The sequence below is a fragment of the Nocardiopsis mangrovi genome (genome assembly GCF_042653925.1).
In the GTDB taxonomy this organism is placed as follows: domain Bacteria; phylum Actinomycetota; class Actinomycetes; order Streptosporangiales; family Streptosporangiaceae; genus Nocardiopsis_B; species Nocardiopsis_B mangrovi.
The window spans coordinates 57,305-104,821 of record NZ_JBHSFQ010000023.1; the positions used below are offsets into that span (position 1 = coordinate 57,305).

The 47,517-nt window shown below is 75.7% G+C and carries 39 protein-coding genes and 1 pseudogene (1 of these 40 running past the window's edge); 13 read left to right on the forward strand and 27 right to left on the reverse strand.

The window, feature by feature from the left end:
- On the reverse strand, positions 1–475 hold the 5' portion of the coding sequence (locus tag ACFO4E_RS20975; protein ID WP_378577366.1) for a type III polyketide synthase. 584 nt of this gene lie to the left of the window's left edge; the window shows 475 of its 1,059 coding nt (coding positions 1–475); its start codon is at positions 473–475; its stop codon lies off the left edge, out of view.
- Between the two features lie 281 nt (positions 476–756).
- Between ACFO4E_RS20975 and ACFO4E_RS20980 the strand changes: the two genes are divergently transcribed.
- Positions 757–1,605 (forward strand): aldo/keto reductase, encoded by an 849-nt coding sequence (locus tag ACFO4E_RS20980; RefSeq protein ID WP_378577368.1) that lies wholly within the window; start codon positions 757–759, stop codon positions 1,603–1,605.
- A 61-nt stretch (positions 1,606–1,666) separates the two neighbouring features.
- Here the strand turns inward: ACFO4E_RS20980 and ACFO4E_RS20985 are convergent, their stop codons facing one another.
- Both ACFO4E_RS20985 and ACFO4E_RS20990 read right to left on the reverse strand, forming a co-directional pair.
- Entirely contained in the window at positions 1,667–2,092 is a 426-nt protein-coding gene (locus ACFO4E_RS20985; protein WP_378577370.1) for a hypothetical protein, read from the reverse strand.
- Positions 2,093–2,269: 177 nt separating this feature from the next.
- Positions 2,270–3,076, reverse strand: a complete 807-nt coding sequence (locus ACFO4E_RS20990) for an SDR family NAD(P)-dependent oxidoreductase (RefSeq protein ID WP_378577372.1) — start codon at positions 3,074–3,076, stop codon at positions 2,270–2,272.
- Between the two features lie 352 nt (positions 3,077–3,428).
- On the opposite strand from ACFO4E_RS20990, the gene ACFO4E_RS20995 reads away from it, so the two are divergent.
- Positions 3,429–3,734 (forward strand): hypothetical protein, encoded by a 306-nt coding sequence (locus ACFO4E_RS20995; RefSeq protein WP_378577373.1) that lies wholly within the window; start codon positions 3,429–3,431, stop codon positions 3,732–3,734.
- A gap of 193 nt (positions 3,735–3,927) precedes the next feature.
- Positions 3,928–4,896, forward strand: coding sequence for a helix-turn-helix transcriptional regulator (locus tag ACFO4E_RS21000; protein ID WP_378577374.1), 969 nt, complete (start codon positions 3,928–3,930; stop codon positions 4,894–4,896).
- Between the two features lie 58 nt (positions 4,897–4,954).
- On the opposite strand, the gene ACFO4E_RS21005 is transcribed toward ACFO4E_RS21000, so the two are convergent.
- Positions 4,955–5,716, reverse strand: coding sequence for an SDR family NAD(P)-dependent oxidoreductase (locus ACFO4E_RS21005; protein WP_378577375.1), 762 nt, complete (start codon positions 5,714–5,716; stop codon positions 4,955–4,957).
- Positions 5,717–6,372: 656 nt separating this feature from the next.
- Between ACFO4E_RS21005 and cbiE the strand changes: the two genes are divergently transcribed.
- Positions 6,373–7,623: a precorrin-6y C5,15-methyltransferase (decarboxylating) subunit CbiE gene (gene cbiE, locus ACFO4E_RS21010; RefSeq protein ID WP_378577376.1), complete on the forward strand. Its 1,251-nt coding sequence runs from the start codon at positions 6,373–6,375 to the stop codon at positions 7,621–7,623.
- Positions 7,620–8,420 carry a precorrin-4 C(11)-methyltransferase gene (gene cobM / locus ACFO4E_RS21015; protein WP_378577377.1) on the forward strand — a complete coding sequence of 267 codons (801 nt, stop codon included), beginning with the start codon at positions 7,620–7,622 and terminating at the stop codon, positions 8,418–8,420. Before cbiE ends, cobM begins: the two co-directional genes overlap by 4 nt.
- Positions 8,421–8,431: 11 nt before the next feature.
- On the opposite strand, the gene ACFO4E_RS21020 is transcribed toward cobM, so the two are convergent.
- A complete protein-coding gene (locus ACFO4E_RS21020) occupies positions 8,432–9,598 on the reverse strand; it encodes a cobalt-precorrin-5B (C(1))-methyltransferase (protein ID WP_378577379.1) in 1,167 nt (388 codons plus the stop codon).
- Between the two features lie 32 nt (positions 9,599–9,630).
- On the opposite strand from ACFO4E_RS21020, the gene ACFO4E_RS21025 reads away from it, so the two are divergent.
- Positions 9,631–10,422, forward strand: coding sequence for a cobalt-precorrin-6A reductase (locus tag ACFO4E_RS21025; RefSeq protein ID WP_378577381.1), 792 nt, complete (start codon positions 9,631–9,633; stop codon positions 10,420–10,422).
- On the opposite strand, the gene ACFO4E_RS21030 is transcribed toward ACFO4E_RS21025, so the two are convergent.
- From ACFO4E_RS21030 to ACFO4E_RS21045, 4 genes are all read right to left on the reverse strand, one after another.
- Positions 10,410–11,960 (reverse strand): precorrin-2 C(20)-methyltransferase, encoded by a 1,551-nt coding sequence (locus tag ACFO4E_RS21030; RefSeq protein WP_378577383.1) that lies wholly within the window; start codon positions 11,958–11,960, stop codon positions 10,410–10,412. The two genes, ACFO4E_RS21025 and ACFO4E_RS21030, sit on opposite strands and share 13 nt — an antisense overlap.
- Entirely contained in the window at positions 11,957–12,583 is a 627-nt protein-coding gene (locus ACFO4E_RS21035; protein WP_378577385.1) for a precorrin-8X methylmutase, read from the reverse strand. The genes ACFO4E_RS21030 and ACFO4E_RS21035 overlap by 4 nt, the downstream gene beginning before the upstream one ends.
- Positions 12,580–14,019, reverse strand: coding sequence for a precorrin-3B synthase (gene cobG, locus ACFO4E_RS21040; protein ID WP_378577387.1), 1,440 nt, complete (start codon positions 14,017–14,019; stop codon positions 12,580–12,582). Before cobG ends, ACFO4E_RS21035 begins: the two co-directional genes overlap by 4 nt.
- A 561-nt stretch (positions 14,020–14,580) precedes the next feature.
- Positions 14,581–14,976, reverse strand: a complete 396-nt coding sequence (locus tag ACFO4E_RS21045) for a RidA family protein (protein WP_378577389.1) — start codon at positions 14,974–14,976, stop codon at positions 14,581–14,583.
- A 142-nt stretch (positions 14,977–15,118) separates the two neighbouring features.
- Between ACFO4E_RS21045 and ACFO4E_RS21050 the strand changes: the two are divergent.
- Positions 15,119–15,791: pseudogene (locus ACFO4E_RS21050) on the forward strand (helix-turn-helix transcriptional regulator).
- A gap of 23 nt (positions 15,792–15,814) precedes the next feature.
- Here the strand turns inward: ACFO4E_RS21050 and ACFO4E_RS21055 are convergent.
- From ACFO4E_RS21055 to amiA, 11 genes are all read right to left on the reverse strand, one after another.
- Positions 15,815–17,047 carry a beta-ketoacyl-[acyl-carrier-protein] synthase family protein gene (locus ACFO4E_RS21055; protein WP_378577391.1) on the reverse strand — a complete coding sequence of 411 codons (1,233 nt, stop codon included), beginning with the start codon at positions 17,045–17,047 and terminating at the stop codon, positions 15,815–15,817.
- Positions 17,044–17,298, reverse strand: coding sequence for an acyl carrier protein (locus ACFO4E_RS21060; protein WP_378577393.1), 255 nt, complete (start codon positions 17,296–17,298; stop codon positions 17,044–17,046). Before ACFO4E_RS21060 ends, ACFO4E_RS21055 begins: the two co-directional genes overlap by 4 nt.
- A gap of 135 nt (positions 17,299–17,433) precedes the next feature.
- The gene (locus ACFO4E_RS21065; protein WP_378577395.1) at positions 17,434–18,228 is read right to left on the reverse strand and encodes an ABC transporter ATP-binding protein; all 795 of its coding nucleotides are present in this window, start codon (positions 18,226–18,228) and stop codon (positions 17,434–17,436) included.
- A 124-nt stretch (positions 18,229–18,352) separates the two neighbouring features.
- Positions 18,353–19,438 carry a FecCD family ABC transporter permease gene (locus ACFO4E_RS21070; protein WP_378577397.1) on the reverse strand — a complete coding sequence of 362 codons (1,086 nt, stop codon included), beginning with the start codon at positions 19,436–19,438 and terminating at the stop codon, positions 18,353–18,355.
- On the reverse strand, positions 19,435–20,643 hold the full coding sequence (locus ACFO4E_RS21075; RefSeq protein ID WP_378577399.1) for an iron chelate uptake ABC transporter family permease subunit: 1,209 nt from the start codon (positions 20,641–20,643) through the stop codon (positions 19,435–19,437). Before ACFO4E_RS21075 ends, ACFO4E_RS21070 begins: the two co-directional genes overlap by 4 nt.
- Entirely contained in the window at positions 20,640–21,665 is a 1,026-nt protein-coding gene (locus ACFO4E_RS21080; RefSeq protein WP_378577401.1) for an ABC transporter substrate-binding protein, read from the reverse strand. Before ACFO4E_RS21080 ends, ACFO4E_RS21075 begins: the two co-directional genes overlap by 4 nt.
- Positions 21,666–21,678: 13 nt before the next feature.
- Positions 21,679–23,649: a hypothetical protein gene (locus tag ACFO4E_RS21085; RefSeq protein WP_378577403.1), complete on the reverse strand. Its 1,971-nt coding sequence runs from the start codon at positions 23,647–23,649 to the stop codon at positions 21,679–21,681.
- A gap of 586 nt (positions 23,650–24,235) precedes the next feature.
- A complete protein-coding gene (locus tag ACFO4E_RS21090) occupies positions 24,236–25,612 on the reverse strand; it encodes a YcaO-like family protein (protein ID WP_378577405.1) in 1,377 nt (458 codons plus the stop codon).
- A complete protein-coding gene (locus ACFO4E_RS21095; protein WP_378577407.1) occupies positions 25,609–27,111 on the reverse strand; it encodes a CocE/NonD family hydrolase in 1,503 nt (500 codons plus the stop codon). Before ACFO4E_RS21095 ends, ACFO4E_RS21090 begins: the two co-directional genes overlap by 4 nt.
- Positions 27,108–27,968: a hypothetical protein gene (locus tag ACFO4E_RS21100; RefSeq protein ID WP_378577409.1), complete on the reverse strand. Its 861-nt coding sequence runs from the start codon at positions 27,966–27,968 to the stop codon at positions 27,108–27,110. The genes ACFO4E_RS21095 and ACFO4E_RS21100 overlap by 4 nt, the downstream gene beginning before the upstream one ends.
- Before the next feature lie 867 nt (positions 27,969–28,835).
- A complete protein-coding gene (gene amiA / locus ACFO4E_RS21105; RefSeq protein ID WP_378532753.1) occupies positions 28,836–28,949 on the reverse strand; it encodes a streptamidine family RiPP in 114 nt (37 codons plus the stop codon).
- Positions 28,950–29,099: 150 nt separating this feature from the next.
- Here amiA and ACFO4E_RS21110 point away from each other — a divergent pair, with 150 nt between their 5' ends.
- Complete coding sequence (locus tag ACFO4E_RS21110) at positions 29,100–30,389, forward strand: MFS transporter (RefSeq protein ID WP_378577411.1); 1,290 nt, start codon at positions 29,100–29,102, stop codon at positions 30,387–30,389.
- A 61-nt stretch (positions 30,390–30,450) separates the two neighbouring features.
- Here ACFO4E_RS21110 and ACFO4E_RS21115 read toward each other — a convergent pair whose 3' ends face one another.
- From ACFO4E_RS21115 to ACFO4E_RS21135, 5 genes are all read right to left on the reverse strand, one after another.
- Positions 30,451–31,248: a sugar phosphate isomerase/epimerase family protein gene (locus ACFO4E_RS21115; protein WP_378577413.1), complete on the reverse strand. Its 798-nt coding sequence runs from the start codon at positions 31,246–31,248 to the stop codon at positions 30,451–30,453.
- Positions 31,249–31,374: 126 nt separating this feature from the next.
- Complete coding sequence (locus tag ACFO4E_RS21120) at positions 31,375–32,190, reverse strand: SAM-dependent methyltransferase (protein ID WP_378577415.1); 816 nt, start codon at positions 32,188–32,190, stop codon at positions 31,375–31,377.
- A gap of 135 nt (positions 32,191–32,325) precedes the next feature.
- Positions 32,326–33,231, reverse strand: coding sequence for an SAM-dependent methyltransferase (locus tag ACFO4E_RS21125; RefSeq protein ID WP_378577417.1), 906 nt, complete (start codon positions 33,229–33,231; stop codon positions 32,326–32,328).
- Between the two features lie 121 nt (positions 33,232–33,352).
- Positions 33,353–34,879, reverse strand: a complete 1,527-nt coding sequence (locus ACFO4E_RS21130; protein ID WP_378577419.1) for an FAD-dependent monooxygenase — start codon at positions 34,877–34,879, stop codon at positions 33,353–33,355.
- Between the two features lie 30 nt (positions 34,880–34,909).
- Positions 34,910–36,232, reverse strand: coding sequence for an NAD(P)/FAD-dependent oxidoreductase (locus ACFO4E_RS21135; RefSeq protein WP_378577421.1), 1,323 nt, complete (start codon positions 36,230–36,232; stop codon positions 34,910–34,912).
- 837 nt (positions 36,233–37,069) lie between these two features.
- Between ACFO4E_RS21135 and ACFO4E_RS21140 the strand changes: the two genes are divergently transcribed.
- From ACFO4E_RS21140 to ACFO4E_RS21160, 5 genes are all read left to right on the forward strand, one after another.
- Positions 37,070–37,936 carry a 3-hydroxyacyl-CoA dehydrogenase family protein gene (locus ACFO4E_RS21140; protein WP_378577423.1) on the forward strand — a complete coding sequence of 289 codons (867 nt, stop codon included), beginning with the start codon at positions 37,070–37,072 and terminating at the stop codon, positions 37,934–37,936.
- On the forward strand, positions 37,933–38,217 hold the full coding sequence (locus ACFO4E_RS21145) for an acyl carrier protein (RefSeq protein ID WP_378577425.1): 285 nt from the start codon (positions 37,933–37,935) through the stop codon (positions 38,215–38,217). The genes ACFO4E_RS21140 and ACFO4E_RS21145 overlap by 4 nt, the downstream gene beginning before the upstream one ends.
- Positions 38,210–39,355 (forward strand): acyl-CoA dehydrogenase family protein, encoded by a 1,146-nt coding sequence (locus ACFO4E_RS21150; protein WP_378577427.1) that lies wholly within the window; start codon positions 38,210–38,212, stop codon positions 39,353–39,355. Before ACFO4E_RS21145 ends, ACFO4E_RS21150 begins: the two co-directional genes overlap by 8 nt.
- Positions 39,352–40,437, forward strand: a complete 1,086-nt coding sequence (locus tag ACFO4E_RS21155) for an HAD-IIIC family phosphatase (protein WP_378577429.1) — start codon at positions 39,352–39,354, stop codon at positions 40,435–40,437. Before ACFO4E_RS21150 ends, ACFO4E_RS21155 begins: the two co-directional genes overlap by 4 nt.
- 533 nt (positions 40,438–40,970) lie before the next feature.
- The gene (locus tag ACFO4E_RS21160) at positions 40,971–43,109 is read left to right on the forward strand and encodes a BTAD domain-containing putative transcriptional regulator (protein WP_378577431.1); all 2,139 of its coding nucleotides are present in this window, start codon (positions 40,971–40,973) and stop codon (positions 43,107–43,109) included.
- A 93-nt stretch (positions 43,110–43,202) separates the two neighbouring features.
- Here the strand turns inward: ACFO4E_RS21160 and ACFO4E_RS21165 are convergent, their stop codons facing one another.
- Together ACFO4E_RS21165 and ACFO4E_RS21170 are read right to left on the reverse strand one after the other, a co-directional pair.
- Positions 43,203–44,045 (reverse strand): arylamine N-acetyltransferase family protein, encoded by an 843-nt coding sequence (locus ACFO4E_RS21165; protein ID WP_378577433.1) that lies wholly within the window; start codon positions 44,043–44,045, stop codon positions 43,203–43,205.
- Between the two features lie 103 nt (positions 44,046–44,148).
- A partial coding sequence (locus tag ACFO4E_RS21170) for a type I polyketide synthase (protein ID WP_378577435.1) occupies positions 44,149–47,517 on the reverse strand: 3,369 nt, incomplete at its 5' end.

Genomic DNA, 47,517 nt, shown 5'->3' on the forward strand with positions numbered 1-47,517 from the left:
CCGGGCGCGCGTGGCCGCGCACGAAGTCGGTGCAGGCCGCCAGGCCGGGGAGCGCGCCGAAGCACCCCATGTGCCCGACCGCCAGCCGCTGGGTGTCGGGCCGCATCCCCAGGTCGCGGATCAGCCGGGAGTCGACCCCCGGTGTTCCGTAGCCGGTGGAGGAGACCACACACAGCATCCCGATGTCACCGGGGTCGACGGCGGCGCGGGCGAGGGCGGTCGAGACGGCCGTGGCCGCCAAGGGCAGCGCGTCACGCTGGAACCTGCGCATGCGCTCGGCCGTGGTCCAGGCGGAGACGTCCTCGTGCCGGGGGTCGATCACCATGCGGCGCCGCAGGATCCCCGACCCCGCGAGGATGCGGCGCAGGACCTCCCGGCGGGCGTGCCCCTCGGGCAGCATCCCCAGCACCTCGCGCTGGACCAGGACGGTCGGGGGGAAGGCCGCCCCGATCCCGGCGATCCGCGCCTCCTCCACCCGCTCCCCCTCACCGGCCCCGCCGGCGGCGCGTACCGCCGCCGGTCACCGCTCGCGGTCACCAGTCAACCACTGCGCACCGCGATCTCCCGAGAACGCGCCGTGACCGAACGGGGCCGGCTGACACTCCGCCCCTCCTCCCCCTGCGCCGGGATGTGCGGGACTAGAGTGAAAGGCGGATCCGCCGGGACGCGAGCCCGCGGCCGCGCGCCCCCGCCCGGCGGCGCGCACCGCCGCCCGCCGGTGTCCGGCCGCGGGGACGGAGAGGACGGCCGACGACGATGACCACGACCACACCGATCCCCGATCACACGCTCAACGACGGCACCACGCTGCCCGCCATCGGTTTCGGCACCTATGCGCTGAACGGCGCAGGAGGCGTCGACGCCATGGTGAACGCGATCGAGCTGGGCTACCGCCTGCTGGACTCCGCGTTCAACTACGAGAACGAGGGCGCCGTGGGCGAAACCGTCCGCCGCAGCCCGGTGCCGCGCGAGGACCTGCGGGTCACGTCGAAGCTCGCCGGCCGCCACCACGCCTACGACAAGGCGGTCGCGGCCGTGCACGAATCGCTCTACCGCGCGGGGCTCGACCACTACGACCTGTACCTGGTCCACTGGCCCAACCCGGGCCGTGACCTGTACGTCGAGGCGTGGCAGGCGCTGGTGGACCTCAAGCGGCAGGGGCTGCTGCGCTCGATCGGGGTGTCGAACTTCCTGCCCGCCCACCTGGAGCGCATCGCGGCCGAGACCGGGGTGGTGCCGAGCGTCAACCAGGTGGAGCTGCACCCCTACTTCCCACAGGCCGACCTGCGGGAGTGGCATGAGGCCAACGGGATCCGCACGGAGTCGTGGAGCCCGTTGGGGCGCGCCGGCGCCGTGCTGCGCGATCCGGTCGTCGAGCGGATCGCCGCCGGCCACGGGCGCAGCACCGCGCAGGTGGTCCTGCGCTGGCACCTCCAGCTGGGGGCGGTGCCGCTGCCGAAGGCCGCGGGCGCGGCGCGCCAGCGGGAGAACATGTCGGTGTTCGACTTCGAGCTGTCGGACGCGGACATGGCCGCCATCACCGGCCTCGGCCGTCCTGACGGGCGCATCGCCGACCAGGACCCCGCGGTGTACGAGGAGTTCTGATCCCCCGTTGCCGGGCCGTCCGCGCCCCGGCCCGCTCCGAGCGCCGCCGGGCCGCGCGCCGCTACCGGCCGCGGTCGGTGACCGCGTCGACGACCAGGCTGAGGCCCGCCCCGAGCAGCCAGACGTCCTGGGCGACCGACAGCCCTTGCTCGGTGGGGAGCAGGCTGCCCTCGCGGCGCATCCCGGGGATGCGCAGGTACAGGCCGAGCAGCCCCGCCGAGAACGCCGTGAGCCCGACCCCGGCGAGCAGGGTGGGCACGACCGGGAGCAGGAGCGCCGTTCCGAGCGTGATCTCACCCGCCGCGACCAGGCGCGTGAAGGTCCGCGGATCGACCTTGTTCACGACGGGGTAGGCGCTGGCGGCGAAGCCGTGCAGCTGCTGGGCGGCCTCGTCGTCGGCGGCCTTCTTGTCCAGCCCTGTTCCGAGGATGAAGGCGCCGGTCGCGATCCGGACCGGCAGGTGGCGTGTCCTGACACAGCGCTTCATGTCGTGCTCCCGACGTCGTAGGTGGTCAGGGGGCCACGGCCCCCTGCGACACCTTGGGGGTGCTACCCACGATCGGCGCGTTGTCGCACCCGTCGAGTCCCCGCGGAATGCCCGAGGAGTGCCCGCCGTGCGCCCGGCGCCGCCGACCGCGCGGCGCCGGGCGCGTGCCGGTGCGGGTCAGACCTCCTTGAGGAAGCCCGCGTCGACGACGTAGTCGGCGCCGGTGGTACTGGCGGAGCGGGGCGAGGCGAGCAGGGCGATCATGTCGGCGACCTCCTGCGGGGTGACGAGGCGGCCGATCGCCAGCTTCATCATCTCCGGCGCCACGGTGTCCATGACCGCGTCCCGGTCGGCCCCGACCCCGGCGGCGATGATGTCGGCGGCCCCGCCCTCCTCGGTCCACCACGCGGTGCGCACCGGCCCCGGTGACACGGTGTTCACCCGGATGCCCTGCGGGGCGAACTCCTCCGAGAGCGCCTTGGTGAGGGTGTTGAGCGCCGCCTTCGCGCTCGCGTAGTCGACGTTCATGGTCCCCGGCTGCCGCGCGTTCACCGAGGACACGTTGACGATGGCGCCCCCGCCGCGCTCCAGCATCGCCGGGATGGCGGCGCGGACGATCCGCACCTGGGAGAACAGGTTGAACCGGTAGATGTCCTCCCATTCGGCGTCCGTCGAGCCGTTGAACGAGAACCGCGGGAGGCGGGCCCCGGGGGGCGGTCCGCCGGCGTTGTTCACCAGGATGTCGATCCCGCCGAACGCCTCCGCGGCGCGGCCGATGAGCCCGTCCGCCGCGTCGGGGTCCGCGAGGTCGGCGGGCAGGTGCACGAGCGACGGTCCGGCGAGCGCGTCGAGCCCGGGGGCGGTGGACCGGGAGACCGCCACGACCTTCGCACCCTCGTCGAGCAGGGTCCGGGCGGTGGCCAGCCCGATCCCCTTCGATGCGCCGGTGACGACGGCGGTACGGCCGGCAAGCTTGAGGTCCATGTCTCGTCCTTCGGATCGGTGAGGGGGCGCCGCCGCGCGGGTCGGCGGGCGGCGGCGCGGCCGGGCCGGGCGGCTCCGGCGCTGTTGTTCGTCCGGTAGACGGCGGACGGACCTGAAATGTGAGGGTCCGTTCCGATATCGGTTTCGGGCCCCGGCGCGCGGTCCGTTCGCGGCCCCGCCCCGATCCGCGCGGCGGCGAGGCGCCGCGCCGAACACGAAGCGTGACTGAAGCATTGCGTAGTGAGATGATCCGTCGATGATGGCCGCGGGCCACGACAGCACACCTTCCCCGCAGTGAGGTCACATGTACTTCGCCTACTTCCGGTCCCCCGCGGCAGGAACCCGGCTCCCCGTGGAACCGGAACCCGCCTGCACGGAGCTCCCCGACGAGGCCCGGCGCTGGTCGCGGCGCCGCGCCAAGGCCGCCGGGCTCGCGTGCGCCAGGTGCGGCCTGGACTTCCGGCGCGACACCGTCGAGCGCGACCCGGCGACCATGCCGTTCGAGGTCACCGGCCCCGACGGCGCGCCCAGGTTCGAATGCGGCGGATGCCGTCCGGAGTTCATCGACTCGCTGGTCGCCGCCATGCGGCGGGGCAGCCGGCGGGTGCCGCGCGCCGGCCTGCCGCGCACGGACTCCGCCCCGCCCCTGCCGCGGTGAACGCGACCGCCCCGCACCTGGGAGTTTCGGCCATGCCCGAAAGACCCCCCTCCGGGGTTGGGCCGGTGCCGCGCGGTCGATAGCGTTCCCGCGTCGGACGGCTCCCCCGCTCGGCCCTTCGCCCGGTCACACCCGCACGCGCTCCCGGAGCCCTCCGCCTCCCCCACGGCTCCACGAGGAATGCGAGACGCAGATGCCGACCGAGACCCGGTTCTCGACCGACGACCTCCCGGTGGAGGACCGCTTCGACGCGTGGCGCGAGACCATCAGCCGGACGCACGCCCCCTTGGAGATGACCAGCGAGCACACCGGCGACTTCCACGCGCGCCAGCACATCCTGCACCTTGAGGGGATCCAGGTGTGGCCGACGCTCTTCCGGTCGCTGACCTTCCACCGGACGCCGAGGCTGATCCGCAGCTTCGACCCCGAGGCGATCCACATCTCGTTCGTCCTGCAGGGGACCCACCGCCACATCAGCGGCGGGCACGAGCACGTCTACGGGCCCTCGGACATCCACCCGGTCGACACCTCGGTCCCGTTCGCCCTGGCGGCGACGGCCGCGGGCCCGCTGGTGTCGGGGATCGGGCTGGAGATCCCCAAGGCGCTCATCCCCCTGCCGCAGAGGAGCGTCGCGCGCGCCGTCGGCCGCACGCACCCCGCCGGCCATGGCGCGGGCGCGCTGCTCAGGGGCTACGTCACCCAGCTGGCCAGGGACATCGCGGCCTTCCGGCCGCAGGACGGCCCGTGGGCGTCCGCGGTCCTCGTCGACCTGGTGACCGTCCTGTTCGCCGACGCCGCCGGGGCCGGGGACGCGGTCCCGGAGCGTTCCCACCGCAGGGCCCTGACCCTGCGCATCCGCTCTTTCATCACCCGGAACCTGCACGACGCCGACCTCGACCCGGCCGCCGTCGCCGCCGCCCACCACATCTCGGTCAGCCACCTGCACCGGCTCTTCCGCGAGGACGGCACGAGCGTGTCGCGCTGGATCCGCGAACGCCGCCTGGAGCGCGCCCGCCGCGAACTGACCGACCCGGCGCTGCACGGCCTGCCGGTCCACGCCATCGCCGCACGCTGCGGGTTCCGCGATCCCGCCGGCTTCAGCCGCGCCTTCCGCACCTTCCACGGCGCGCCTCCCCGGGAGGTCCGCGCCGCCGCCGCGTGACGGGGCCGGCGGCGGGGCGGGGCGGCCGCCGCAATGGCCGCCCCGCCCCGCTCCGCGATCAGGCGGTGAGTCCGCCGTCGATCACGAGGTCGTGGCCGACGATGAAGCCGGACTCGGGCGAGCACAGCCAGAGCACCGCCGCCGCGACTTCGTCGACCTCGCCGATGCGCCCGATCGGGACCAGGGGCGCATAGCGCGCGTTGCGCTCCTCGTCGCTCTCGCCCGGGAGCTTCGACATCGGGCCGGCGACGGTCCCCGGGCTGACCACGTTGATGCGCACCTTGTCGCCGATGTGGTCGAGGGCGGCGACCCGGGTCAGGGCGCTCAGGCCCGCTTTGGCCGCGGAGTAGGCGCTGTAGTGGGGGTACCTGGTGTGCGGGCCGATGGTGGAGGAGGTGTTGACGATGTCGCCCCCGCCGTGCTCGCGCATGTGCGCGATCTCGTGCTTCATGCACAGGAACGCGCCGACCAGGTTGGCGTCGAGGACCGCCCGCCACTCCCCGGTGTCATTGTCGGCCACCGGGCCCGCCGGACCGAAGACCCCCGCGTTGTTGTGGGCGATGTCCAGGGCGCCGTGGCGCTCCACCGCGGTCGCGACCATGCGCTGGACATCGGATTCGCGCGCGACGTCGGCCGTGACGTGGCTGGCGGTGCCGCCCTCGGACTCGATGAGCTCGACCGTGCGGGCCAGCGGCTCCGCGCGGCGGCCGACGGCGACCACGGTCGCGCCCTCGCGCGCGAACGCCAGCGCGGTCCCGCGGCCCAGGCCCGAGCCGGCTCCGGTGACGAGGGCGACCTTTCCGGTGAAGCGTCCAGTCATCTGCGATCTCTTTCCAGAACGAGGCCGGTATCAGGTGAGGGGAATGGACGGGAGCGCGTTGCGCGGCCGCGGATAACAGGACCGGGTGAAAGGAGAAAGCACCGGATCACCGGCGATCGGGCGCGCACGTACAGGAGTGGACGGAATTCGCCGGACAGAGCAGCCGACCACACGATCTTGAACGAACATCACCGCAGGCCACGGAGGCCACCACTGCGATCAGCGCTTTTCAGCGCCACCCGAGGGTTCTCCACATCGAATACGGAAATGCGCCGGGTCGGAATTTCGCGGTCAGCGCCATGGATCCAACGCTATAGATTTCCCGACGACACTGTCAATTATGGATTTCCGGCCGCACCGCGGTGGTGCCGGTTATTCGCGCCGACCCGCCGAATGGCGGGCGCGGCGGGCGCACCCCGTACGTCCGTGTGGCCTGGCGAACCCGCCGTTTCCGCGACGACCGGCGGCCCGCCGGCAACGGTGAAAAACCCGCCGAATGGCGGTCTCCTCCGCGCCCGGCCCCACGGGGGCGCGGCGGGACTCCTCCAGCCGCGCGGCCCGGCCGACCGCCCGCGGAAAGCCCCCCGGCTCCGGCCGCGCGCCCCGGATTGAGTAGAGTTCCGCACGCCGCGACCTGCCGATGCCCCGAGGTGACCGTGAACGACGCCGCTCCCGCCCCCGTGACCGTGGTGGGGATCGGGGCCGACGGCTGGCAGGGGCTCGCGGCGGCGTCCCAGGAGGAGCTGGCCGCGGCCGAGGTCGTCATCGGCGGACCGCGGCAGCTGGGCCTGCTGCCTCCGCGTGTGGGCGCGCGGCGAGTACCGTGGCCCTCCCCCCTGCGCCCGGCCGTGCCCAGGGTCCTCGCCGCGCACGAAGGACGCCGCGTCGCGGTCCTGGCCAGCGGCGACCCGATGTTCTTCGGCATCGGGCGCACCCTCGCCGACGTCGTCGGCCACGGCCGCCTCCGGGTCCTGCCGCACCCCTCCTCGGTGTCCTACGCGTGCGCGCGCCTGGGCTGGCCCGTGGAGGAGACCCAGGTGGTCTCCCTCGTCGGCCGCCCCGCCGCCGCGCTGGCCGGCGCGCTGTTCGACCACCGGCGGCTGCTCGTCCTGAGCCCCGGATCCCGCGGCCCGGCGGACGTCGCCGCGCTCCTGCGCGCACACGGCTTCGGCCCGACCCGGATGCGGGTGCTGGAGCGGCTCGGCTCCGGCCGCGAACGGACGGTCGAGGGCACCGCGGCGGACTGGGGCGACCCCGCCTGCGACCCGCTGAACGTCGTCGCCCTGGACTGCCGGGCGGCCCCGGACACGGCGCGGCTCGGGCTCACCCCCGGGCTGCCCGACACCGCCTACGACAGCGACGGCCAGCTGACCAAGCGCCACGTCCGCGCCGCGACCCTCGCCGCCCTGGCCCCCGCTCCCGGCGAACTGCTCTGGGACGTCGGCTCGGGGTCGGGGTCCATCGCCATCGAGTGGATGCGCGCGCACCCCTCGTGCCGCGCGGTGGCGATCGAGCGCGACCCGGACCGCGCGCGGCGGATCGCCCGCAACGCCGCCGCCCTCGGGGTCCCCGGGCTGCGCGTGGTGGCCGGCGCGGCGCCGGAGGCGCTGGAGGGCCTGCCGCGGCCGGCGGCGGTGTTCATCGGCGGCGGGCTCACCGCGCCGGGGCTGCCCGACGCGTGCTGGGCGGCGCTGCCGCCCGGCGGGCGCGTCGTCGCCAACGCGGTCACGCTGGAGTCCGAAGCGGTCCTCACCGGGTGGCACGCCCGGCACGGCGGCGGCCTCGTCCGCATCTCCGTGGCCACCGCGACGCCGGTCGGCGGCTTCACCGGCTGGCGCCAGGCCATGCCCGTCACCCAATGGGCGGCCGCCACACCGCCCGCGCACCGCACAGGAGGGCGTCCGTGACCGTCTACTTCATCGGCGCCGGCCCCGGCGCCGCCGACCTCATCACCCTGCGTGGCCGGCGCACGCTCGCCGCGTGCGGCGTCTGCCTGTACGCGGGCAGCCTGGTGCCGCGGGAGATGCTGGCCGCGTGCCCGCCCGGCGCGCGCCTGGTGGACACCGCCCACCTCACGCTGGAGGAGATCACCGGCGAGCTGACCGCCGCGCACGAGGCGGGCCACGACGTCGCCCGGCTGCACTCCGGCGACCCCTCCGTGTTCAGCGCGGTGGCCGAGCAGATGCGGAGGCTGGACGCGGCCGGCGTGCCCTACGAGATCGTCCCGGGGGTGCCGGCGTTCGCGGCGGCGTCGGCGGCACTGGGCCGGGAGCTGACCGTGCCGGAGGTGGGGCAGACGGTGATCCTCACCCGGGTCGCCCACCGGGCGACGGCCATGCCGCCCGGAGAGGACCTGGACACGCTGGGCCGCAGCGGCGCGCTCATCGTCCTGCACCTGGCCGCCCGCCACATCGAGCGCGTGGTGGCGGAGCTGACCCCCCGGTACGGGGCGGACTGCCCGGCCGCGGTGGTCGCGATGGCCAGCCGCCCCGATGAACTGGTGCTGCGCGGAACCCTGGGCGACATCGCCGGGCGGACGGCCGCCGCCGGGATCGTCCGGACGGCCGTCATCCTGGTGGGCCGCTCCCTGGCGGCCGACCGGTTCCCCGACAGCCACCTCTACTCCCCCGAACGCGTCCGCCGCGCCGCCACCGCCGACCCCGGACCTGGACCTGGACCCGGCGATTCGCCCGCCTCGCTGTGACGGCGGGGCCCCTACGCGCCGCCGCCGTCCGGGCGCGCCCGGGCGGGGGCCGCGCGGCCGACGACGGTGCCCGCGCGGTCGATGCAGATGACGTCGACCGCCACCGGCGCCTCGCGCAGCACCCCGAGGGCGGCGCCGCGCGCGGCCCGCGCGACCAGGTCGCCCAGCGGGACCCCCGCGGCGCCGCACAGCTGGACGGCCTGGAGCGCGGTGTTGGCGCCGGCCACCTCCTCGGCCAGCCGGTCGGTCGCCCCGCCGGCGCGGGCCAGCCCCGCGAGGTGGCCGGTGTCCACGCGGGACCGGGCGGAGTGGAGGTCGAGGTGGCCGGCGGCGAGCTTGGAGAGCTTGGCGAAGCCCCCGGCGATGGTGAGGCGCGCAACGGGGTGCCGGCGCAGGTACTTCAGCACCGCCCCCGCGAAGTCGCCCATGTCCAGCAGCGCGTCCTCCGGCAGCCCGTACTCCGCGGCCGCCACCTTCTCCGATGTGGCCCCGGTGCATGCGGCGACGTGCGTGCGGCCCGCCGCGCGGGCGACGTCGACGCCGCGGCGGATGCTGTCGATCCACGCCGAGCAGGAGTACGGCACGACGACCCCGGTGGTCCCCAGGATCGACAGGCCGCCGAGGATGCCCAGGCGCGGGTTCCAGGTCGAGCGGGCGATCTCCGCCCCGCCGTCCACGGAGATCTCCACGTCGACGTCGCCGGTTCCCCCGTACGCCGCCGCGACCTCGGCGAGGTGGTCGCCGAGCATCCGCCGCGGGACGGGGTTGATCGCGGGCTCCCCGACCTCCAGCGGGAGCCCCGGGCGGGTGACCGTGCCGACTCCGGGGCCCGCGCGGAAGACCACGCCGGCCCCCGGCTCCGCGTGCCGCACGGTCGCGCGGACGAGCGCCCCGTGGGTGACGTCCGGGTCGTCCCCGGCGTCCTTGACCACCCCGGCCATCGCCCGGTCCGCGCCGTGCTCTTCCACGGCCAGCGCGAAGGACGGGCGCTGCCCCTTGGGCAGGGTGATGGTCACGGGGTCGGGGAACCCGCCGCCGAGCAGCGCGGTGTAGGCGGCCGTGGCCGCCGCGGTCGCACACGCCCCGGTCGTCCAGCCGGGCCGCAGCCCGCTGCGCTCCAGCTGCCCGGCCCGGCCGCCCTTCGCCGCGGGGCCGCCGCTGCCCGCCGGTTCAGCCACGGGGTCCTCCTCGCGGTCGGACGGGGCGCACGGTGAGCGCGCCGCGGCGGGTGTGCCGGGTGCTCGTCCTCGGCGGGACCGCGGAGGCGCGGCGGGTCGCCGGAGAGCTGGCGGCCGACCCCGGTGTCGAGGTCACGACCTCGCTGGCGGGCCGGGTGGCACGGCCCAGGCTTCCGGAGGGGGCGGTGCGCATCGGAGGGTTCGGCGGGGCCGCGGGGCTGGCGCGCTGGCTGCGGGAGCACCGGGTCGACGCGCTCATCGACGCCACCCACCCCTTCGCCGGGACCATGAGCTTCAACGCGGCCCGGGCGTCCGCCGCGGCGGGGGTGCCGCTGGTGGCGCTGCGCCGGCCCGGCTGGACCCGGGTGCCGGGCGACCGCTGGATCCCGGCGGAGTCCACCGCCGACGCGGCCGCCCTCCTGGCCGCGTCCGAACCACGCACCATACCCGCTGATGGGAGGGTGTTCCTCACCACCGGCCGGACCGGGCTGGCGGCCTTCGCCGGCCTCACCGCCCCGTGGTTCCTGGTGCGCTGCGTCGACCCGCCCCCCGGGCCGTGCCCGCCGCGGATGCGGCTGCTGCTCGACCGCGGGCCGTTCACCGTCGACGGCGAGTCGGAGCTGATGCGCCGGCATCGCATCGACGCGGTCGTCACCAAGGACAGCGGGGGCGCCGCCACCTCTGCCAAGCTGGTGGCGGCGCGCGACCTGGGCCTGCCCGTCATCGTCGTGCGGCGCCCGCCCGCGCCCGAGGGGGTGCCGGTCGTCGCCGACCCGGCGGGCGCCGTGTCCTGGCTCGCCACGCTCCGGGGTCAATCCGGGTAGCGGCGGGGCGTCCACACGACGGTGGCGCCGTCGCCGCGGCGCACGGTACGGGTCTGCGAGGAGCCCACCAGCAGGATGCAGCGCATGTCCACGCGCTCCGGGTCGAGCCCGTCCAGCGTGGTGACCGCGACCGACTGCGCGGGGCCGCCGACGTCGCGGGCCACCACCACAGGGGTGGCGGGCGCGCGGCAGTCCAGCAGGATCTTGCGGGCGGCGGCCAGTTGGGCCGTGCGGCTCTTGGACGCGGGGTTGTACAGGGCCAGGACGAGGTCGGCGGCGGCCGCCGCGCGCAGGCGCTCCTCGATGACCGGCCACGGCTTGAGCCGGTCGGACAGCGACACCACGGCGTAGTCGTGCCCCAGCGGGGCGCCGGCAAGGGCGGCGGCCGACTGCGCCGCGGTGATACCGGGCACCACCCGGACGGCGACGTCGAGGTAGGGGGCCGACGAGGCTGCCTCCAGCACGGCGGTCGCCATGGCGAACACCCCCGGATCACCGGAGGAGACGACGGCCACGCGCCGGCCGCGCAGCGCCAGCTCCAGGGCGAACTCGGCGCGCTCGGCCTCCACCCGGTTGTCCGAGGCGTGCCGGCGCTGCCCGGGGCGCGCGGGAACGCGGTCCATGTAGGTGGTGTAGCCGACCACGTCGTCGGCGGCGGCCAGCTCCGCCCGTGCCTGCGGCGTCAGCCACATCGGGCCGGCGGGCCCCAGCCCCACCACGGCGACCCCGCCCGCCTCCGGGCCGGGCCCGTCCCCGGTCCCCTGCCCGGGGGCCGGTTCGGCGGGCGTGTCGGATGTGGTGGGCGCAACGGGTGCGGCGCCGGCCGTGCGGCCCGGCACGACGGCCACCGAGAAGTACGGCACGGACGCGGGGTCGACGTCGGCGAGGGCACCGGTGCGCTCGCCGTCCATCGTGGCGCGCTCGACGTAGTGCGCGTCGCCCAGGCGCCCACTGGACTCCAGGGCGCGGCGCACAGCGGGGAAGGTCCGGCCGAGTTTGAGGACCGCCGCCGCGTCGGCGGTGGCCAGGCGCGCCGCCAGCTCGTCCTCGGGCAGGGTGCCGGGCAGCAGCGTCAGCACCTCCTCGCCCTCCACAAGGGGGCGGCCGAGCCGCGCCGACGCCGCGCTCACCGAGGTCACCCCGGGGACGACCTCCGCCGGGTAGCGGTGGGCCAGGCGCTTGTGCATGTGCATGTAGGAGCCGTAGAAGAGCGGGTCGCCCTCGGCGAGCACCGCGACGCTGCGCCCGGCGTCGAGGTGGGCGGCGAGCCGCTCGGCGGCCTCGGCGTAGAACTCCTCGATGGCGCCGCGGTAGCCGCCGGGGTGGTCGGTGGTGCCGGTCGTCACCGGGTAGACCAGCGGTTCCTCGATGTGGTCGGGGCGCAGGTGGCGCTCCGCGATCGACCGGGCGATGCTGTGCCCGGGACGGGCGCCGTGGTAGGCGATGACGTCGGCGGCGCCGATCACCTCGACGGCGCGCAGGGTCAGCAGGGACGGGTCGCCCGGGCCGAGGCCCACCCCGTAGAGTCGGCCGGTCACTCCGCCTCGCTCGCGATCGCGTTGACCGCGGCGGCGGCGATCGCGCTGCCGCCCCGCCGCCCCCGCACCACCAGGTACGGGATCCGGGAGGGGTGCGCGGCCAGCGCGTCCTTCGACTCCGCCGCGCCGACGAAGCCGACCGGGACGCCGATGACCGCGGCGGGGCGCGGCGCGCCCTCGTCGACCATCTCCAGGAGCCGGAACAGCGAGGTGGGCGCGTTGCCGATGGCGACCACGGCGCCGTCGAGCCGGTCGCGCCACAGCTCCATGGCGGCGGCGCTGCGGGTGGTGCCGAGGTCGCGGGCCAGCGCGGGCACCGAGGGGTCGGAGAGCGTGCACACGACGTCGTTGCCGGCAGGGAGCCGGCCGCGGGTGACGCCGGCGGCCACCATGGTCGCGTCGCAGAGGATGGGTGCGCCGCCGCGCAGGGCCGCCCGGGCGTCGGCGACGGCCGTCGGGCCGTAGGCCAGGTCGCGGACGAGGTCGACCATGCCGCAGGCGTGGATCATGCGGACGGCGACCTGCGCGACGTCGGCGGGCAGGCCGCCGAGGTCCGCCTCGGCCCGGATGGTGGCGAAGGACTGCCGGTAGATCGCGGCGCCGTCCTTTTCGTAGTCGGTCACATCTCCCTCGGGGGTCGTGTCGTACGCGCGGCCGCAACGGCGGCACCGAGGCCGCCGTGCGCCGCATCCGTCTCGGCCGGACCTGCGCCGCGTGGCGCCTGCGCCTCGACCGGGTCGGCGCCGGGCGCCGATTCCGTCGCGGCCGGGTCCACTCCGTGCACCGTGATCCGGTAGCCGCCGTCGCCGTTCGCGACCGCGTCGACCCACCGCCGGCCGGAGGGGCGGCCGCAACGGCGCTCGCACCCCGACCAGTGGACGGGCCGCCGGCCCTGCCGCGGCGCAACGGGGTGGGAGCGCAGGACAGCCGCGGCATCGGCGCGCACGTCGGCGAGCGATGAGGCACACCCGGGGCGGCCGGTGCACGCGGTCACACCGACCCAGGGCGAGTCGTCAGAGGTCACCAGGCCCGCGTCGGCCAGCACGGCGAGCACGTCCGCGGCGGTGGCCCGGTCCAGGCCGGGCAGGACGACCCCCCGCCACGGGGTCACCCGCAGCTCACCCGACCCGTGTCCTGCGTGCTGCGCGGCCGCGGCGGATGCGGCCGCGGCGGCCAGGTGCCGCCACTGGGCGGCCGCGGCCCGCCCAAGCGGGGCCGCCACCGACAGGGCGGCGTACGCGGAATCAGGTCGGTCGATCCGCCCGAGGCGCGGCTGCGAGGCGGCGGTTCCGCCGCCGGGGAGAGCAAGCCCGCCCTCCTCCCGCTGCGGGACCCCGGCCGCGGGTGGGAGCGCGAGGCGCGCGGCGATGGCACGGCCGTCGGGGTCCACGTCGGCCACGCGCCACGCGGCGGCGCCCGACTCCCGGGCCAGGTCGAGGAACGCCTCGGCGGCGCGCACCGCCCAGCGCGCCGCGTCGTCCCGGGGAACGCGCAGGGTGCCGGTGCCGATGCGCAGGTCGGCGGCGGCGCCGGGGCGCGCGGTGACCGTGATGTCGGCACCGAGGGCGGCGGTGTCGCCGCGTCCGTCGTCCAAGGCGAACAGGAAGCGGCCGGACAGGGCCGGGGTGACGTCGCTCGCGCACAGCAGCGCGTCGAGTCGGGCGACATGGGGCCGCATGTCGGCGTGGCCCTGCCCGTCGAGGCCGCTGAGCGGGGAGGCCACGATGTTGCGGACCCGCTCGTGGCGCCGCGACGGCAGCAGCCCGGCCGCCTCCAGCCGGTCGGCCAGTGCGCCGCCGGCGTCGTCGTCGAGGCCGCGGAGTTGCACGTTGCCGCGCGAGGTGAGGTCGAGGTGCCCGTCGCCGAGGTCCTCCGCCGCGGCGGCGAGCGCGCGCGCCTGGGCCGCGGTGAGCACACCGCCGGGGATCCGCACGCGGGCCAGCCCTCCGTCGTGGGCCGCGTGCAGCCGCAGCGCTCCGGGGCAGGCGTCCTCCCGATCGCGACGGGTCCGGCCTGCGGCGGGCGCACCGCGTCGGGGGGATCCGGGCGAAGGGGGCATAGCGGCGAGCATACCGGTGGCCCCTCGCCGAGCCCGATGCGCCCACCGTCCCCGCGGGGAGGTGTCCGTCCGGGTCGGCGTACCACCGGGGCAGGGGGCGACGGGTCGTCCGGGACCGGCCTGGTGCCCGCCCCCGCCCCCGCCCGGGAACCAGCGCGCGGCGGCGACCAACCCCAAGGGATCGGGGTCAGGCAGCGTCGTCCGATCGGAGGGGCCGCACCGCGGTGCGGCCCCTCGCCACGAAAACGGCCCCTGACAACGGCGGTTCCCGCTCCGAGGAGCTGAGGACGGCGACGTCGCCCCGGTCGTCGACGATGCGTGCGGGTTCGACCCCTCAGCCGGAGCGAACGCGGAATCCCGCTCACGCGGTGGCGGGATGAAGGGGCGACCCCACCTGCGCCGGAACGCATCCGGGTGTCGCCCGTACAGCGACGAGCGTCGCCGCCTCGGGAAGGACCAGCCGCTGCTCGGCGCCGGAGCACCGTCCCGGCAACCGGGGACCGCCCGTCCGCTGCTCGTGCCGGCTCGACCGGCGCGAGCGGCGGAGGCGGCGAGGTCGCATCACGCGACGGCGGTCCCCTCCAGTTCGACCATCAGGGTGGGGATCGCCAGCCGTGCCACCCCGAGCATCGTGGTGGTCGGCGCCGCCCCGGCGGCGCCCAGCCGCGACGCCGGCACGCCGTAGTGTTGGAAGAGCAGATCGACGTCGGTGGTGTAGACGTTGAGCCGGACGAGGTTCACGAGGGACATGCCGGCCTCGCCGAGAACGGCCTCCAGGTTGTCGAGGCTCAGCGCCAGCTGCGCCGCCATGTCACCGGCGTGCCGGGGCTCGCCGTCGCCGCTCATCGCGGTCTGCCCGGCGCAGTACAGGGTCCTGGTCTGCCCGGAGACGATCTCGCCCTGGTTGTACCCCATCTCCACCGACCACGTCCACGGGTTGACCGCCGTGCGCTCCATAGCCCCATCCGCTCCATTCGATCCATTGGATTCATCGACGGCACGTACGTTGACCGGCCGGTGGCCGTCCATCGTCGACCGCGGTGAAAGCCTCCCAACGAAACACGACACCATGTGTCGTATATCTCGGTAGAGTCCCCATATGCGCGCCGACCGGTTGGTCTCGCTGGTACTGCTGCTGCGCCGGCACGGTCGGCTCTCCGCGGCCACGCTGGCCCGCGAACTGGAGGTATCCACCCGCACCGTGCTGCGCGACATGGAGGCCCTGTCCGCGGCCGGTGTCCCGGTCTACGCCGAACGCGGACGGCACGGCGGTTTCGCACTGTTACCCGGCTTTCAGACAGAGCTGACCGGACTGAACCACGACGAGGCGCTCGCCCTGCTGGTCGCCGGATCGCGGCGCGGCGCGCAGCTGTTCGGCCTCGGCTCGGCGCTCGCCTCGGCCATGCTCAAGGCGGTCGACGCACTGCCCGAGGGCTCTCGGGCCACCGCGGCCGGAGCGGGTCGATCTGGACCGGGCCTGGCAGGAGCGCAGCACGCGGTTTCGGGCCGGCGACGAGCAGGTCGCCGTGCTGGTACGGACGGACCCGGCGCGGCGGGAGGAGCTGGTGGGCACCGCGCTGGCCGTCCGCGCCGGGGAAGCCGGTGCGGACGGCCGGCTGCGGCTGGAGGTGACCTTCCAGGATGCACGGCACGCCGAATGGGCGCTATGGCAGCTCGCCGCGGACGCGGAGGTCCTGGCCCCGCAGTGGTTGCGCGCCTCGCTGCGCGACCGCGCCGCCGCGGTCGCCGCCTGCTACGGAGCGCCGTCCTGAGACCGGGGCTCCCGGCGCGCCCGTCAGGACGCGGGGCGCAGGACGATCGCCGCGTTGTGGCCGCCGAATCCGAGGGAGTTGGACACCACGGCCCCCTCGCCCAGCTTGCGGGGGTGGCCGGTGACGATGTCGACCTCGCAGAGGGGGTCGGGGGTGTCGGTGTTGGCGGTGGGCGGGATGAGACCTTCGCGCAGGGTCAGCGCGGCCACCACGGCCTCGACCGCCCCGGCCGCCCCGATGAGGTGCCCCATCGCGCCCTTGCAGGAGGTCACCGGTACCCGGTGGGGGCCGAACACGCCGGCGATGGCCCGCGCCTCGGCGAGGTCGCCCGCCTGGGTGGACGTGGCGTGCGCGTTGACGTGCGCGACGTCGTCCGCGGTGATGCGGGCGTCGCGCAGCGCCGCGAGCATGGCCCGGCGGATGCCGTCGCCGTCGGGGTCGGGCGCGGTCAGGTGGTAGGCGTCGGTGGTGCGGCCGTACCCCGACAGCTCGGCGTGGACGCGGGCACCGCGGCGCTCGGCGTGCTCCGGCGATTCGATGACCAGGAACGCGGCTCCCTCGCCGAAGACGAAGCCCTCGCGGTCGGTGTCGAACGGGCGTGAAGCGTGTTCGGGGTCGCGCGTGCGTGTGGACAGCGCCCCGAGCCCGTGGAAGGCGAGAACGAAGGTGGGGGTGATGTAGGCGTCGACCCCGCCGACCAGGACGACGTCGGCGCTGCCGTCGCGGATGAGCCGCAGCGCCTCGCCGACGGCGTGCCCGCCCGAGGCGCAGGCGGTCGCCACGCACAGCGACGGCCCGCGGATACCGTGGCGCACGGCGATGGCGGCCGCGGTGGCGTTCAGCATGGTCTTGGGCACGTAGAGCGCCGACGGACGGCCGCGGCCGTGCTCATCGGGGGCCAGCAGCACGCTCTCCTGCGTGTGCGCCCCGCCGTGGGACTCCCCCACGACCAGGGCCCGGCGTTCCGGGGGCGCCGTCGGCCCGCCGGCGTCGGACACGGCGTCCTGGGCGGCGCTCACCCCCAGCCGGGTCACAGGGTCGAAGCGCCGGTCCTCCTTGGGGGTCAGGTACGGGGCGGGGTCGAAGGGGGGCACGACGCACGCGAAGTCGACCGGGAGCCCCGTGGTGTCGAACCGGGTGATCGTCCGCGCCGCCGAGCGCCCGGCGAGGAGGGCGGACCACATCTCGTCGGGGTCGCTGCCGAAAGGGGTCCTGACCCCGAGCCCGGTGATCACCGCGCTGCGGCGGTCGGTCATCGGGCGGTCTCCACGGCGGCGCGGGCGTGCACCGCGTCGACGAAGTCGTCGAAGGTCCGGATCCGCAGCACGTCCTGCGCGGGCAGGGTGACCCCGTGGGATTTGAGCGTCTCGATGATCTCGGCGAAGTCGAGGCTGTCCGCCTCCAGGTCCTCGACCAGCAGCGACCCTCCGGTGATGGCGGCTTCGTCCTTGGACAGTACCCGGGCGCAGGTGGCGCGGAGCAGGCCGGAGATGTGGTCGCGTGTCATGGAACTCCTCGTGGGTTCTGGCTCGGCGCCGCCGGCGGGTCGTGCCGCGGCAAGCCCAAGGATTATCACGCATGGTCATCTCTCGCTACTTCACGTGATTCACGCTGGTAAGCGGGGGCCTTCGGGGCAGGGCGGTCACACGGGCGTGTCGAGGCGGCAGTAGGGGGTGCCGTGGCGTTCGTCGAGCAGGACGCGGCCGCTGACCCCGAAGACGTCGCGCAGCATGGAGTCGCGCACGACGTCGGCGGGGCCGCCGTCGGCGGCGACCGCGCCGTCGCGCAGCGCCACGATCCGGTCGGCGTAGCGCGCCGCGTGGTCGAGGTCGTGCAGCACCATGACGACCGTGAGGCGCTCGGCGAAGTCGGCCACGAGTTCCAGCACTTCGAGCTGGTGGCGGACGTCGAGGTAGGTGGTGGGCTCGTCGAGGAGCAGGACCGGGGTGTCCTGGGCCAGCGCCAGCGCGAGCCGGACCCGCTGGCGCTCACCGCCCGACAGCGACTCCAGGGGGCGGTCGGCGAGTCCGGCGACGCCCGCCCGGTCCATGGCGCGGCGCGTGGTGTCGTCCTCGGTGTCGCGGAGCATCCCCAGGACGCCGCGGTGCGCGAACCGGCCCTGGCGGACCAGGCGCCGGGCGGTCATGCCCGGGATGGGCGGCAGCGCCTGGTGCAGGACGGCGATGCGCCGGGCGATGGCGCGGCGGCCCATGGACGCGATGTCCTCGCCGTCGAGCAGGACCCTCCCCGAGGTCGGGCGCAGCGCCCCGGCGAAGAGCCGGAGCAGGGTGCTCTTGCCGCACCCGTTGCGGCCGACGAGGGCGACGGTCTCCCCCCGGGGGATCGCGAGGTCGACGCCGTGCAGGACGGCCTGCTCGCGGGCGTAGCCGAAGCCCACGCGGTCGAGGCGGAGCGCGGCGGGTCGGTCGGCGGTCATCTCGAAACCCCTTGCGTGCGGCCCCCCGGATTCGGTCCGGGTGGCGGAGGACATCCCTGGCGAGCGGTCGGCGACGCGGGGCCGGTGGCCGCCGGACGCGGAGGCGGCGGCCGATCCGGCGCGCTCACGTGTTCAGCAGTCCGCGCCGGCGGACCGCGACGACCAGCAGGGCCGCGCCGACAATGGACGTGATGGAGCCGGCGGGCAGCCCGAGCCGCTGGGTCTGCGGGCCCGCCGGGACCAGGGTGGTGACGCCTTGGGCCAGGGCGTCGGCCCCGGACAGGACGACGGCGCCGACCAGCGCGGCCACGGGCACGAGCAGGCGGGGCTCCCGGCCGACGACCGCGGACGCCAGCAACGGGGCGATGAGCCCGACGAACCCGGCCATGCCCACGACCGACACCGCGGCCGCGGCGAGCAGGATGGCGGTCAGCAGGACGGCGAAGCGCGCGGGGCGCGGCGCGAGACCGACGGCCTCGGCGTGGTCGTCGCCGCCTTGGAGGACGGCGAGCACCGGGGCGAGCAGCCATGCGACGGCCATCCCGGCGGCCGCCCACGGCAGTAGCAGGAGCACATGCGCGGGGGTCATGCCGGTGAGCGAACCCGTGAGCCAGCGCAGGGCCCCGGCGGCCTCGGCCTGGCTGAGCACCAGCAGGACGGAGGTGAGCCCGGACAGGGCGATGCCGACCAGCACGCCGTTGATGGTGAGCCAGACGGGGTCGGAGCGCCCGCGCCCGGACAGCAGCCACAGCAGCGCGCCGCCGGCCAGGCCGCCGCACAGGGCCGCCAGCACGGCGGTGTGCGCCTGCCCCGAGACCAGGCCCAAGCGCAGCGCGAGCACCACGCCGAGGACCGCGCCGCCGCCCACCCCGGTCAGCTCGGGCGAGGCCAGCGGGTTGCGCAACGCGATCTGCAGCAGCAGCCCGGAGACCCCGAGGCACGCCCCGGCGAGCAGGGCCACGGCGGCGCGGGGCAGGCGCAGCTCCCAGAGGATGCGTTCGCCGATGGGGTCGCCGGAGTCGCGCAGGAGGGCGGGCCACACCTCGCCGACGGCGAGTCCGCGGCCCAGCAGCGCCTGGCCCGTGGCGGCGACCAGCGCCAGCGCGGCGAGCACGGTGACGGCGAGCGCGAACGCGCGCAGGGGGCGGCGCGGAGAGGGGGCGGGGGCCGGCCCGGTGGTGTGTGCGGGGCGGCGTCGGGTCAGGGTCATGGGTGCGCCCTCCCTTGGACCGGGGCGTGGGGAGGAGCCTCCGGGCGCGCCGGGGTCGCAGCGGCTTCTGGGGCTTCCGGGGTTCCCGAGTCCGCGGGGCTCCGCGGCGCCCTGCGGGCGGCCCGCCGCGGCGGGCCGAGTGTCCCCGCGGCAGCGCGGGCGCGCAGCAGGAGCAGCCCGCCGATGATGCCGATGGAACCGGTGAACGCGCCCAGCGGGAGTTCGATGGGATGGAACACCGTGCGGGCGGCGAGGTCGGCGGCGACCGTGACCAGCCCGCCCAGCAGCCCGGACCACAGCAGGCGCACGCGCGGCGCCGCGCCGGGGTAGGTCTGGCGGGCCAGCATGGGCGCCAGGAACCCCACCCAGGAGATCGGCCCACACGCGGCGACGACCACGGCGACCAGCACGGCGGCGACGGCCAGGCAGGCGAGCCGGGCCCGGCCCGGAGCCAGGCCCAGCGCGGCCGCGGCGTCGTCGCCCAGACCGAGCACGCCGAGGAGGGGCAGGCACAGGAGCAGCAGGGGGACGGCGAGCACCAGCCAGGGCGCGACCATGCGGAGCTCGGCCCAGCCCGAGCCGACGAGGGAGCCCATGAGGTAGCGGAACACCAGGCCGAGCTGGAACTGGTCGGCCATGCTGGTGATGGCGTAGACCGCACCGGTGAGCGCCGTGGAGACGGCCGCGCCGGTGAGCAGGACCGATGCGGCGTCGCCGGCCCGCCGGGCGACGGCGAGGCACAGGGCTCCGCCGGCCACCCCGCCGGCCAGCGCCAGCGCGGGCAGGAGCGCCCCGGTGACCGGGAGCGCGAACACGGTGGTCGCGGCGACCACCGCCGCCGACCCCGCAGAGACGCCGAGGAGTTCGGGCACCGCCAGCGGGTTGCGCAGCGCCTCTTGCAGGAGGAGCCCGGCGCAGCCCAGGGCGGCCCCGGCCAGCAGCCCCAGCAGCATGCGCGGCAGCCGGATCTCCCAGAGGATGACGGAGTCGAGGGAGCCGGGATCGGCGATGGCCGCCGTGATGGACGCCGGCGAAAGGACGGGCTTGCCCAGGCACAGCGCCGCCGTGCAGACGGCGGCGAGCAGGAGGGCGGCTGCGGGGAGGAGAACGGCCGGGCGGAGCCGCTCGCCGCCTCCGGGAACGGCTTCGGGGCCGGGCGCGGCGGGCGCGCCGGACGGGCGGGGGGTGGCCGCGGGCGGGGTCATCCGCGCAGGTACCGCATGGTGTCGTCGAGCACGATCCCGAGGGAGCGCGTACCGCGGCCGGTGGCCCAGGGAGCGAGGTCGACCTCGTGCACGCGGCCCTGTTCGACGGCGCTGATCCGCTGCCAGACGGGGTCGTCGGCCAACTGCTCGGTCAGTGTGGAGTCGCCGGGCGAGAAGGTGAAGGACTCCAGAAAGATGATGTCGGGGTCGCCCGCGAGGATCTCCTCGATGCTGTAGTCGGAACCGCCGGCCTGGTGGCCTCCCGTGGAGCGGTCCTCCCAGTCGTAGTCGACGACCTGGTCGAGCAGCCCGCCCACGATGGAGCCCCGGGAATCGACCTGGAAGGCGCCGTCGCTGCCGTAGAGCACGAGCGGCTTGAGGGAGTCGAGTCCTTCGGCCTCGGCGTCGGCCTGGGCGGTGGCGAGGTCGTCGTAGAACGCCTGCTCGGCGCGCTGCTGCTCGGCGCCGCGGCCGGTCAGCGTGGCCACCGCCCGCAGGTAGGCGACGGAGTCCTCCCAGCTGCGGGAGTCGGTGAGCCAGAGGGGCGCGGTGCCGTCGAGGGACGGCGCGAGCCCCTCGTGCGACCCGGCGAGGCCGATGACGAGGTCGGGTTCGTGCCGGAGGATCTCCTCGACGTCCTCACCGCCGAATCCGCCGGGGATGACCGGGACGTCGTGGTCGGGGCCGAGGAAGCCCTCGTGCGCGAGGAGGTCGGGGTTGGATGTGGCGGTGGGGGTGATCTCCAGCTCGGTGAGGATGTCGTCGCAAAGGGCGACCAGGCACACGATCCGCTCCGGCGGGGAGTCGAGTTCGACCTGTTCGCCGCGGGGGTCGGTGATGGTGAGGCCGGACTCGACGGCGACGGCCTCGTGGGCGGCGGCGTCGACGGTGTCGCGCGGGGCGGCATCGGCTTCGTCGTCCGAGGCCCCGGAGGCGCATCCGGTGAGGGAGAGCAGCAGGACGCCCGCTGCGGCCAGTGCGGCGATGGTCGTATGCGGATGCTTTCGGGGGAGACGAGGCATGTGAAAACGATTATCACAACCCTTCGCTGATGTCGACATCGCCGAACGCCAAGCTGTGGATGAGCCGTCCGCGCCGCTCCCCTGCGGCGAGCACGGCGTCGATCCAGCACCCGACCGGCCGAACCGCCCGGCCCTCGCCGGTGGCCGCCAGCCACGCCTCATGGGCGGCGACCCCCGCGCCGACGTGGTCGGTGAGCGCCCTCCAGGGGCCGGGGGCCGGCGCACCCAGCAGGAGCAGCAGGTGCGCCGCTTCGGCGACGACGGGCTGCCCGCACGACCGGGGCGCCAGCGCCTCCCCCAGCCCCGGGGCCTCGGCCGGGCGCACGGCGACGACCCGCTCCGATCCGATCCGCTCCCGCGCGGCGCCGGCGGCACGGTCCGGGGCACCGCCCCCGCCGGAAGCGTCCGGGGTCGGCGCGGCGCCCCCGCCGCCGGGTCCGGTGGGTGCCGCGGTGACCTCGCTCCACGCGGCGCTGCGCCGGTGGAGCAGCGACGGGACACCGGTGGACTGCGCCGGGCCGGCGAAGCCCACCGGTTCCGGCGCTCCCCGCCCCAGCTCCGCCAGTGCGCTTTCGATGACCCGCAGCGGCTCGGCCAACGCTCCGGCCGGAGGCGGCTCCGGGGCGGGAGCCGAAGCGCCACCTCGGGAGTCCGGCACCGCCGACCGCGCACCGTACTCGCGGCCCAGGGACCCCGAGCCCGCCGGGGCGGGCCGGACGGGTGGGGTCATCGGGGCGGGCCGAGCGGACCGGGCCGGCGGGCCGGGTGGAGCCGGTGGTATCTGCGAAGCCGACGGGACCGTCGAACTCGGCGGAGTCGGCGGAGTCGGCGCGACCGGCGCGACCGGCGCGACCGGCGCGACCGACGAGGTCGGCGCAACCGGCGGGGCCTGCGCGACCGGCGGGGCCTGCGCAACCGGCGGGGTCAGCGGGACCGGTGGGGTCAGCGGGACCGGTGGGGCCTGCGCGACCGGCAAGGGCTGTGTGGCCAATGGCGGCCACACGGCCGGCGGCACCAGTGGGGCTGATGGTGGCATCACGGCCGATGGCGCCATCGGGCGCGGCAGGGGCTCCAGCCGGACGGCGGCGAGCGGGAACTCCGGGGCGGCGTCCGGCCACCGGACCGCACCGGCGCGCCAGGGCAGCCCCGCCTCGGCCGCCAGCGCGCGGGCGGGGCGCCCGATCTCGGCGCGAGCCGTATATCCGGCAGCAGGGGCCGCGGCGAGCAGCGCCCCGATCGCGTGCCCGAGGTCGAGCAGGAGCACCGGCAGGGACCGCTTCCCATACCGCCACACTGTGCGCCGCGGTACCAGCGACAGCACCACGACGACCCCGCCGCCCTCCGGCGGCACCGCCTCCCCATCCAGCCCGCCGGGCGGGCCGCCGCCCCCGCCGCGGATACCTTGACCGGACTCCGCCCCTGGCGGGCCGCCGACGGACGACGGCGGCCCGGACGCCGCGGACGACGTCCCCGGCGACTCCATCCCTGCTTCGTGGGTCACCGGCGATCCGCCCGAACCCGCACCGGAGCAGGCCCGAACGGTGGCCGCCGGGCCGGGACCCCCGGCCGCAGCGGACACGGTCCCGCAGCGGTCCCCGGCGTCCGAGCGCCGGTCCCCGGCGCCCCGCTCGGGACGCACGGACGCGCCCGCAGTGGGCGCGGGCGGCCGCACCGTGCCGGTGGTGCCGCGGCCCCGCGCCGCGGCACCACCGCCGGCCTCGTCCAAGGCGCGATCCCGGGCCCCCTCTGATGGGTCCGCCGCCGCGGCCGGGCCGGCGGGGACCGGTGCCGCGAGAGCGTGCCCGAGAGGGTCGTAGCGCCACGCCCGGCCACCGGCCACCACGTGCGCGTCGACCGGGTACCGCCCGCCCGCAGAGGGGACGCGGCGCAGGCGGACCCCGCCCTGGAGCCGTTCGGGGTCGCCCGCCAGCGCCAGATCGAGCAGCGCCCCGATACCGTGCGTCCCCGCCCGCTCCAGGAACACACGCGGGCCGTGCCAGCTCCGCCCTTCCACGGGGCGCGGCCTCGTCTCCGGACCGGGATCCGCCCCACACCAGGCCGCCCGCAACGCGTCCTCGACGGCCGACCCCATGCTCATACCGTGCACGCCAGGCACCTCCATCGGCTCGATGACGTCCCCACCCGCTCCCGGAGCCGCACGGGAACGGGACCTCGGACTCCGCCCGCCGGACCCGCCGCCCGGCACAGCGATGGACGGCACCCGCAAGCGCACCGCGGAGCACGGTCACCACGGCGGCCCACCCGCAGACCCCGCCCGTATCCCGCACCAACGACCGACGAAAGTGCGAACGAGGGCCACTCCGCGCCAGGCAGCACTCCCCGGAGCGAACCCGGCCCAGGGCCAAGCCCACCCCCACAAACACCGAAGCAACACGGGCGTACAGCACGTGCCGGGCTTCACGGCGGCGGCCGCGGCGGCCGCCGGTCGTTCGCGATATCCGTTCCCGGGCGCGCGTCCGGTGTCTCGGAACCGGTCGCGGAGACACGGAGGCGGCGGCCTCGCGCCCCCGTCTCCCTCACCGCTCCGTTTCCCACCTCCCATGGGGGACTCACAGGAACGGGGGCGGGGCGAGTTCGAGGCCGGCCGGGGTGGACTCGGGGGCGATGTCCGGCGACCATCCGCGGTCGCGGGCCGCGGACTTCCAGCGGGGCAGGCCGAGGTAGCGGAACGCGGCCGGTGCGTTCGGGACCAGTCCCGTCGCGCAGGTGCGCACCACCCTGAGCGGGGTGTGGGCGACATCGGGTGTCGTGAGGTCGACGGTGGCGATCCGGCCACCGGCTCGCGCCAGGCCGGCCCGCACATCGGCGAGATCGCCCCGCGGCAGGTCATCGAGGGGCACGACCCGGTCCGGCTCGGTGAACCGCGGCAGCAGCCGCTCCTGCACCCGCGGGTCCAGCCAGACCTGGACCTGCGCCCCGAGGTCGCGCACCCGCCGCTGGCCCGGGCCCGCCGCGTCCAGGTAGCCGCGGTCCGCTCGGTGGTCGAGGTAGAGGCCCTTGGCCAGCACGCCCGCCTCGATCGCGCGGAACACCCACCCCTCGGGATCGGTGAGGCCCAGCGTGAACACCCACGTGTGCACCGCCTCCAGCACGGCCTTGACGCACGCCTCCGCGGGGTCGGTGCGGGCCGCGCCCCCGCCGCCCACGACGCCGGTCTCGGGGTCCACCACCACAGCGGCCACGCACGCCACCGGGTACTCACTGGGCAGCCGGACCAGGTGGGTGCGCAACCGGGAGCCGGCGAGCTCCGCGGCCAGTCCCGGGACCGACCCGATGTCGATCCCTGTCGTGGGCCCCGACAGGTGCCACCACAGCTCCAGGGCGTCGCGCTCCAGGAGTTCGAGCAGCCCCCGGCGGTGCGCGTCGGCCACGTCGGCGCCGGTGGCGATCCCCGCGTAGTTCAGGTGGTGGGTGCGCGGCTCGCGGCGCCGCAGCCCGGAATGGTAGTTGAGGTACACCCACGACGCGGGCAGCCAGCACCGCTCGCCGTCCTCCTCGCCCGCCACCCACGCGATCTCCAGGTCGTCGGTGAACGGTACATAGGGGAAGCCCTCGGCCCCGTGCTGCCACGGCGCGAAGAACGGGAGGTCCTCGGGCCCGAACCGGCGCTCGCCCGCTGCGGCGAGTGCGGCGGCGGTGGCGACGGGCAGGTCGCGGGCGACCCGGTTGCCGCAGTAGCGCTCGACCGCCTCGCCGAGCGCGGCGATACGGGCGCCGTCGGCGTCGCCGAACGTCGTGCCGAGGCTGACCCGGTCGGCGGGCCAGGCGCCGAGGCGCCTGGCGTCGGCGACCTCCGCCGTCACCCCCCGGTAGCGCGGGGGCATCCCGGGCACGGGGGCGACCGGGACCAGGCGGCGGACGATCCCGGTGAGGGGGTCGATGAGGGCCTCGGCCGGCAGGGGCGGCGCGGCGGGCGGGAGGGTCACTGGGCGATCTCCTTGACGACGTCGGCCGCTTCGACGGCGGCCGTGCGGGGCGGGTGCCAGGGCAGGTCGACGCCGTCGATGACGACGTCGCGGCGGGCGGCGCGCAAGGGGCCGGCGGTGGTGATGGGGTCGTCCCCGGTGTGCGGGTTGCGGGCGTGCCGCGGCCAGTGGTGGCCGGCGATCTCGACGCCCAGTCGTGCTCCGCGGGGGACGACCGCCCCGACCGGGGGGAGGTCGATCGCCAGGCGGACGGGCACGCCGGGCCTATGTGCGCGGCGGACGACGGCGTGCGCGAGCTGGACCGGCGCCCCGTCGCCGACGCGGAGCGAGATCCGCGCGACCCAGTCGGCGTCGACCGCGTCGGCCGTGGCACTCAGCCGGACGGCGGCCGGCCCGCGCAGTTCGCCGCGGGGCAGCGGGTCGGTCCAGCCGAGGGCGCGGTCCCCGGTCGGCGGGTCGGCCCGGCGCCATGGCAGGTCGGCGCCGAGCGGGTGGGAGAGGAAGGGCCGGGTGGGGTCGGCGACGAAGGTGTGCCCGGCCGGGCGGACGGGGAAGGCGCGGCGGGACGCGGCGGGACGGGGGAAGCGGCGCCACTGCCCGTCGCCGTCGATGGCGATGAGGCCCCCGCTGCCCGTGGCCGTGCCGGACAGCACGGCCGCGGCCCATGCCGTGTACACCGCCCCGATGCGGCGGCCGGCGAGGGCCGCTCCCGGCCGGGGCGCGTCGAGCCGGTGTCCCCACGGGCCGAGGAGGAGCCGGGCGGGGCCGTCCCACCGGTCGGCGAGTTCCACGGTGTCGGCGGCGAAGGGGTCGTGCAGCCCGCCCACGGCGAGCAGTGGGATACCGGCGGGCAGGCGGTTCCAGAGGACGCCCCGGCGCGGGGCGTGCCACAGGGCGTCCCAGCCCTCCGGCCGAGCGCCCAGGGCGAGGTGCGGGACGGCCGCGGGCGGAACGGCCGTGAGCAGGCCGGAGATGTCGGGCGGCGGAACGCGGGAGCGGGGGGCGCCCGCGTGTTCGGTCCACCAGCCCGCGCGGCAGGCCAGCCGGGCGGCGCCGCCCGGCTCGCGGGCGGTCTCGCCGGGGCCGAGCGCCGGGACCGCCACCAGGACGCCGGCCACGGCGTCCCGCGGCGCGCCGGCCGCGGTGACCAGGGCGCAGTACGCGCCGTAGGAGGCGCCGGCGAGCAGCACCCGGCCGTCGCAGAAGTCCTGGCCGCGCACCCAGTCGAGCAGGGCCGCGCCGTCGCCCTCCTCGTCGCGGAAGGGGTGGAAGGCGCCGCCGGACCCGTAGCGCCCCCGCACATCGGCGATGACGCACGGAAGGCCGCGCCGGGCCCACCCCGCCGCTTCGGGCCGGAGGGAGTCGCGCCCGTAGGGGGTGCGGATGACGACGGCCGGGCCGGGGGAGCGTCCCGGAGGGCGGGTCACGGTGAGGGCCAGGCGGGCGCCGCCGGCGACCGGCAGGGTGCGGTCCTCGGTGACGGGGGCCGGGGCCGTCATGGGGCGGCGGTGGGGACCGGCAGGACGGGGTGCTCGGAGATCGCCCCGGTATCGAGGTCGAGGACGCGGAGCCTGCGCTGCGGGGGCAGCGCGCCCGGCGTGAGGCCGCCGCCGGCGCGCGGCGGGGTCCCCAGTGCCCAGGTGCGCAGGTCGTGGGCTGCGATCGCCGAGATCAGGTGCTGCTCCGATTCGTCGGGGCGGTCGTCACCCTCGACGGGAGCGGAGCCGGTACCGCCCGCCCAGTACGCGGCGAGGCGTTCATGGCCGGATCCCGCCGCGGCCAGGCGGCGGGCGCGGACGTCGGCGTGTCCCGGGTCGCCCGGGGCCGAGGCGACGGGCTCGAAGAAGACGTGCCGCCCCTCGCGACTGACGCGCTGCCAGGCGATTCCCTTCGCGGCCAAGGCGTCGAAGCCCGTCCAGGCGGCGGGCGGCGGACCGTCGTGGATCCAGCAGAGGGCGTCGATGCCCGCGGCGACCATGTCGTCCCCGGGGTCGAGCGTCCGGACGTCCGCCCCGGCGCGGGTGAGGGCGGCGGCAGCGGCGGGGGCGTGGCCGCCCGGACCGAGGCCGGGCCGGGCGGTGCAGACGAGGCCGACGGTGCGGCGGTCGGCCGGCCAGCGCGCCCGGCCTCCGAGGTGGCCGGCCGCTGCGAAGGCCGCGACCTCGCGCGGCGGTTCCGCGCCGGCCGGGCCGGTCAGCGCGCGTGAGACATCGTCGAGGGCGGCGCCGGGCAGCGCCACGTCGAACAGCTCCCCATCGGCCGCCCGCAGGACGGCACCCTGGCCGTCCACCCGGAACAAGGAGGCCCCGGGCCGCAGCCGCGGCGCGTCCGGGGTATCGGCGGATTCAGGCGGCACAGACGGCACGAGCGGTCCCCTTCACGTCGGTTCGGCACCGGATGACGAACACACAACGGCCCGACGACCCCGGCGGCCGCGGACGTCCCGCTCCAGACCGGACGCCACCGGGGCGACCGCGGCCCGATCCGTATCCGGCGTGCCGGCGGGTTCGACCAGCGCGGTCGACACGGGCCGCCCCGCGGGCAGAGATCCGATCAGCGTCCACGGACCGAGCCGACGGCCCGGGGCGGCCGACGTCCCCCGTCAGGCCCCCTCCACCATCGCGGCGCGGCCGCGTATCGGCGGGTTCAGGCGGCGACGACGGCACGGGACCTCCTCCTCGGGACGTGTCGGGAACGGACGGCGGACCCACGGCGGCCGCACGGCACCAGCGGTCGCCGGCACCCCGCACCGCGACCGCGGCGGCACCGGGGATCGACGGGCTCAGGCGACGCGGACATGGGGGCGCCCCTTCGGAGCGGGTCAGGGACGGACGACGGACCCGCGACGGCTCCAGGGCCCGATGGCCGCGGAGCCCCCGCGACAGGCCGGACGTCGCGGCGACGGCCATGCCCCGAGGCGTATCCGGGCTTCCGGCGGGACCGCACAGCACGGACGGCACGGATCGTCCTCCAATGGGCGGGGTCGGGGAGGGGCGGCGGACACACGGCGGTCCGACGACCCGTCCGCGGATACCGGCGTGCGGGCGGGCCCGGGGAGCACAGCACCGGGGCGGGTCCGCCTCGGGTGGCGGTCCGGCCGGGGGGATCGGACGGACCGGCGCCCGGATACGGGCGGACGGACGGACGGACGGCCGCGCCGCGGAACCGGTGCCCGGCCGGGGCCGGCGCGGGACCGCCGGAGGTCCGGCGGCCCCGCGGGGGGTTACTCGGTCTCTTCGTCGAACGGGTTCTCCACCAGGGCGTTGCTGTGGCTGGCGGAGTTGTGCGGAAGCTCGCGCTCCTGCTCAACCCGGACGAACACCTGCTGCTGCTCCATCTCGGTCACCTCCTGATCGTCTGGGGGTCGGTCGGGCAGACACCAGGCTAATAGAATGATTATCGTTTTCAACAGCGGGGCGACGTGACCAAGTCGACATTCCATGAAACGCCCCTCTGAACTGCACATAAACGTCGAAGAGGAGTCCGAATGGCCGTGTCCGCACCCGGAAGGCTGCGCTCCGATCCCGATTTCCGGCGCTACCTCGCCTCACGGATGGTCTCGGTGGCGGGGACGCTGGTGGCCACCGTGGCGTTTCCGGTCCTCGTCTACCGGCTCTCCGGTTCGGCGGCATGGACATCGGCGGTGGCGGTCACCGGCGCGCTGCCGTACCTGCTGTTCGGCCTCTTCGCCGGGGCCATCGCCGACCGGTTCGACCGGCGCCGGCTGATGATCGGCGCCGATCTGCTATCCGCACTCGCCCTGGCCAGCGTCCCGGCGGCCTGGGCCCTGGACGTGCTCACCCCGCTGCACGTGCTGCTGGCGAGCTTCGCCGTCCAAGCGCTCTACGTCCTCTTCGACGCCGCCAACTTCGGCGCGCTCCCCCAGCTCATCGGCAAGGAACGGCTCACCGCGGGCTATTCGGCCGTCTACGGTGCCACGACCTTCGTGGAACTGCTGGTGCCCGGCGTGGCCGGGCTGCTGGTCACCGTCATCGCACCCGCCCCACTGGTCGCCGTCAACGCCGTGACGGCGCTGGCGTCCGCCGCTCTCGTGAGGCTGATCGTGCGCCCGTTGTCCGCCCCCCGGCCGGCGGGGCCGGCCGGCGCCGGCACCGCGCCCACCCTGGCCGCCGACATCCGCACCGGTGTGGCGTTCCTGCTGCACGACCCGATCGTGCGCACGCTGACCCTCGTCGGCGCCACCCATGCCGCCGCCAGCGGGGCGTGGGTGGCCATGCTGGTGCCGTGGGCCGACCAGGTCCTGGGAGTGGCGCCCTCCGGAGACCCGCGGCTGGCGGTGCTCTTCAGCTGCTGGGGGGTCGGCGCCCTGGTCGCCAGCAGACTGGTCCCGGTCCTGAGCGAGCGCTTCGGCGCCCCGCGGCTGGCCCTGGGCGCGCTGCCCGCGTCGCTGCTGGCCGGGATCGGTGTGGTGCTGTCCACCCAATGGGCGGCGGCCGCCGCGGCGGCGGTGCTGTGGGGAACCGCCTACTCGGTGGTGGTCATCAACGCCGTCACCTACCGGCAGCAGGTGAGCCCGCAGCACCTGCAATCGCGGATCAACACCACGGCGCGCATGCTGTCGTGGGGCGTGGGCCAGCCGCTGGGCGCCGCCCTGGCCGGGGCCGTCGCTGTGACCGCGCTCGGCCCGAGGGGCGGGCTGGCGGCGAGCCTGGCGGTGCTGGGCGCCGGGGTGGTGCTGGCGTGGCTGTCGCCGCTGCGCGCGCACGCCCGGGCCGCGGTGCGCGGTCCCGGCGCGGCCCCCGCGACTCTGGGCTGACCCCCCGGCTGCGGGACGGCGCCGCTCCGGGTGCTCCCGGGGCGCCGCCGTCCCGCGGCGCTCAGCCCACCGGGCCGGCGGCGGCCGCGGTGTCCGCCGTTTCGGCGATCCAGTCGCGCAGGGCGGCGGCGTCGCGCAGGAACGCCGCAGGGGAGTCGTCCTGGACGAACTCCAGCAGCACCTCGCGCCGCGCGCCGTCGGCGGCGAGGAGGCCCAGGACCGGCCGCCATAGGTCGGCGCGATCCCCCAGCGGCAGTCGCTCGGTGTAGCCGTCGTCGCCCCAGGAGAAGGCGTGCACCGATTCGAGTCGCGGCAGGAGGGCGGTGACCTCGCGCAGGCACGCATCGACGTCGGGCGATTCGCGCGGCTGCCAGTGGGGGACGAGCGCCGGCGACGCGGCTTCGGCGTGCATGCGCAGCGCGGAGTCGAGATCGTCGGTCAGCGATTCGACGTGGTGCTCGACCGTGATGCGGATCCCCGCCTGCGCCGCGAGGTCGGCGCAGCGACGGATGTCGGCGACCGTGCGGGAGCGCTGGGCCGGGCCGGTCTCGGCCGATCCGGTCGTGCCCGCCCAGACGCGCACGCGCGGGGCGCCCAGCGCCACCGCCGTGGCCACGATCTCCGGGAATCCGGCCGGGTCGGTGACGCCCGCCTTGTGGTAGGAGCCGTAGCCGCCGACCGCCAGGCCCGCGGCGCGGCAGCGGTCACCGACCTCCCGGGCGCGGCCGGTGTCCCCCGGCGGCACGTGGACGTCGCCGCCCCACTCGATCGTCCGCAGCCCCGCCTCGCGGGTGAGGTCGACGACCTCCTCGGCGGTCAGCGCGCGGAAGGTGACCGATACCAGGCCGGGAACGAGCACGTGCGTCCTCCTTCACCCCATGGGGTGCGCGACGCACCCCGAAACGAACATGACAATCATTGTCGATCCTAGGATGCGCCGGGACCCCGCCGATCGCGGCCCCCCTCACGCGCGGCCGGCCCGTGGTCAGGGCTTGCGCGCCACGCCGCAGTACTCGTCCACCACGACGGCGTCGCCCGGCCGGTCCGGCGGCGGGCGCCACAGCGAGCAGGACACCACCCCGGGGTCGAGCAGGTCCAGCCCGCGGAAGAGGCCGGTGATCTGCTCGGGACTGCGCAGGGTCAGCTTCGGGGTGCCGTTCTCGTTCCAGGCGCGGACGACCTCGCGCGCACGCCCGGGGTTCAGCGCATCGGTGGGGTGCGAGACGACGAGGTGGCTGCCCGGGGCCAGGGCGCCGACGAGCCGGTCCAGGACGCGGCGCACCTCGGCGTCGTCGGCCACGAAATTGAGGCTGCCCAGCAGCATCAGCCCCACCGGCCGGGTGAAGTCCAGCGTGGCCGCCGCGGCGTCGAGGATGCGCCCGGGGTCGCGCAGATCGGCGTCGATGTAGGCGGTCGCGCCCTCAGGGCCGCCGGCGAGCAGCGCGCGGGCGTGCGCGAGCACCATCGGGTCGTTGTCGACGTAGACCACCCGCGCGTCGGCGTCGGCGGTCTGCGCGACCTCGTGGGTGTTGTCGCGGGTGGGCAGCCCGCTTCCGATGTCGAGGAACTGCCGCACGCCGGCCTCGGTGGTGAGGTGGCGGACCGCCCGGACGAGGAATTCGCGGTCGGCGCGGGCGTTGTCGACGATCTCGGGGAAGAACGCGCGGATGCGGTCGCCCATCTCGCGGTCGACCGGGAAGTTGTCCGTGCCGCCGAGCCAGTGGTTCCAGATCCGCGCGTTGTGGGGGACGCTGGTGTCGATGGCGGGACGGCCGTCCTGGGCGGACGCGGGTTCTGGCACGGGCCCTCTTCTCACGTGGTCGCCGCGGAGCCCGGTCCCCCGCGGCCGGCACGGCCGGCCGCCCGTTCCCCGTTCGTGGTCACGCGTATCGTAACGACCCCCGCTCCGGCGCCGGGCGGGGCGGGGTGCCGGGGCTCAGGGGCGGACGGCGGTGTGCAGGATGCGCGCGTGGCCGGCGCGTTCGCCTTGGAAGAGGGCGGGGGCCGGACGGCCGTAGGCGGCGGCGCGCTCGACGATGTCGTGGACCTCGACGCGCCAGCCGTGCCGGGCCAGCCACTGGTCGGCGGGGACCTCGGGCCCGCCTTTGATCATGTCGTCGATGGAACTCCCGACCCCGGCGAGGATGGGACGCAGGTGGGGGGTGTGGACCGCGCCGTCGTGGGTGTGGTCGAGCCCGAGGCGGCTGCCCGGTGCCGACAGCGCGTTCACGCCGCCGAGCACGCGGTCGCACGCCTCCGGGGTGAGGAACCCGAGCATCCCCTCGGCCAGCCACGCGGTGGGGAGGTCGGGATCGAGGCCCGAGGCGCGCAGCGCGCCGGGCCAGTCATCGCGCAGGTCGGTGCGGACGACCACGCGGTCGCAGGTCGGCCGTGCGGCGGCCGCGCCGAGGACGGCCTCCTTGAAGTCGAACAGGCCGGGCAGGTCGGCCTCGAACAGGCGCAGGCGGTCGGGCCACGGCAGGCGGAAGGCGCGGGTGTCGAGCCCGGCGGCGAGCAGCACCGCCTGGCGGCAGCCGGCGGCGCAGGCGGTGGCGAAGAAGTCGTCGAAGAACCGGGTCTTCACGACGATGGAGTCCCCGATCATGCGCATCAGGTCGGGCGGCGGCACCGGCGGCCGGGCCGCGGCGCCGGGGTCCCGGTCCGAGGCAGGGGCCGTGCCGGCGGGGGCGGCGCCTTCGACGGCCGCGAGGAACCGCTCGGCGAGCGGGTCGGCGAACAGCCGGTCGGCGCGCGGGGTCTCGGCGGCGCGGGCCGACGCGTTCCCCAGCGCGGTCCAGCTCTCTTCGGCCATCGCGGACCGTGCGGTATCGGCCTGTGTCATCACGGCTCCTTGCGTGCGGGCTCCGGCCGCTGCCGAGGAGCCGGCGTTCGTCGGTCGTGGCCCGGACGGAGCCGGACCGCGGGGGTGGGGGCCGTGCCGGTCCGGCGGCCCGGCCCCGCGATCATGCGGGGGCGGGCACCGCGCCCGAGCCGAGGACACGGTCGAGCCAGCGTCCGAGGGCGTGGGGGTCGGCCGTTCCGCGCCACGCCAGATGGGCGTCGGGCCGCACGAGCAGGGTGTCGGTCAGCCCGGGGTGGTCGGGATACAGCACCACCAGGCCCGCGCCCAGGCGCCGGCGAACGGCGGCGGCGCTCACCTCGTGGTCGCCGGGCCGGGTGATCAGTGCCCAGCGGCCGCGCAGCGCGCGGTGCATGCGGATGGACGCGCCTCCGGTGTCGTGGCAGGCGATGTCGGGGACCCGGTCGCCGGGGCGCGGGCCCGCCCGCAGCGGGCACGGTTTCGGGGCGAGGGTCCGCCCTCGGTAGCTCACGCCCAGCTGGGATGCGCTGCGCCAGAGGTAGCCCTGCACTTTGGGGTGGTCCATGAGCGGCAGCAGGAGGGTGTCGCGCAGCGAACGGATGCCCGGGGAGTCGCCGAGCACCACGCGGGATGTGGCGCTCGTGGCGGCCACGACCCCCTCGGCCACCGGGCGCCGCTCGGCCTCGTAGGAGTCGATGAGCCGCGGGTCGGCGCCCCCGCCCTCGACCAGCGCGAGCTTCCACGCGAGGTTCTCGGCGTCGCCGAGGCCGGTGTTCATGCCCTGCCCGCCGAAGGGGTGGTGCACGGCCGCCGCGTCGCCGGCCACCAGCATCCGGCCGCGGCGGTAGGAGTCGGCGAGCCGGCGGTGGATGCGGAAGCTGGAGAGCCATTCGACGCGGTCGATCTCCTCGCCCCGGAACGGGGTGCAGGCGGCGAGCTGGCGTTCGAGCCGGGGGCGGATGCCGGTGCGGTCGCGGCCGGGGTCGGTGCCGGGGGGCGAGGGCGACATGAGCCGCCACCGGCCCTCGCCGGGCAGCGCGCACACGCTGATCATGCCGCCGCCGTGGGCCCAGCTGGTCATGATCTCGGGGTCGGCCGTCCACCGGGCGCGGACGTCGGCGAGCAGGAAGTCCTCGGCGACCGGCGCCCCGGGGAAGCCGATCCCCGCGAGTTTGCGCACGAGGCTGTGCGCGCCGTCGCAGCCGACCAGCCACGGCACCCGGGTGTCGGCCATGCCGCTCGGCGTGCGCAGGACCACGGTGACGGCGTGGTCGTCCTGGGTGGCGCCGACGAGTTCGTGCTCCCATTCGACCCGCCCCCCGAGGGCCTCCAGCCGCTCGCGCAGGGCGGTCTCGATCTCGACCTGGGAGATGAGCAGGGGCGAGCGTTCGCGGGCGGCCAGCCACCGCATGGGCATCGTGGAGACGAGGCGGCGGCCGACGTGGACGCGGACCTCGCTCAGCCGGATGGCGCGTTCCGGGAGATCGCCCAGCGCCCCGAGCCGGTCGAGCACTTCGACACCGCGCGGCTGCACACCCAGCGCGCGGGAGGTGCCGGCGGGCTCACTCGCCGCATCGATGACCCGCACCGGGATTCCGCGAAGCCGCAGTCCGCAGGCGAGGGCGAGGCCCGTGGGCCCGGCTCCGATGACGAGTACGGGGTGTGACATGGGGCTCCAGTGGTTCGGGGCGGTCGGGGCTCAGGGGCGCGCGCCGGCGGCGAGTTCTTCGCGGTCCGCGGAATCGCGCTCGGGGTAGACGGGGCAGCCGAAGACGGGCTCGAAGGGGGAGAACGTGTCCCATTCGGGGATGGCCCGCAGCGCCTCGGAGATCGGGTTGTGCTCGCTCCAGAAGTCGCCGCCGAGCAGCCGGACCATGTACATCTCCAGCTTGTCGCGCGGCACCGTGGAGTCGGCGATCGCGCTGATCAGCTCGCTGTCGTAGAAGGAGTGGATCAGCCGGATGTAGGTGTCGTAGCCGGTCTTGAAGAAGCCGGCGTAGTCGTCGAAGAGGCGCTGCTCGCGCGCGGGGTCGGCGAGCGCGCCGGTGATGGTGGCGGCGGCGCGCGCCGCGGTGGCCATGGCCACCAGGACGCCACCGGAGAACATGGGGTCGCCGAAGCATCCGGCGTCGCCGACGATGAGCCAGCCGGGGCCGGTGACGGTGTCGGTGTGGTAGCAGTAGTCGGTCTCGACCCGGAGTTCCATGGTGGGCCGGGTGCCGGTCAGCCGCTGGGTGATGCGCGGGACGCGGGCGACGTGGGTGGCGAACAGCGAATCGGCGGTGCCGGAGCGGAACACCTCGCGCGGCATCACGGTGCCCACGCTGACGGTGTCGGCGGACAGCGGGATGGCCCATACCCAGCCGTCGTCGTGGGCGCCGATCTGGATGTCGCCCTCGTGACCCGGGTTGTGCCGTTCATCGAGACCGGTGTAGTGGCGGTAGACCGCGACCATGCGGAGCTTGTCGACGCTGCGGCGCAGCCCGAACCGGTTGGCGATCTTGCCCGCGCGGCCGCTCGCGTCGATGATGTACCGGGCGCGGATCCGCGGGTTGGCGCCCTGGTAGCGGAAGCCGACCCCGGTGAGGCGGTCGTCCTCCTGGAGGAAATCGGTGACCTGGGCGCCGTGCATCACGCGCGCTCCGGCGGCGCGGGCCTGCTCGACGAGGACGCGGTCGAAGTGCGCGCGCTCGACCTGGAAGGTCTCGGTGTGGCGGCCCTCGCCCTGCTTGGCGAAGTCGGCGCGGAAGACGCCGGGGCTGAAGAACTTGGTACCGGTGGGGTCGATGAACTCGCCGCCCCGCTTGACGACGTAGCCCTGCTCCTTGACGACGTCGAGCAGGTCCAGCCGCTCCAGGAGCCCGGCCATGTAGGGCAGCATGGACTCCCCGATGTGGAACCGGGGGAATTCGTCGCGCTCCAGGAGCGCCACGGCGGCGCCCTCGCGGGCCAACAGGGTGGCGCAGACGGCCCCGGCGGGGCCGCCGCCCACGACCACGGCGTCGAGCATGGCACCGGACATGTCGTACCTCTCTTCCTGGGCGCGGGCCGCGGCGCGGTCATCCGGCCGGGAGCGGGCGAAGCCGCTCCCCCGGTGAATTCGCCCGGCCGCCCGCGCGGATAATCGGAGGCATGCGGAGCGAATGAATGACGGTCGGATCCCGCGCGCGCAGCGGAATTCCTGATTCTCACGGTTCGCACATCGATGGACAACATAGATGTGCGCTACTCCGGCGGACAATTACCGGGCGTCATTTCCCGCCCATCACGAGGTAACCGATTCCCGCCGGTGCCGCGTGCGCGACCGCGGCGCCCGGACGGGGACCCCCGCCCGGCACCGGGTCCTCGCCCCGCCGGCCGGAGGAGGGGAACCGGCAGAGGACGGGGCCGGGCCTGCTCCGGACGCGCGGCCGTCCCCGGCCGGGGACGGCGGTGTCCCGTACCCCGCCGACCCGCGCCGCCGGCCGGCACCAGGGGCAGACGGCGACGAGATGGCGGTGGGGCCGGGCGAACGCGGCGCTTCGCCGCGCAGGAGCGTTCCCGCGCGCATTCGACCGGTCCGGCGGTGGCGACCGCCCGATGGGGCGCGCCGTGATAGCGGCAGCCCGCGCACCGGAAATCACCCCGAAGGGGAATTACCGGAAGGTGGGCGGCGAATGGACTTGCGACACTGTGCACGCTTGGGCGGGACGCGAGAATTGTCGCTGCACGAATTCCGATCGCCGATCGATGGGATGGCGCCGATGCCTTTGCCCCGAAGGACGACTCGCCCCCGTTCCGCGGCCGCCCCACCGCCCGGGAGAACCCCCCTGCCCGCCACCACCGCTCCCCCCTCCGCCGGCGCGGCCGAGGACCGCCGGTGACCCGGCCCGACCGGCTCGCGGTCCTGGGCGCCGGGACCATGGGCACAGGCATCGCGTCGCTGGCACTCGGGCACGGCGTTCCCGTGGCCCTGGTCGAGACCGATCCGGACCGGCTCGCCGACGCCCCCGGCAGGGTCGCCCGGCACCTGCGCCTCGCCCGGCTCATGGGGGCGCTCCCGGCCGACGCCCCCGCCGATACCGCGGAGAACCTGGTGGCGACCGACTCGCTGCACGGTATCGCCGGCTCCACGGCCGTGATCGAGGCCGTCACCGAGGACCCCGTCCGCAAGTCCGATGTCCTGGCCAAGGCCGCGGCCACGGTCGCACCCGCGACTCCGCTGATCTCCAACACGTCGTCGATCCCGATCGACGAACTCGCCGGCGCCGTCCCGCGCCCCGCCGACGTGCTGGGCGCGCACTTCATGAACCCGCCGTACCTCATCGGGACCGTCGAGGTCGTCCGCGGCCCGCGCACCGGCGGCCCGGCGCTGGAGGCCGCCGCACACCTGCTCGCGGCGCTCACGCGCACGCCGATCGTGGTGCGCGACGCACCGGGGTTCGTGACCAGCCGCATCCTGCATCCGATGATCAACGACGCCATCGGCGTCGTCGAGGACGGCACGGCTTCGGCCGAACAGGTCGACTCCCTCCTCCAGGGATGCCTCGGGCACCGCACCGGGCCGCTGCGTACCGCCGACATCATCGGGCTGGACAACCTCCTCGACTCGCTGCGGGTGCTGCACCAGCGCACCGGCGACGACGGCTGCCGGCCGCGCGCGCTCCTGGAGGACCTCGTGCGCAGGGGCCGCCTGGGCCGCAAGACCGGACACGGATTCTTCGACTACGGGGAGGCCCGGCTGTGACCGCACCATGGACCGGAGCCGCCACGGCACCGGAGATCGAAGCCGAGCTCGCGCGGTACCTGCGGGTCCGGACCGCAACGGACTGGGCCCCCGACCAGGACCTCTTCGCCTCCGGAACCCTGTCCTCGCTGTTCGCGATGGAGTTGGTCGTCCACATGGAGCAGGCGTTCGGCATCATGATCGGCGGCACCGACCTCCGCATGGACAACTTCCGCACCATCCGGTCGATGACCGAACTCGCCCAGCGCCTGCGGGCCGAAACCGGCGGCGGCGATGCCTGACGACCTCCCGGTCCCGCTCGGCGCCTCGGCCGCCGCGGCGGTGGCCGAGGCCATCGGCGGCCACGCCGCCGACTGGGACCGCGCGGGCGCCGTGCCGATCCCCGTGCTGCGCGGCCTCGGCGCCGCGGGCATCCTGTCCGCGCAGGTGCCCGCCTCCTACGGCGGGCTGGGTCTGAGCAGCGCGCACAACGGTGAGCTCACCGCCCACACCGGTGCGCTGTGCGGCTCGGTGCGCAGCGTCATGACCTCGCAGGGCATGGCCGCCTGGGCCATCCGCCGGCTGGGCGGCCCGGAGCAGTGGAAGGCCCACCTTCCCTCGCTGACCGGCGGCGCGCTGGCCGCGGTCGCCTTCAGCGAGCCCGAGGCGGGCAGCGACCTCGGGGCCATGCGCACCGCGATCACCGTCGACGGCGACTCCGTTGTGGTCGACGGCGCCAAGGTGTGGGTGACCGCGGCCGCATACGCCGACCTCATCGTGGTGTTCGGCGCGTGCGGCGACGGTGCCGCGGCGGCCGTGGTCCCGACCGACACGCCCGGCGTGCGCGTGCGCAGGGTCGCCCATCCCATGGGCTGCCGGGCGGCGGGCCACGCGGACGTCACCTTCGACCGCGTACGGCTGCCGGCCGACCACCTGCTGGGCGGCTCCGGGCGGTCGCTGCCGCTGCTGGTCACCTCGGCGCTGAGCTACGGGCGGCTGTCGATCGCGTGGGGGTGCGCGGGCATCCTGCGCGCCTGCCTGGCAGCGGCCTCCGCCCACGCCGCGAGCCGCCGCCAGTTCGGCAAGCGGCTCGGCGACCACCAGCTCGTCGCCCGCCACCTGGCCGAGCTCGTCGTCGCCGAGCGCTCCGCCACCCGCGCCTGCGAGCACGCCAGCCGGTGCTGGGACCACTCCTCACCCGATCTGGTGATCGCGGCGGTGCTCGCCAAGCACACCGCGGCGGTCCAGGCCGCGCAGGGCGCGGCGGCGGCGGTCCAGGTCCTGGCATCGGCCGGCGCCGGCGACGGCCACGTGGTGGCGCGCGCCTACCGCGACGCCAAACTCATGGAGATCATCGAGGGCAGCAACGAGATCTGCCAGCTGATCCTGGCGCAGCACGCGCTGGAGACCACCACGGGCATGCGAGCGGGTGCGCCGTGAACGCCACCCCCGCCGCGGACACTCCGGTGGTACAGGTGAAGTGCCTGGTCTGGGACCTCGACAACACCCTGTGGCGGGGGACCCTGCTGGAGGACCCCGACACCCCGCTCGGCGATGACGTCCGCCGCACCGTCACCGAACTCGACGAACGCGGCGTCCTCCAGTCGGTGGCCAGCAAGAACGACCACGACCTCGCCTGGGACCGGCTGCGGCGCCTGGGCGTGGCCGACCTCTTCGTCCTCCCGGAGATCGGCTGGGGGCCGAAGTCGGCGTCGGTGCGGCGCATCGCGGAACGGCTGAACTTCGCCCCGGGCGCCATGGCGTTCATCGACGACCAGCCCGCCGAACGCGCCGAGGTCGCCTTCCACCTGCCCGATGTCCGCTGCTACCCCGCGGAGCTGGCCGCCGGGCTCACGGCCCGGCCGGAGTTCACCCCCGCCGCGCGCACGGTCGATTCCGGCCGACGCCGCCGGATGTACCAGGCGGGGTTCCGCCGCGACGCCGAACGCGCGTCGTTCACCGGCCCCGACCACGACTTCCTGCGCTCGCTCGAATCCGTGCTGACCCTCGCGCGGGCGACCGCGCCGGACCTGTCGCGGGTCGAGGAACTGACCCTGCGCACCAGCCAGATGAACGCCACCGGCGTGCACTATCCCGATTCCCTGCTGCGCACGCTGCTCGCCGACCCCGCGCACGAGGTCCTGGTCGCCACGCTCACCGACCGTTTCGGACCGCACGGCGCGGTGGGGGTGGTCCTGGTGGAACGCCACCGGCCGGTATGGCACCTCAAGCTGCTCGCGACCTCGTGCCGGGTCGTGTCCTTCGGCGTCGGCGCGGTGATCGTGAACTGGCTGGTCGATCAGGCCGCCCGTTGCGGAACCCACCTGGTGGCCGATTTCCGGCCCACCGACCGCAACCGCATCATGGAGATCGCCTACCGGTTCGCCGGGTTCACCGAGGAGTCATGCGTGTGCCATACCGCGCTGGCGCTCGCGCCGGTCGACGGCATCCAGCGGCTGCACCTCCACCCGGCCTCCCGGCCGGCCCCGGATACCATGCGACTCACAGCTCCTGACCTGTAGGAACACCAACCGCCCCGTTCCATGTGAGGCCGATCGCCGCCTCGGCCGGCGGGCCGGGGCGGCGTCGACGACGCATTCCCCGAACCGATTTCCTTCGGCGCGAATTCCCGGCAATCGGACCGCTGAAAATGGAATTCCCCCGCACCGGGCACCTCCTCCGGACGGGAGCGGAAAACATCCATTCGCGCACACATGGCGGGGACACCGGACGGGTATGGAGAATGCTGTATCACACCCGGGGAGAATAGCGAGCCCATTCGGATGCCCTCGCGGACGTCCGGATCCGGACCGACCCACGCCCCCCGCCGAGGTGTCCACCAGCGACAGAAAGGCCCCAAATGCCACACCCGTGACCTTCTACACCGAGCCCAGCCCCGCCCTTCCCTCGATATCGGCATCGCCCGCTCACGCGACCCGCCGGCGCCCCGCAGATTCCGAAGCCACCCAAAACGGAATAGATGCCATCGAGCAGGGCTTTATTAAAAGCCAGTAAATCCTCGGGGGATCTCTTGCAGTTCCATTTACTCGGCCCCTTGGAAGTCGTCGACGACGGACTTCCCGTTCCCCTGCGCGGCGTGAAACAGCGCGCGGCGCTCGGATTCCTCCTCCTGCACGCCAATGAGGTCGTGGCGACCAGCCGCCTCCTAAGGGCCCTATGGCAGCAGACCACGCCGCCGACCGCGCGCAAGATGCTCCAGAACGCGGTCGCGGACATCCGCCGGCTCCTCGTTCCCGGCCCCAGCGGCGCCCCCACCGCCGCCCTCCTGACCCACGCCCCCGGATACCTGCTCCATCTCGACGCCGACCGCATCGACCTGCGCCGGTTCGAACGCCTGACCTCCCGGGGAAGATCCGAACTCGCCGCCGGCGCGTGGAGATCCGCCGCCCGCTCCCTGCGGGAGGCCCTGGGGATGTGGCGCGGAGCGGCACTGGCCGACCTCGTGGAGAAGGGCATCCGCTGGCCCGAACTCGCCGCGGTGCAGGAGCACCGCCTCGCCGCGTTCGAGGACTGCTTCGACGCCGAACTCGCCTGCGGCCGGCACCACGAGATCGTCGGCGACCTCGAAGCCCTCGCCGAGACCGAGCCGCCCCGCGAACGCCTGCACGGCCAGCTGATGGTCGCGCTCTACCGGTCGGGGCGCCAGACCGACGCGCTCGGCGTCTACCGGCGCACCCACGCCGCCCTGGTGGACGACCTCGGCATCGAGCCCGGCCGCGAACTCCGCGAGCTGCACCGCATGATCCTCGACCACGACCCGGCACTCGACCTGCCCCCGGGCGACAACGGGGCACCGCCCCGCCCACTGCTCTCGCTCGGCGGGGGCCCGCCCGATCCCGGCTCGGGAGGCCGGAGCCACGCCGCAGCCGCCCTGTCCTCCGATCCCCCGCCCGCACCGACCGCACCCCAGCGGGCACGGGTCACCGCGGTGCTCGCGACCGCGGGGCTCAACGACGGTACTCCGCTCGACCGCGCCGAAGCGGCGTGCCGGCACGCGGTCGCGGCAACACGCGCCGAGATCGAGCGGTTCGGCGGCGTCGTCGCCGACTCCGTCGGGCCCATGACGCTCGGCGTGTTCGGCTGGCCCGGCCGGGGCGCGCCGACCGGCACCCCCGCGCAGGACGACGCCGAACGCGCGGTGTGCGCGGCGCTGGCGATCCGCGACCGCTTCCCCGCGGCCGCCGCCGACCCGGCGACACCCGGCGCCCATCCGGTCCGCGCCGCCGTCAGGACCGCGGTGGCCACGGGCGACCTCCTCGCCGTCCCCCGCGCCGACGCCCCGCCCCGCATCATCTCCGGCGGCGTGATCGACGCCTGCCTGCGGCTCCTCGCGTCCACCGCCCCGGGAGGCGTACTCGTCTGCGACACCACCAACGAGGCCAGCAGGCAGGCCGTCGTGTACTGCTCGGACTGCGCCCCCGCCGGCGGCTGGGAACCCCTGGGAGCGCTGCCCGAGGGCCGGTGCGCACCCGGACCTGAAGGCGGGGGCGAACGCGAACTCGTGGTCCTGCGCGGCTTGCTCGAACGCGTTCGCCGACGCAACCGGCCGCACCTGGTCACCCTGCTGGGCGAGCCCGGATCGGCCCGGACCACCGGGCTCATGCTCGGATTGCAGCAGTCGGTCGACGCACTGCCGACCGTGGTGCGATGCCTCTGGGGCGGCGGCCCCGCCTCCGGTGCGGACACGGCCCCTTCGGCCCTGGCCTCGATCGCCAGGGCGTACGCGGGGGTCGCCGACACCGACACCCGCGAGGCCGCCGAGGGCAGACTCGCCGACGCCGTGCGCGGCTTGGTGGGCGCCGGTGACCTCGCCGCCTGGCTCATCTCCCACCTGCTGCCGCTCATGGTGCGGGACGACAGGTCCCCCGAGGCGTACAAGGCCATGCGGTGGTTCCTGGAGGAGATCGCCGCACAACGTCCGCTGATCGTCGTCATCGAGGACCTGGACCGCGCCGACGACGACCTGCTGGAGTTCATCGGCGACCTCGTCGAGCGGGTGAGCCCCGTCCCGTTGCTGGTGATGGCCATCGCCCGGCCCGAACTGCTGCGCCGCCGCCCCGGCTGGGGCACGGGACGGTTCGACGCCACGACGATCACCCTCGACCCCGCCGACCCGCCGGACGCGCCGGCGCAGGACCACAGCAGGGAGACCGCCCGGGCCGCCCGGCCCTGACCCCGTACACGAACGGCGGATGCGGGCCGCGTGCACAGCACGCGGCCCGCCCATCCGCCCGGCCGGGGCGCGGCGAAGGCGCGTGCGCCCGCGTCATCCGCGGTGCGTCTCGGCGCGCCCGGCACGGCCCGCCGAGGCGTCGGCGCCGCACCGGATGCGGTCGAGCGCGGCCTGATGGGCGGCCGGGTCGGTCAGGACGCCGACGTACTCGCGCCCGCCGTCGACCCGGAGGTGGCGCCGCCCCACCACGAGGTCGTGGCCGCTCTCGGTGGCGCGGCAGACCATCGTCGTGTTCACGATCCCCGCTTCGGCGAGGAACCGCTGCAACCGGGCGGTGAAGCCGTCCCACTCCGCCACCTCGCGGTGCCGGGGGCGGAACCGGTACACGGCCCGCCACTCGCCGTCGCCGCACCTGCGGTGCACCACGTTCCGGGAACCCTGCACGGTCACCTTGAACCCGCACCCGTGCTGGTGCTGTTCCACCCCGGGGGCCACACGCAGCGGCTCGATGAACAATGGGCCGGAGAACCCGACATCGGCGAGCCAGACCTCGCCGTCCAGGTCCACCCCCGTCAACCGGTGCGACAGGTCCGGGCTGAAGGTGCCGTTGTCCTGGCGGACGCCGGCCGAGAACGTGCGGGTGGTGAAGCCCGCGTCGTCGAGCAGCCGCCGCATCAGCAGGTTGAGCTCGAAGCAGATGCCCCCCGACCCGCGCACCACGATCTTGTCGAAGGCGGCGTCGATGTCGACGTCGGCCAGGTTGGCCGGGAGCGGGCCGCCGCCTTCGGGGAACCGGGTGTTGTCGTAGGGGATGGTGCGGAGGTGGCGCCGGTGCAGTTCCCGCAGTGTCTCCAGGGTGGCGTCGAGCGGTCCCGTGTATCCGAGGCGCCGGAGGTAGACGCGGGTGTCGAACGCGGGGGCACGGTCCGGTCGCATGTGTCGCGGTCCTCTCTTCCGGTCTCCGGGGGTACCGGGTCATCGGGGCGCCCAGCCTCCGGGTGGCCGGGTGGCCGGGCGGCCGGGCGGCTCCCAAGTGCGGTCAGCGCACCCGCTCCGCCATCTCCGCAAGCCGTGCCGCCACCTTCGCGCGCAGGGCGGGGTCGAGCTCCGCCGCGGAGATGGTCCGCGCCACACCGTCGAGGTCGTCGAGCACGGAGCCCGCCGCCGGGCCGCCCGCCGCGGCCACCAGCGGCAGGAGGTGACGGGTGAGCATGTCCGGTGTCGGATGGTCGAAGATCAGCGCCGACCCGACGGCGGTACCGGTGGCCGCGCCGAGCCGCCCGCCGAATTCGAGGGTGGTCAGCGAGTCGAACCCGGCGTCGAAGAACGCGTCATCGGGGGCCATCCGGTCCGCGGCGCTGCGGCCGAGCACCAGAGCCGCGGTGTCGAGGACCCGGTCCAGCAGGAGGCGGTGTCCCTCGGACTCGGGCAGCCGGGAGATCCTGCGGGCGAGCCCGTCGCGCTCCCCCGGCCCCCCGCCGGCGGGGCCCCGCACCGCGCGGCGGGGCGGGCGGACCAGACCGCGCAGCACGGGCGCCACCGTTCCGCCGAACGCGCGCGCGGCATGGGCGCGCACCGCAGCGGTGTCGAGGTGCACGGGGACCACGGCGGCCTCTCCGGAAGCGAGGGCGGCGTCGAACAGCGCCATGCCCTCGGCCGTGGACAGGGCACGCAGCCCCTGCCGGGCCATGCGGGCGAGGTCGGCCCGGCCCAGCCGCCCGCTCAGACCGCCGGACCGTTCCCACTGCCCCCACGCCAGGGAGGTCCCCGCCAGGCCGACGGCGCGGCGCCGCTGCGCAAGGGCGTCCAGGAACGCGTTCGCGGCGGCGTAGTTCCCCTGCCCCGGACTGCCCAGGACCCCCGCGGCGGAGGAGAACAGGACGAAGGCGTCGAGATCGAGCCCGCGGGTGAGGGCGTCGAGGTTCAGCGCCGCTTCGGACTTGGGCCCGAACACGGTATCGATCCGCTCGGGGGTCATCCCGGAGATCAGGCCGTCGTCCACCACTCCGGCCGTGTGCACCACGGCGCGCAGCGGCTGCTCCGCGGGGATGGCGTCGAGCAGCCGTGCGAGGCCGGCGCGGTCGGCGACGTCGCACGCCTCCACCGCGACCTCGGCGCCCAGCGCCTCCAGCCGCGCGGCGAGGGATGCGGCCCCGTCGGCCGCGGGTCCGCGCCGGCTCACCAGGAGCAGCCGCCGGACCCCGTGCGCGGTGGCGAGGTGGCACGCCACCTCGCCCCCCAGTGCCCCGGTGCCGCCGGTCACCAGGACCGTTCCGCCCGAGGACAACGGAGGGCGGGCGGGGTCGTCGGGCACCGTCATGCGCTCAAGGCGGGGCACCAGCACGGTCCCCCCGCGCAGCGCCACCTGCGATTCGCCCGAGGCGGCGAGGGCGGGCAGCAGTCGGCGCGCCGCACGGGCGGGGTCGGTGCCGTCGTCGGTGTCGAACAGCAGGATCCGGCCGGGATACTCCGCCTGCGCCGAACGGAGCAACCCCCACACGGCGGCGCCGACGGGGTCGGGAGCGGGCGCCGACCCGCCCGCGGCCACGGCGCCGCGGGTCAGCACCGCGAGGCGCGTACCGAGGAGTCCCGCTTCGGCCGCCCATTCCTGCACGACTCCGAGGACGCACGCGACGGCGGCGGGGGCGGCGCCGGGCTCCGGAGCGCCGTGCGCGGCCCCGGCGTCGAACAGCAGGAGTTCGGGGGCGGGCATACCGTCCTCGACCGCGTCCGCAAGGGACTCGATGTCGTCGAACGCGGGCGCGGGACCGTCATCGAGGCCGGCCGACCGGACCGCGGGGTGGTCGGCGGGCCCCAGCAGCGCCCAGCGCCCCGCTCCGGGGGCGGCCGGTGGCGGTGCGGGCGCCTCGATCCAGCCGAGGCGCAGCAGCGAGCGCGCGACCACACCCGGGACCGGGGGTGCGGGCTGCGCGGCGGCCGGGCGCAGGGTCAGGGAGGCGACCGACGCGACGGGCCGGCCGGTGCCGTCCGCGAGGTCGAGGGAGACGGTGGAATCGCCGGTCGCGACCGCGCGCGCCCGGAGGCGGGTCGCGCCGGAGGCGTGCAGCACCAGCCCGCTCCATTCGGCGGCCTGGAGGATACGGCGCGGCGCGGTGCCGGGATCGACGCAGAGCGCCGCGAGGTGGACGGCCGCACCGAGGACCGACGGGTGCAGGGCGAATCGGTGGTCCTCGTCGGGGGCGTCGTCCGGTTCGGCCCCGAGGTCGATCTCGGCGTGGACGGTGTCGCCGAGGCGCCAGACAGCGGCGAGGAGGTCCGGCCCCGGGCCGCAGGACAGGCCGGCGTCGCGGAGGTCCTCCTCGAACGCGGCGGTGTCGACCGGGTGTGCTCCTTCCGGAGGCCACGACGCGACGGTCTCGGGGCCCTCGGGGGCGGGAGGCGGCGGGCCGCAGGCGCCGAGCACCGCGCGGGCGTTGCGGGTCCAGGGCGCGTCGGGTACGGCATCGTCGAGGCGCGTATGGACCTCGGCCCGCCGCCGACCGGCGTCGTCGGCCGCCGTCACCGTGATCTGCACCCGCACGGCCCCCTCTGCGGAGAGGGCGATGGGTTCCTCGACGGCCAAGTGGTGGACGGTGTCGCAGCCGGCCTCGTCGGCGGCGCGGATCACCAGCTCCGGGAGCACCCCCGGAGGTGCGATCCCGACCCCGCCCATGTGGTGGCCGGCCGCCCACGGGTGCGCCGACGGCGCCAGCCGTCCGGTCAGCAGCAGGCCGCCGGACCCGGGAAGCGGGGAGGCCGCCACGAGCACGGGATGGCCGGTGACCGAAAGGCCGGCGGCGGCCATCGCGCCCTCCGCTCCGGCCCGACCGGATGGGGCCGGCGGGGTGTCGGGCCAGTAGCGCCGGTGCTGGAAGGCGTAGGTCGGCAGATCCACGCGCCGGGCACCACCTCCCCGGATCACCTCCGCCCACGCGATGTCCGTCCCGCGAACGTGCATCCGGGCCAGCGCGGTCAGCGAGGTGGTCACCTCATCGCGGTCGCGGCGCAGCATCGGCGCGCACAACACGTCATCGTCGGCCGTGTCGCGCAGGGCCTGTCGGGCCATTGCGCTGAGCGTGCCCCCCGGCCCCAGCTCCAGGAAGGCGGTCGCGCCCGCCTCGCGAGCGGCGGCGACACCGTCGGCGAACCGGACCGGGCAGCGCACCTGCCGCACCCAATACCCCGGATCGGTCAACAAACCCGCCTCCGCCACCCGACCCGTCACATTCGACACCACCGCCAACCGCGGCTCCGCAAACGAAACACCGCCCAGAACCTCCTCGAACTCCCCCAGCATCGGCTCCATCCGCGCCGAATGAAACGCATGCGACACCCGCAACCGACGCGCACGCACCCCCTGACCCGCCAACCGGTCGACCACCCCCACCACCGCATCCTCATCCCCCGA

Coding starts and splice junctions, on each gene's coding strand:
- ACFO4E_RS21095 (WP_378577407.1), bottom strand. CDS start 27,111: ATGACGGCCCCGGCCCCCGTCACCGAGGACCGCACCCTGCCGGTCGCC.
- ACFO4E_RS21075 (WP_378577399.1), bottom strand. CDS start 20,643: ATGACCCCGCCCGCGGCCACCCCCCGCCCGTCCGGCGCGCCCGCCGCG.
- ACFO4E_RS21055 (WP_378577391.1), bottom strand. CDS start 17,047: ATGACCGACCGCCGCAGCGCGGTGATCACCGGGCTCGGGGTCAGGACC.
- ACFO4E_RS21150 (WP_378577427.1), top strand. CDS start 38,210: ATGCCTGACGACCTCCCGGTCCCGCTCGGCGCCTCGGCCGCCGCGGCG.
- ACFO4E_RS21165 (WP_378577433.1), bottom strand. CDS start 44,045: ATGCGACCGGACCGTGCCCCCGCGTTCGACACCCGCGTCTACCTCCGG.
- ACFO4E_RS21060 (WP_378577393.1), bottom strand. CDS start 17,298: ATGACACGCGACCACATCTCCGGCCTGCTCCGCGCCACCTGCGCCCGG.
- ACFO4E_RS21080 (WP_378577401.1), bottom strand. CDS start 21,665: ATGCCTCGTCTCCCCCGAAAGCATCCGCATACGACCATCGCCGCACTG.
- cobG (WP_378577387.1), bottom strand. CDS start 14,019: ATGCCCCCTTCGCCCGGATCCCCCCGACGCGGTGCGCCCGCCGCAGGC.
- ACFO4E_RS21070 (WP_378577397.1), bottom strand. CDS start 19,438: ATGACCCTGACCCGACGCCGCCCCGCACACACCACCGGGCCGGCCCCC.
- ACFO4E_RS21005 (WP_378577375.1), bottom strand. CDS start 5,716: ATGACTGGACGCTTCACCGGAAAGGTCGCCCTCGTCACCGGAGCCGGC.
- ACFO4E_RS21000 (WP_378577374.1), top strand. CDS start 3,928: ATGCCGACCGAGACCCGGTTCTCGACCGACGACCTCCCGGTGGAGGAC.
- ACFO4E_RS21110 (WP_378577411.1), top strand. CDS start 29,100: ATGGCCGTGTCCGCACCCGGAAGGCTGCGCTCCGATCCCGATTTCCGG.
- ACFO4E_RS21125 (WP_378577417.1), bottom strand. CDS start 33,231: ATGACACAGGCCGATACCGCACGGTCCGCGATGGCCGAAGAGAGCTGG.
- ACFO4E_RS21135 (WP_378577421.1), bottom strand. CDS start 36,232: ATGTCCGGTGCCATGCTCGACGCCGTGGTCGTGGGCGGCGGCCCCGCC.
- ACFO4E_RS21130 (WP_378577419.1), bottom strand. CDS start 34,879: ATGTCACACCCCGTACTCGTCATCGGAGCCGGGCCCACGGGCCTCGCC.
- ACFO4E_RS20980 (WP_378577368.1), top strand. CDS start 757: ATGACCACGACCACACCGATCCCCGATCACACGCTCAACGACGGCACC.
- ACFO4E_RS20990 (WP_378577372.1), bottom strand. CDS start 3,076: ATGGACCTCAAGCTTGCCGGCCGTACCGCCGTCGTCACCGGCGCATCG.
- ACFO4E_RS20985 (WP_378577370.1), bottom strand. CDS start 2,092: ATGAAGCGCTGTGTCAGGACACGCCACCTGCCGGTCCGGATCGCGACC.
- ACFO4E_RS21065 (WP_378577395.1), bottom strand. CDS start 18,228: ATGACCGCCGACCGACCCGCCGCGCTCCGCCTCGACCGCGTGGGCTTC.
- ACFO4E_RS21045 (WP_378577389.1), bottom strand. CDS start 14,976: ATGGAGCGCACGGCGGTCAACCCGTGGACGTGGTCGGTGGAGATGGGG.
- amiA (WP_378532753.1), bottom strand. CDS start 28,949: ATGGAGCAGCAGCAGGTGTTCGTCCGGGTTGAGCAGGAGCGCGAGCTT.